The following is a 56,071-nucleotide window of genomic DNA, read 5'->3' on the forward strand; positions in this document are numbered from 1 at the left end:
CCACGCTGGTGGAGATGCCGCGTCACGGGGAGCGCTCGATGTGCTGTGGTGCTGGTGGCGCCCGCATGTGGATGGAAGAACAGCTCGGCAAGCGCATCAACGTCGATCGCGTCGATGAGGCCCTGTCCACCCTCAACGGTGGTAATGAGCCGTCGATGATCGCGACGGGTTGCCCGTTCTGCCGCGTGATGCTGACCGACGGTGTCACCGCCCGTAAGGACGGTGGCGAGGTCGGTCAGGGTGTCGAGGTCGTGGATGTGGCGCAGCTGATGCTGCAGTCCATCGACCGTATCGAGGCCAGGCAACTGACCGAAAACCTCAAGGTCAAGGCCCCGACCATGAATGGAGCCGCCGCCGAGCCCGCCGAAAAACCCGCCATCGCACCCGCTGACATCTAGGTTTCTGCGAATGCGCAACGGAATCTGCCCGAAATGCTCGGCCACCACAATCTACGCCGCCCAGAACGGCCTCCGACTGGGCGAGCACCCGCACGCGGTCCTCATGCCACACACCGGCCCCGGATTCCGGGGAATGGTGCAGGGCCACAACACGACCGGCCTATGGCAATTCGTCTGCAGCACGTGCGGATATCTCGAAACGTATGTGCTGGACGCCGCCGCGATCAGCTTCGTTCAGCAACGCTGGCTGCCCATCACACAGTCCTGAGCGCACCCATGATGTCGTAATGGGTGCGGATCAGCCCACCCTCGGAACCGTATTCGGCACGCAATTCGTAGAGGCCGAACATCGCGCCGGTGAAATACGGTTCGCCGACGTAAAGCATTGGCAGCCCGTGGTATTCGAGGAATCCGGATACCAGCGCGCGCATCGTCGGATAGCGATTGTGCACGCGGGTCAACGGATGCAGCATGTCGGCGGCGTTCTCGAGAATCGCGCAGGCGTGGTCGGGGTCGGTGCCGCGCGCCGATACGCGGGGATCGGTGAGGGCGAGGTTGACGTAGCCGGTCGCGGTGGGAGCGAACAGCCAGCCGACCGCTCCGCCGCGATGGACCGCGGCGGCAGCCAGCAGGTTCGCGATATTGGCGGGCTTCTCCTGGTCGTGCAGCGGAACCTGCTGGGCGGCCAGGTGATCGGCCTCGTGCTGGGTGGCGATGGCGCGAAGGGTGGCGACGCCCTGGAAAGCGGAATCGGACCATTCCCAGAGTTGGCGCTGGGTATCGAAGTGCCCGATTTCGGCGGCTTCGAAGGTCAAATCGGGCCGTCCGGCGTAGCAGAAGCGGCCGGAGGCGCGATCCCAGACCGGTCGGCGCTGGGGGAGTTCGGCGAGAGCGGGCTCGGCATCGAGCAGGACACCGCTCATCCCCATGGCGATGGCCGCCCCGGGCGCGAGCACGGGCAGCAGTGAATCGGGAATGAAGCCGGGAGCAGCCCCACGCGGTGCCGGGCCACCGGTATTGATCACCCGCTCGGTCGTGCCACGCAACAATTCGCCGGCGGCCCGCTCGAAAATGGCAGTGCGCTCCGGATCCGCCACTGCCACCGGCACCGACTCGTCATCGATCATCAAATAGGTGTACGCGCGCCCACCATGATTGAACTTCGTCATCCCCCGCACACCCAGCACCGCCTGCGCCAGCAACGCCAGCTGATCAGCTGCCAGCCACGGATCCTCGAACCGATTCAAATCAACCAGCGCGCTCGTCAGTTCCGGCACATCGTGCCGAACACCGATGTCCCGCAACCGATTCGCATGCTCCGTCCCCGCCCACCCCCGCAGCTGATCGTTCGCCCAAGCCCACAGAAACGTCCCATCCTCCGCAAACGACCCCAAATGCCCCGACCGCCCGAACTCCCGCCCCCCGATCCACACCTTGGCCACCTCCGCGTCCACGCGGGTATGTCCCACCGGAATCGCTCGTGAGAAAGCATCGTATTGTTCCATGGCTCCGCGCAGGCTCCCCCGAGCGAGAGACGTCAAAGCATCACTGAATGTCTCCACGCCCGGGACGCTACCAGCACGGGCGTGGTAGCTGGCCAGCGAATATGCAGCTAGTACAGGTGATCCGGGGTGCGGGTTTGCGGGGACCCGGGGTGGGAATGGCGGGGTTGTCGAAAAATCGAATCGGACCGTCGGGCTGGCGAATTGTCGGGGGTGCTGCGGAATGTATTGCGGCGCTCTAGGATTCGGGTTCTAAAAGAATGGACCGTGGGATTCGGTGGCGATCAGCGGCGATGTCTTCCGGACCGGTTCGAAAGCCGGAGAGGAGCATTGACGATGGGCCGATTGGAATTGAACGGCAAGGTGGCGCTGGTGACGGGGGGAACGCGGGGGATCGGGTTGGCGACCGCGCGGGCGCTGCGGGAACGGGGGGCGCGGGTCGCGATTATCGGGCGGGACGGTGAGAACGCGGCGAAGGTGGCTGCGAGTTTGGGGGACGGGGTGCTCGGGCTGGGGGCGGATGTGGGGGATCGGGCGGCGGTGGAGTTGGCGGTGGCGGCAACCGTCGAGCGATTCGGGCGGTTGGATGTGGCGGTGGCCAATGCGGGGGTGACGGCGCGGCTGGCCACGGTGCGCGCCATGCCGCCGGAGGAGTTCGAGAAGGTGGTGCGGGTCAATCTGCTGGGCGCCTACTACACCGCGCACGCGGCGCTGCCGCACATTCTCGAGACGCGCGGGCACATCTCGCTGGTGTCGTCCATCTACGCGTTCACCCAGGGCGCGTTCGTGGCCCCGTACGCGGCCAGCAAGGCCGCGGTGGAACAGTTCGGGCGGGCGCTGCGCGTGGAGCTCGCGCCGCACCGGGCGAGCGTCACGGTCGCCTACTTCGGGTTCGTGGACACCGACATGGTGCGTTTCGAGGTCGACACCGATCCGCTCGGGGTGCGCGGAACCGGTTTGGTGCCATGGCCGTTGAATCAGCACCTCACCCCGGAACAGGGCGCGGAGGCGCTGATTCGCGGCATCGAGCAGCGGTCCGCGCAGATCATCGCGCCGAGTCAGTGGTCGGTCCTGTCGGTGCTGCGCGGCATCGTCAATCCCGGGGTGGACTTCGTGATGTCGAAGCTGCCGCTCATTTCCGAACTGGTAACGCAGGGTGATAGCCAGGGAGTCGCTGATCCGGCGCCCGTGGATCCGCCGGAACGGCCCGCCGATCGGAAGGAAGCCGCCCTGCGCGGTGGCCGCGTCGAGTGATCTTTCTTGTCGGTGGGTCGCCGTAGAGTTGCGTACATGGGAAATTCGGTGCGCCGGCGGGCGGGCCCGGGCGAATTCAGTTGCGCAGCCGGCGGTTCGGATATCACTGTGTGTGTCGTAAGCGATTCACGTGCAGGGTCATGGGGAGTGGCCCTCCGGGGGAAGGAATGAATGCCATGAACGGCAACAAGATTCGCGGGGAGCATCGCGGCGGCCCGAGGTTTGCGAAGAGCAGCTTCAGTTACGGCGGCGGCGATTGCGTCGAGGTCGCGTACCACGACGGCCGGATCGCGTTGCGTGACTCCAAGGATCGGTACAGCCCGACCTTGTGGTTCACGCGATCGGAGTGGCGGGCATTCGTGTCGGGCGTACGCGCCGGCGAATTCGATTTCGGATTGTTGTGAGGCAGGTGGTGTCGCAGCGAATTCGCTGCGACACCACCACCCCTCGTGCGGCCGACCCCTCGTACAGCCGCGTGAATCAGGTCAAGTGGTGGACATGCGGAGGATTTCGGCCCGGAGTGCGGCGATGAATTCGCGGGCGTCGGTGTCGAACAAGGCCATTCGCGTCAATGCGTCCCAGCGGCGTCGATGGGCGTCGACCTGTTCGGGGCCTCGGGAAACCATGTTCCCCGGGATCGGCTCCGCCGACGCGAGCGCGTTGTCCTCGTTCTCGTAAATGACGAAACCGTGCGGAATCGTGGTGCACGCCTCGATATCCTGCGGAATCACGCCGATGGTGACCGTATCGAGGGTCTCGATGGAAATGATCCGATCGAGCTGGGCCAGCAGCACCCGATGGGGTCCGGGCCGGAAGCGCAGTGCCGCTTCGGTAATGAGGAATTCGAACCGTTTGGCGGTGTCGTACAGCACGAGCTGACGATGCAGGCGCGCGGCGAGCGCGGCCGCCAGGTCTTCTTTGGAATAGGGGGGATCGAAATTGGCGAATACCCGCCGTGCGTAGTCGGCGGTCTGTAGTAGCCCCGGGATCAGCGACGGCTGGAAGTTCCGCACCAGGTGCGCGTCTTCCTCGAATTCGCGGATGTCGTCCTGTAGGTGGGGGCGGCCGACGAGCGAGGCCGCCCAGTCGTGCACCTCGGGCGAATGCGCCGCTTCGGTGAGAGTGCGTAGCGCGTGCTGGCATTCCGGTTCGGCGCCGACCTCGCGCGCCCAGTCCAGCACCTGCGGTAGCGACGGCACCACGTGACCCGCTTCGATGCGCGAGAGCGTGGACTGGCTGATTCCGACCCGCTTGGCCAGTTCCCGGCCGGAGATCCCGGCCAGGTCGCGCAGGCGGCGTAGCTCACCACCGAGCCGCACCCGTGGGTGCGACTCGGGCGCAACCGGATTCGCGGCAACTGCCGCGGCGTCGGTCGCGCCCTCTTCGGGGTGATTCACTGGAACCATAGTGATTCAAATCGAATCACTTTGATTCCGATCAGTCAAGGCGGGCGGAATAACCGGCCGGGCAAGCGGACTCGTCCAGGAGCGCCCGAGCGCGAGTATGCGCAGGCCCGCGGCCACGACCACCGCCGCGATCGTGGCGGCGAGTGATCCGGACCACGGCCGGGCGAGCAGGAATATCGCGGCCGCGCCCAAAGCGGCTGTGACGTACCAGGATCCGACGCGAATCAGACCGATCGGGTCGCCGAGCAGCAGATCGCGCAGCAGTCCGCCGCCGCTGCACGCCACCAACCCGACCAGTACAGCGCTGCCCACCGGCAGCCCGGCGTGCTCGGCTTTGGTGATCCCGAGCGTCAGGTACAGCCCGATGGATACCGCGTCCAGCAGCAGCACCGCAATCTCCACGCGAACGACCAAGCGCGCGAAGACCATTCCCGCACCGGCCGCGAGAACCGTAACCAGCAGATAGCGGTCGCCGCGCAGGGCGGCGGGCGGCGCACCCAGCAGCACATCGCGCAGCAAGCTCCCGCCGAGCCCGGTCGCGAATCCGACGATGACCACCCCGAGCACGTCGATCCGCTCGGCGGCGGCCCGCACGGTCGCGGCGGCCGCCCCGCCGACCGCCCCGACCGCCACCGCCGCGAGATCCAAACCGACTGGGATGTGCAGTATTTCGCCGCTCACGACCGCGCCGCGGCGGTACTGGCGAAGATGTTCGACCGCACCGGTTCCGGCCCGCCCGCGATCGCCTCGATCCACTCCCGGGTCGTGCACACCGCGGCGAATCGCGACTGCAAGGTCACCAGCACCGCCTCGTGCAACTGCTCGGCACCGACATTCCCCGCCTCATTGGCCATCCCGAGCGTCCCGGTGGCATCGGCCAGGAACTCCACCGCGAACCCCCGGTGCACGGCATCGCGCGCGGTGGACTCATCGCAGTTCTGCGTCATATACCCCGCGATCACCACCGTGTCGATCCCACGCTCGGTCAGCCACTCCGCCAACCCCGTCCCGGTGAAACTGGACGGCAGCGTCTTCTCCAGCAAGACCGTGTACGGCCGCTCCGCCACCACCGGATGCAGGGCGAAACCCGCACTGCCGACCGCGAACAGCGGTGATTCCGGGGGAGCGGCATGCTGAATCATGACGATCGGGATCCCGGCCCGCGCCGCCGCGTCCATGGCAGCGCCGATATTGGCCAGACTGATGTCCAGCGGCGGATAGGCGATGGGCAGTCCGCCCCCGATGTATTCGTTCTGTACGTCGATCACGAGCAACGCGCGCTGCATGGATTCCGGATTCCTTCCGAGTTAGCCGGGCGATGGCCGAAAGCGGCCCCGGCATCCAGCCTCGGCGACCCGGAAGTCCCTCGGGAGCACCCTGTTTCGCCCCGGGTCCACGCAACCGGGGGTCTGTCAGGCCCCCTTTAAGATGGCCGACCGTGGAGGAGATCCCGAAGATCGGCGCGTTCCTGCGCACCCGGCGCGCCCGCCTGCGCCCGGATCAGGTCGGTCTGATCCCGTACGGCGACCGCCGCCGCGTGCCGGGTCTGCGCCGGGAGGAGCTGGCGCGGTTGGCCGGCATCAGCGTCGACTACTACATCCGCTTCGAACGCGGCCGCCTGGACAATGTCTCGGACGCGGTGATCGACGCGGTGGCGACGGCGCTGCGCCTGGACCCCGACGAACGCGACTACCTCTACAACCTCGCGCGCCCGCCCCGGACCGAAACGGCCGCACCGGGTCCGGTGCTGCGCCCGCGCCTGACCCAGATGCTCGCGGCCCTGGACCCTACGCCCGCCTATGTGGTCGGGCATCACACCGACATCCTGGGCTGGAACCGCGCCGCCGCCGCCGTCTTCGATATCGACTTCGCGAATATCCCCGGCCCCGAACGCACCTGGGCCCACCTGGTCTTCCGCCATGACGCCGTCCGCGCGCTGTGCGCACCGGTCTGGCCGCGCGTGGCCCGCCAGATCGTCACCTATCTGCGCCTGCGCGCCGCCGCCCGCCCCGCCGATCCGGCCCTGCGCGCCCTGCTCACCGAGATGACCGCGACCAGCGAACAATTCCGCCACATGTGGGACACCCAGGACGTCACCGATATCGCCCACGGCCGCTACCACCTACAGCATCCGCGCGCCGGTGACCTGCACCTGGATTACGAATTCCTCACCCTGCCCGCCGATCCGGGCGCGCGGGCGGTGGTCGTCTACAGCGCCGAACCGGACACGCCCTCGCACACCGCGTTACGCGCTCTCACCGGGCTCGCCTGAACTCAGTTCCTCGATCCGCGACCGCAGGACCTCGAGCAGTTTGTCCGGATCATCGAATTCGGCGGGATCGAGCGGTGCGCCGAAGTGAATCCGCACCCGCTGACTGCGGTCGAACGCCTTGCCGTCCCCGCGCACCCGCCGCATGGGCAGCACCCGGTCGGTGCCCCAGGTCCCCACCGGCACGATCGGAACCCCGGTCGCCAGCGCCAGTTTCGCCACCCCGGGCTTGTACGGTTCGTGCTCCCCGGGCCCGACCAGCCGCCCCTCCGGGTAGATGATCAGCACGCCGCCGTGCCGCAGAATCGTCTCCGCCTGCGTCATCGCCGCCTGCCCCGACGCACTGTCCTTGCGCACCACCGGAATCTGCCCGAGCCGCCGCACCAGCCAGCCCACCACCGGCCACGACCACAACTCGGCCATGGCGATGGCGATCGCGCGCCGCCGCAGCGCACCCCACAGAAACACCGCATCGAGCATCGAAATGTGATTGCTCGCCACGATCACCGGCCCGTGCGCCGGCACCGACTCGCGTCCGATCACCGTGACGTGCACGAACCGCGACCACGCCAGCCCGCGCAAGACCCGGCGCACCAGTTTCGTGGTCACCCACGCGCGTTTTCCCAGCCCTTTGGGGCGTCGTCCCGCGTCCTCGTCCATTCGTCCCCCAAACTGTTCGTTTGACAGTGAAACTACCCGGAGGAGTTGCTCGTGAAGGTCTTCCAGATCGGCGCCGCGGGCGGGATCGGCCGTCGTTTGGCCGCCCTGCTGACCGAAGTCGGCGACGAAGTCACCGGTATGCACCGCAATCCCGATCAGGCCGACACCATCACCGATTCCGGCGCGACCCCCGTCACGGGTGATCTCATCACCGACGGCATCGATGCACTGGCCGAAAAATTCCGCGGCCACGACGCCATCGTCTTCTCCGCGGGCGCGCACGGCACCGGCATGGACAAGACCACCCTCATCGACGGAAAAGGCCTGGAGAAAGCCGCCGACGCCGCCCGGCTCGCCGGAGTGTCGCGATTCCTGCTGGTCTCGGTCTTCCCCGATGCCGGGCGCGACCGCGACACCGGCGAGGGATTCGAGCACTACATGCGGGTGAAGAAGACCGCCGATGTGTATCTGACCCGCACCGCACTGGACTGGCTCATCGTGCGTCCCGGCACGCTGCGCAACGAACCCGGAAACGGCCTGGTCACCGCGGGTCCGGCCATCGAATACGGGGACGTGGCCCGCGATGACGTCGCCGCGTTCCTGGCCGCGGCTCTGCATCGCCCCGAATTGAACCGGGTGATCGTCGAGCTGACCGACGGCACCACGCCCGTCGCGGAGGCCATCGATCGTTTGCTGGAATGAGACTGGCAGACTGCGAACCAGGGCGGCTGATCCCAACCAGGTGCGGCAATTACGGCAGATACCTGGAATAGTTGTGGCAGCACGCACAGAGACCAAGGCGAAAGCGGGGATGTTGGGTGACTTCGACTGATGGTGTGAGTGGGGCGACGATGGCGAAATCGGATACGCCGGCTCCCGTTTCCAGCACCCTCGAGCGCGATGTCCAGACGCTGGAAAAGGCGATCTACGAAGTCAAGCGGGTGATCGTCGGCCAGGATCGCCTGGTGGAGCGGCTGCTCGTGGGTGTGCTCGCGCGGGGACATGTGCTCCTGGAGGGTGTGCCGGGTATCGCCAAGACCCTCGCCGTGGAGACCTTCGCGAAAGTGGTGGGCGGCAGCTTCTCTCGTGTGCAGTTCACGCCCGACCTGGTGCCTACCGACCTCGTCGGTACCCGTATCTACCGGCAGGGCCGCGAGGAGTTCGACACCGAACTCGGCCCGGTGGTGGCGAACTTCGTGCTCGCCGACGAGATCAACCGCGCGCCCGCCAAGGTGCAGTCGGCGCTGCTCGAGGTGATGGCCGAACGGCACGTGTCGATCGGCGGCAAGACCTACCCGATGCCGAATCCGTTCCTGGTCATGGCGACTCAGAACCCGATCGAATCCGAAGGCGTGTACCCGCTGCCCGAGGCGCAGCGCGACCGCTTCCTGTTCAAGGTGGTCGTGGACTACCCGTCGGTGGAGGAAGAGCGCGAGATCATCTACCGGATGGGCGTGACCCCGCCGGAGCCCAAGCGGGTGCTGGAGCCGACCGAGCTGGTGCGCCTGCAGCAGCTGGCCGCCAACACCTTCGTGCATCACGCGCTGGTGGACTACGTCGTGCGCGTCATCGCCGCCACCCGTAAGCCCGCCGATTTCGGCCTGCACGATGTGGCCGGCTGGATCTCCTACGGCGCCTCGCCGCGCGCCAGCCTCGGCATCATCGCCGCCGCGCGCGCGGTGGCGCTGATCCGCGGCCGCGACTACGTGGTCCCGCAGGACGTCGTGGAGGTCATCCCGGACGTGCTGCGGCACCGGCTGGTGCTGTCCTACGACGCGCTCGCCGACGAGATCACCCCCGACGAGGTGATCCGCCGCGTGCTGCAGACCGTCGGCCTGCCGCAGGTGGCCCCGCAGGCCGTGGCCCCGACCGGCGCCGCCCCGGCCGCTCCGATGCCCGCCGCGCCGCAGCCCGCCGCGCCCGCCATGGGTCCGCACGGCGTCCCGCAGGGCGCGCCCGGGATCCCGCAGCCGCCGCAGCAGAGCATCCCGCAGCCGCCGAACGGTCAGCTTCCGGGCGTGCCCGGCCAGCCGCAGGCCAAGTGAGACGAGATTCGGATCCGGTTGCGCCCGTGACGAATCCCGTGTCCGGCGGTTCACCGCACCGCCCGCCCTCCTTCCGGGCGGGTGAGCTGAGTGATCCGCGTTTGTCCGCCGCCTTGAAGACCCTCGAGCTCACCGTGCGCCGCCGCCTGGACGGGGTGCTGCACGGTGACCATCTGGGCCTGATTCCCGGCCCGGGCTCCGAGCCCGGTGACGCCCGCATGTATCAGCCGGGTGACGATGTGCGCCAGATGGATTGGTCGGTGACCGCGCGCACCACGCATCCGCACGTGCGCCAGATGATCGCCGACCGGGAGCTGGAGACCTGGCTGGTGGTGGATCTGTCCGCCAGCCTCGACTTCGGCACCGGCCTGTGCCAGAAGCGGGATCTGGTGGTGGCCGCGGCCGCCGCGGTCACGCATCTGACCAGCGGCGGCGGTAACCGGATCGGCGCGGTCGTCGCCAATGGCGAACAGCTGATCCGCATTCCGGCGCACAGCGGCCGCGTGCACGCCCAGTCCATGCTGCGCAAGATCGCCACCACCCCGCACGCCCGTGACGGGGTGCGCGGGGATCTGCGCGGAGCCATCGAGGCCCTGCGCCGTCCGCAGCGCAAACGCGGTCTGGCTGTGATCATTTCCGATTTCCTCGGCGATATCGACTGGCAGCGTTCGCTGCGCGCCATCTCCGGCCGCCACGATCTGCTCGGCGTCGAGATCCTGGATCCGCGTGATCTGGAATTGCCCGACCTCGGCGATGTGGTGCTGCACGATCCGGAGACCGGCCGCACCCGCGAGTTCAGCGTGACCCCGCAGCTGCGCGCCGATTACGCGCGCGCCGCCGGCCTGCATCGCCAGCAGGTCGAGGGTGCGCTGCGCAGTTGCGGTGCGCCCGTGATGACCCTGAGCACCGATCGGGACTGGATCACCGATGTGGTGCGATTCGTGTCCGCCCGGCGCCACACCTTCGGCGCCTCGACCACCCGGCAGGTACCGCGGCAGTGAGTATTACTGGCTTCACTTCGTATGTCTGGTTCCTGTTCCTGGCCGTGATCGCGGCCATCGCCCTGGTGTACGTGCTGGTCCAGCGCGGGCGGCACAAGCAGATGCTGCGCTTCAGCAATATGGAGCAGCTGGAGAAGGTCGCGCCCAGCGGGCCGAAGCCGTGGCGGCACATCCCGATCGCGCTGCTGCTCACCGCGCTGGTGTGCTTCACCATCGCCGCCGCGGGTCCGACCGAGGCCAAGAAGGTGCCGCGCAACCGGGCCACCGTGGTGCTGGTGCTGGACGTGTCGCTGTCCATGGAGGCCACCGACGTGCCGCCGAGCCGCCTGCAGGTGGCGCAGAAGGCGGCCAAGGAATTCGCCGACGGCCTGACCCCGGGCGTGAACCTGGGCCTGGTCACCTTCGCGGGCACGGCCTCGGTGCAGATGTCGCCGACCACCAATCGCGAAGCGGTGAAGGCGGCCATCGATAACATCAAACTGGCCGAGCGCACCGCCACCGGTGAAGGCATCCTGACCGCCCTGCAATCCATCGACACCCTGGCTTCGGTGCTGGGCGGCGCGGAGACCCCGCCTCCCGCCCGCATCGTCCTGATGTCCGACGGCAAGCAGACGGTCCCCGCCGACAACGACGTCGACAATCCCCGCCACGGTTTCACCGCGGCCCGCCTGGCGAAGAGCAAAGGCGTTCCGGTGTCCACGATTTCGTTCGGCACCACCTGGGGCACCGTCGAGATCCCCGATTCCGACGGCAAGGGCTCCCAGCGCGTCAAGGTCCCTGTCGACGACGACTCGCTGCGCGAGATCGCCAAACTGTCCGGCGGCGAGTTCTACACCGCCTCCAGCCTGGAGGAATTGAACGCCGTCTACGACACCCTGGAAGAGCAGATCGGCTACGAGAACACCCGTGGCGACGCCAGCCGCCCCTGGATGCTCCTGGCCGGCCTGCTGGTCGCCGCCGGTGTCGGTTCCGGACTGATACTGCGCCAGCGCATTCCGTAATCCGCGGCCGCGAAAATGCCCGACGCTACCCGACCTCGGCCGGGTGGTTTCGGGCATTCGTCGTTTTTGTTCCGATGTCGAATGTGATGTTGCCCCAATGTGGGCATCCCGGACCTCACCGGTTAAGTTCTACGGCATGTCGAACTCTTCCAGGTCGGTACTGGTTACGGGCGGCAACCGCGGCATCGGGCTCGCGGTCGCACAGCGTCTGCTCGCCGATGGACACAAGGTTGCCGTCACCCATCGTGGTTCGGGGGTGCCGGAGGGACTCTTCGGCGTGAAATGCGATGTGACCGATGCCGAATCGGTCGATCGCGCGTTCACCGAGGTCGAAGCGCACCAGGGTCCGATCGAGGTCGTGGTGGCCAACGCCGGCATCGTCGACAACGTGCTGTTCATGCGCATGAGCGAGGAATCGTTCAACAAGGTCATCGACGCCAACCTGACCGGTGCGTGGCGAGTGGCGCAGCGCGCCAACCGCAATATGCTCAAGCACCGCTTCGGCCGCATCGTCTTCCTCGGCTCGGTGGTCGGGCAGATCGGCGCCCCGGCGCAGGTCAGCTACGCGGCGGCCAAGGCCGGTCTGGTCGGTATGGCGCGCGCCATCACCCGTGAGGTCGGCAAGCGCAACATCACCGCCAATGTGGTCGCGCCCGGTCTCATCGACACCGATATGACCCGTGACGAGATGACCCCGGAAATGCGCAAGACGGCGCTCGATTTCATCCCTGCGGGCCGGATCGGCCAGGCCGAGGACGTGGCCGGCGTGGTCAGCTTCCTGGTCGGCGACGACGCCTCCTACATCTCCGGCGCGATCATCCCGGTCGACGGCGGCATGGGCATGGGCCACTAGGCTCTGCCCTACCCGCGCACTCCCTGTCCCTTCCAAAGAGGAGAACCGACCAACTCATGGGTGGATTGCTCGAAGGCAAGACCGTACTCATCACCGGCATCATCACCGATTCCTCCATCGCCTTCCACGCGGCCGCGGTCGCGCAGGAGCAGGGCGCGAAGGTGATCATCACCGGTATTCCGGAGCGGCTGCGGCTGATCGACCGGATCGCCAAGCGCCTGCCGCAGGAGGTGCCGCCGGCGATCGGGCTCGACATCACCAGCGAGGAGAACCTCTCGGAGCTGGCCGACAAGGTGCGGGAGCTGGCGCCCGAGGGCATCGACGGCGTGCTGCACTCCATCGCCTTCGCGCCCAAGACCCTGATGGGCCCGGACGCGGTCAACTTCCTCGACGCGCCCGGCCCGGACGCGGCCAAGGCGTTCGAGATCTCGGCCTGGAGCTACGCCTCGCTGGCGCGCGCCGTGCTGCCGGTCATGAACGAGGGCGGCTCCATCGTGGGCATGGACTTCGATCCGCGCACCGCCATGCCGTTCTACAACTGGATGGGTGTGGCCAAGGCCGCGCTCGAGTCCGTGAACCGCTATGTGGCGCGGGAAATGGGCGAGGCCAAGAAGATTCGCTCGAACCTGATCGCGGCCGGCCCGATCAAGACCCTCGCCGCCAAGGCCATCGCGGGCACCGCCACCGATGACGCCAAGCAGCTGAACATGCTCAACGAGTACTGGGACGGCGCCTCGCCCATCGGCTGGGACGTGGACGACCCGACGGTGGTGGCCAAGTCCATCGTCACGCTGCTCTCGGATTGGCTGCCGGGCACCACCGGTTCCATCATCTACGTGGACGGCGGCGCCAGCCACAACACCTGGTTCCCGGAAAACGGCTTCGCGGCCAACTGATTCGAGGAGGACACAGTGGCTGTCGAGTCCACTGCGCACGAAGTGGATGGGCTGCTACTGCTGTCTTTCGGCGGCCCCGAACGCCCCGAGGACGTGATGCCGTTCCTGGAGAACGTCACCCGGGGCCGGGGCATCCCGCCGGAGCGGCTCGCCGAAGTCGCGGAGCACTATCTGCACTTCGGCGGGGTGTCGCCGATCAATGCCTTGAATCTGGAGATCATCAAGGCGGTCGAGGCCGAATTCGCCGCGCGCGGTTGGGATCTGCCGGTGTACTTCGGCAATCGCAATTGGCATCCCATGGTGGAGGACACCGTGGAACGCATGCGCGCGGACGGGATTCGCTCGGCGCTGGTGTTCCCGACCTCCGCGTGGGGCGGGTATTCAGGGTGCCTGCAATACCACGAGGACATTTCGCGGGCGCGTGACGCGGTGGCGGACGCGCCCGATCTGACCAAGCTGCGGCAGTACTTCGATCATCCGCTGCTGATCGAGGCGTTCGCCGATGCCGTGCGGGCGGCGGTGGCGCGACTACCCGCGGACCGGCAGGCACGCGCCCGGCTGGTCTTCACCGCGCATTCCATCCCGGTGTCGGCCGACCATGCGTCCGGCCCGCCGCAGGAGCAGGATCTCTACAGCCGCCAGGTCGCCGAGGCGGCTCGATTGGTCGCCGCCGCAACCGGTTTCGCCGACCACGACCTGGTGTGGCAGTCGCGCTCCGGGCCGCCGCAGATCCCGTGGCTGGACCCCGACATCGTCGACCACCTGGACGCGCTGGCGGCCCAGGACGTGGACGCGGTCGTGGTGTGCCCGGTCGGGTTCGTCTCCGATCACCTGGAAGTGATCTGGGATCTTGACAACGAGGCCGCCCAGCGCGCCGCCGAACTCGGCATCGCCTTCGCCCGCGCCGCCACCCCCGGCCCGGATCCGCGGTTCGCGCGCCTGGTCGCGGACCTGGTGCAGGAGTACCTGTCCGATGCCGCTCCGGCCCGCCTGGGCGCGGTCACCGGCCTCGGCTGCACCCTCAACGGCGCGCCCTGCACGCCCGGTTGCTGCGCATTGCCCCCGCGCCCGGCCCGCCCGGCTTCGTAACCGCCGCTCCTTCGCGATCGTCGAATTCGCTCGCCCGATACCGGTCTATGCGACTGGGCACCCGTCCGGTAGCCCGCACGGGATACCATGCGAGCCATCACGATTCAGAAGGGTACATTCATGTCCAACCCCGGTGAGGGTGCGCAGGCCACGGCCGGTGAGCATCCGAAACCGTCGCAGCGCTCCAGCACGAAGTCGGTGACGGTTCCGTCGATTCCGGAGTACGCGCCCGCCGTGCCGCCGCCGTTCCTCAACGAGTCCAAACGATCCGCGGGATCGCGCACGCCGCTCATTGCCGCGGGCGTGCTGGCGGTGCTCGGCATCGCCGGAACCGCGTTCTACGGCATGCGGGCGAGCAGCGCGCAGGACACCGCCGACGAACGCGCGCACACCATCGCCGAACAGCGCAAGCAGGTCTCGGACGCCAAACAGGCCGACACCCGCCGCGCCGCCGCGCTGAAAGCGGCCTGCGACTACACCGTCACGCTGACCAGCTACGACTTCACCGATCCGGAACGGTATTTCACCGCCGTGCAGAACGCCTCCACCGGTGTCTGGCAGCAGGAATTCGCCAATTCCACCGCCGGGCTGCGGGATTGGATCGGCGGGCAGTTCGTGCGCAGCGCCGCCGTCGAAAGCCACTGCGGCGTCACCGCGCTGGACGGCAAGAAGGCCGAGGTGCTGGCCTCGGTGAAACAGCAGCAGTGGACCGTCGACATTCCGGACTCGCATCTGGTGCCGCTCACCCTGGTGCTCGAGCTGGAAGAACAGTCCGACGGGCGTTGGCTGGTCAGCGAATCGCGGCCGGCTGTCTGAGATCATCGTGAGAACGTCCGCCCGATCCGCCCCTGGGCGCGCGCGGGCGGGCGGTCAATTGTATTGTCGCGCGGGTGAGTACACAGGGAAGAACTACTACGGCGCGACGTCCGCAGTCCGGGCGCGCGGGTCAGGGCGGGGGAGCGGCGAGCAAGAAGCGGGCGCTCGGAGCGCCCGACGTCTTCGTCTGGTTGCCGGTGATGGGTTTGTTCATGGCGGCCGGCATTTGCGCGACCATCGGCCAATCCATCCTGCTAGCCGCGGGATTGGTGGCGGCGGCGGTGGTGCTCGTGGTGGCCGATATGTTCTTCAACCGCTGAATCAGGCGGCCGAGCGTGATCTGCTCGGGAGCCACGTCGCGGAGTTCGATGCCGAGGTAGGCCGGCGCAGGGATCGGCGCGCCGGCCGGACGGGATTCGGCGGGGTCCACTGATCGGTGGACCCGAGGTTCCACCGGTAGCCGCTGTCGGCAATATCGCGCGATGAACAAGATTCATCCCATGCGTAATCGCTCGATCGGTTTGGCTCGTTGGAGTATTCGGCACCCCGGGTGGGCGATCGTGAGCTGGCTGCTCTTCGTGGTGCTGTGTGTGGGGATCGGACTCGCGATCGGTGGGAAGGCCGCGGGGACCGAGGATTTCCGAGTCGGGGAAGCCGGGCGCGGCGAGGCGATGGCCGCGCGAGGGGGACTGCAACAGCGGGCCCTCGAGCGGGTGCTCATCACGGCGCGGCCCGGGACCGAGCCGGATACGGCCGCCGTCGCGGCGGCGGTGCGTGCGGTCAGCGACCGGATGCGAGCCTTGCCGGAAGTGGAAACGGTTGGCGCGCCCCAGTATTCGCGCGACGGTGGGGTGGTGCGTATCGACGTCGTCATGGCGGGCGTCGAACTCGACGGCAAGAAGCACGTCGGGCCGCTGCGCGCGCAGACCGCGCAGGTGCAGGCCGCAAACCCGGACCTGCTGGTGGAGGAGACCGGCGGACCGTCGATCAGCCGGGGCGTGGAGGAACTGCGCGGTCGCGACCTGTCACGGACCGAGCTGATCGCGCTGCCGCTCACCCTGCTGACGCTGCTGGTCGTCTTCCGCTCGGTGACCTTGGCCTTGGTGCCGCCGTTGCTGGCGATCTCGGCGATCGCCGCGGCCATCGGATTGTCCATGCCCGCATCGCATCTGGTGCCCGACAACGGGGTGGGCACCAACATCATTCTGCTGATCGGGATGGCGGTGGGCGTCGACTACACCCTGTTCTATCTGAAGCGGGAACGCGAAGAGCGCGCTCGCGCCCGCGGCAGACTGCCCGCGGCGGCCGTCGTCGCACTGGCCGCGGCCACCTCGGGCCGGGCGGTCATGATCTCCGGGTTCGCGGTCGCGATCTCCAGCGCGGCAATGTTTCTGGCCGACGACGTGATCTTCTCCTCGATCGCCACCGCCACGATTCTCGTCACCCTGGTCGCCGTGCTCGGCTCATCGACGGTCCTGCCGGGGCTGCTGGTGCTGCTGGGCGCGCGATCCGATCGCCCCGGACAGCACAGTGCTACCGACTCCCGCTGGCATCGGCCCGGGCGGATCACGGGCGCGATGCTCGGATTCGTCGCTCGTGAACCCGCCGCGGCCCTGGCTGTCTCGGTGCTCGCGCTGCTGGGCGCGACGGCGCCGCTGCTCGGACTCGAGCTGTCCGATATGGGGCGGGAGACCCATCCGCGGAGTATCGCCGCCATGCGGACGTTCGATCGGTTGAATCAAGCGTTCCCGGAACTGAAATCGATGCATCAGGTCGTGGTCACCGCCCGGCCCGAGATGTTCGACCAGGTGACCGGGGCACTGTCGGAGCTGGCCCGGCGTGCGCAGTCGGATCCGGCGCTGGCCGGAACATCGGAGTTGCGCTTCTCGCCCGATCATCGGGTCGCTTTGCTGGAACTTCCGGTGCCGCACTACGTGAGCGAACCGGCGGCGCTGGCTTCGCTGGAGCGGCTGCGCGATATGTACGTACCCGCCACCGTGGGTGCGCTTCCCGATGCCGAATCGGCCGTGACCGGTGATGTCGCCCGCTATGCCGATTATCCGGAGCATCAGAAACGCCAATTGCCCTGGGTCGTCGGCGCGCTGCTGCTGGCCACGTGCGCGCTGACGATCTGGGCGTTCCGGTCGGTCGTCCTCGGACTCGTCGGCGTCGTGCTCAACCTGCTGTCGGCCGGGGCCGCGCTCGGGCTGCTCACCGTGACCTTCCAGCACACGTGGGCCGAACGCCTGCTCGATTTCCACTCGACGGGAACGATCGGCTCCCGGGTGCCGCTGCTGCTGCTGGTCATCCTGTTCGGGCTGTCGATGGACTACCAGGTGTTCGTGCTCAGCCGCATCGAAGAAGCCCGGCGGAGCGGATTACCGATGCGGCAGGCCGTGCTCGACGGCATCGGGGGTTCGGCGAGCGTGGTCACCAGCGCTGCCTTCGTCATGACAACCGTATTCGCGGCGTTCGTCCCGTTGCACATCATGGAGATGAAGCAGATGGGCTTCGCCCTCGCGATCGCGGTCCTGCTGGACGCCTTCGTCATTCGGATCCTGCTGCTGCCCGCGCTCCTGCTGCTGCTCGGCGACCGCACCTGGTGGCCCGCGCGCCTGCCCGGGCGCACGCGTGACGTCGGTGATCGCGCATGGCGGAAAGTAGGCTGATCGGAATGGATCAACCGCAGTCCGAGGACCGGTTCCGGACACGGATACTGCATCGCTGGTACCTGGTCGTGTGGACATCGTTCGGCCTGATCCCGCCGTTGATCGCGGTATGGGATCGCGAGGCTGCGGTCAAGTACACGACATCGGCGCTCGTGTGCCTGCTCGCCCTCGCCTGGATACCCACCCTCCGGCGTACCCCGCTGCTGCGCCCCGAGATCTTCCTCGGCTTGCTGGTGCTGGTGCTGGGTGCGATGTCGTATCTGCTGCATGGCGGGGCCGCCCTGTTCATCGTCTCGCTGCCGCAGTTCTGGATCCATGCCACGAGCGCCCGGCGCGCGGTCGGCTTCACCGTCGCCGGCGGAGCGGCCAGCCTCACCGGGGCCTTGGTCCGGCAGGAATTCTGGACCGGCAATGTGGTTTTCACCGTGTTCGGCTGTGCCGGCGGCATCCTGGTCGGGCTGTTGCTGCATCGGATCGTCCGGCACAGCGACGAGCGCGCGCGGACACTGGCTGTCGAATTGGAAAGCGCCCAAGCCGAATTGGCCAGGGTGCATCAACTCCAGGGCGCGATGGACGAACGCGAACGGATCGCCCGGGAAATCCACGACACCCTGGCGCAGGGTTTCGCCTCCATCATCGTGCTCGCGCAGGCGGCGCGCGACAACCTCGGCGCCGATCGGGACCGGGCCGCCGAACAATTGCGTTCCATCGAGCGCACCGCGCGCGAAAACCTCACGGAGGCACGGGTACTCGTCGGCTCCGATGCGCATCGCAGCGTCGCCGCGGTCGCGGACATGCTGCGCCGCACCGTGGACAGGTTCGGCGAGGACACCGGGCTGACCGTCGATTCCGAACTGCCCGACCTGGAATGCGATCAGCCGACCAGGATCGCGCTGCTGCGCTGCACACAGGAGTCGCTGGCGAATGTGCGCAAGCACGCCGGCGCCCGCACGGTCGGCGTCGTGCTCGCCCGGCGTCCGGACGGAGTCGAGCTCGAGATCACCGACGACGGGCGAGGTTTCGATCCGGCGGCCGCGCGCGGCTTCGGCCTCGACGGCATGCGCAAACGGCTCGCCGAACTCGGCGGCGAACTCACCATCACCAGCACGGCGGGCGAGGGGACCCGGGTGCTGGCGACGATTCCCCTGAATGCGCGGGTGTGACATGACCGAAAGACCGATTCGCCTGGTGATCGCCGACGATCACACGGTGCTGCGCGCCGGTGTCGTCGCGCTGCTGGAATCCGAGCCGACCGTGCGGATCGTCGGCGAGGCCGATGACGGCCGCGCCGCGATCGAGCTCGTCGAACGTGTGCAACCCGATGTGGCGCTGCTGGATCTGCGCATGCCCGAACTCGACGGGGTGGCCGCGACCGCCGCGATCGCCGCCCGCACCGGCACCCGCGTGCTGATCCTCACCACCTACGACACCGACGCCGACATCGAGCGTGCCGTCGAAGCCGGAGCCATCGGCTATCTGCTCAAGGACACCTCACGCGATCAGCTGGTCGAAGCCATCCACGCCGCATCCCGCGGTGAGACGGTACTCGCGCCGCGTGTCGCCCAGCGCCTGGTCTCGCGGATGCGCCGACCCGCGCCCGTCACTTTGACCTCGCGTGAGAAGGAGGTGCTCGAGGCGGTGGCCGACGGGCTGTCCAATGCCGAGATCGGCAAGCGGCTCGTGATCGGAGAGGCGACCGTCAAAACCCACCTGCTGCGGGTGTTCGCCAAACTCGATGCCCGCGATCGCACGCACGCGGTCGTCGTCGCGCTCGATCGGGGCCTGATCGCCCGCCCGCGACTCGGCTGACCGAAGCGCTCACTTCAGCACATTGACCGCACGTGCGATGACGAGGCTCATGGTGACCAGGGCGATTCCCGATTGCACCATCATGGTCAGCTTGGCCCACCACGACATCGGCATCACATCGGTGGGGCTGAACGCGGTCGCGTTGGTGAAGGACAGGTACAGGTAATCGGGAAACTGGGGTTCCCAATCCGGCGGCGCGACTTCGGGATTCTGCATCTGGACGAACAGAAAATCCGGATACGGTTTGCGGGCGTGCGCGCGAGCGGCCGGGCCACCGCGATCGAAATCCCAATACCAGAGCGCGAATACCAGCACATTCGACAGCCACACCGCAGCGCCGGAGCCGAGCAGCCCCGCCGGATCGCCCGAGATGGTGCCGCTGATCAAACCGTGTACCAGCTGAATCACCGCCCAGATCATGGCGAATCCGAGCAGCGCCATCAGGGTGAGCCCGGCATTGCGCAGCCAGCGCTCCTCCCGATCCAGCCGCAGCGGCGCGCCGACGACCAGCACCACGATCACGCAGAGCCCGAGTGCGGGCACCAGCCAGCGCGGTCCCGGCGTCAGCTGCGCGGGCATGTAGTACTGCAGCACCAGAAACCCGACCATGGCGACGGTGGCCGCCCAACGTGATTCGCCCTCCGTGCGTCGCGCCCACGCCGGAACCTGATCGTCGCTGTCGGTGCTGCTCACGCCCAGCAGTATCACCCGGGCGGGGCTTGCGGTCCGGGAGCGACGCAATCCGCCCTCCGTCGAGCAACCGCTTGGTGTGTCAGCTAGATTCTGGCGCATGAGCTTTTGGGGTGGGAGGTTCGGCTCCGCGAAGCGTGAGCAGGCGCGGCGGGCCGATTTCGGTGCACAAGCCTTGTCGATGGTGCGGGCGCAACCCGCTATCGCCGCAGCCGATTTCGATGTCGAGAAGTTCGAGATCGCCTATGTGACGCATGACGGTGAACGCGGATGGATGAACCTGACCACCGTCTTCCGCCGGTGCGCCGATGTCTCGCCGCGTGAGGCCGCGCATCTGCTGTTCGACTTCGTCACTTCCGGTCATGCCGGCGGGGCTGTCGAGCCGCCCGACAGTTGGGCCGCCGCGGCCGGGAAACTCCGGCCGCTCCTCCGTCAGGCCGGTGAGCTGTCCATTCGTATCGAAGGGATGCGCGCGGGCGATCACATCCTGTGGCGCCCGGTGCTGCCCTGCCTCATGGAGACCATCGTTCTCGACGAGCCCTCGGCCATGCGCAAGGTGCATCCCGGTCAGCTGGCCGAGTGGGGAGTGGATGCCGAAACCGTCTTCGCCGCCGCGCAATCCAATTTGAATGCTTTCGCTCATGACACGGTCGCCCGCTACGACCCGAATGCTCGCGGCGGCATTCTCTACCTGCCCGATTCCGATGGCGAGGAGTACGCGGGCTCGCTGCCGCTGGTTCCCGGTTGGCTGGCCGGTATCGGTGCTCGCGCGGGCGCCCGCCCCATCGTGTTCATCGCGGGTAACACCGGCGTTCTGGTGGGCGCCGAATTCTCGGCGCAGCACGTCGTTCACCTGGTGACCACCGCCCGAGAACTTTTCGACCAGTCGGTTCGTCAAGTTTCGCCTGTCCCGTACACGCTCGACGCCGCGGGTCGCCTCACCCCCTACCAGGTGCCGCGAGACCATCCGGCCTGGAAGGACATCCGAGCCGCCGAATCGCTCCTGGCCGCCAACGTCTACGGCCAGCAGTACGAAACTCTCCGTGCCGAACTCGACGAAGGCGCCCTCGAGGACTACGCGGCCAAACTGCTGCACGCCCGCAAACCCGACGGCACCGAAACCACCATCACCCCCTGGACCGACACCGTCCCTACTCTCCTTCCGCAGGCCCACAACGTCACTCTGACGAATCCGTCGACCGGCGAAACCTTCGGCGTCCCTTGGCAAACCCTTGCCGCCGCCGTGGACCTGCACCCCGTTCCCGGTTTGTACCCGCCGCGCTACCGGGTCGAGAACCACCCCGACGAACCGGTCATGGCTCAGCTCCGCGCCATGTCCCAAATGATCTGATCCACCGGATACGAGCTCGTCGTGCTCCCGCACCGGCCCGCCCGAGCAGCGCATCCGCATCCAGAGGCGATGCGCTGTCCGCCCGGCCGGTGACGGGCCGGTAACCTGCCAGGCATGAGTGCAGGTCTGTTCGGACTCCTCGATGACGTGGCCGTGCTGGCCCGGCTCGCGGCTGCTTCCCTCGACGACATCGGCGCGGCCACCGGCCGGGCGACCGCCAAGGCCGCCGGTGTGGTCATCGACGACACCGCCGTGACCCCGCAGTACGTACACGGCATCACCGCCGACCGCGAACTGCCGATGATCAAGCGCATCGCCCTCGGATCGCTGCGCAACAAGCTGGTCTTCATCCTTCCGGCCGCCCTGATCCTGAGCCAGTTCGCGCCGTGGCTGCTCACCCCGATCCTGATGGTCGGCGCCACCTACCTGTGCTTCGAAGGCGCCGAGAAGGTGCTCGGCCGGTTCCTGCACCACGACAGCCACGCCGCCGAATCCGGCCCCACCGACGAGAAGTCGATGACCGCCGGCGCTATCCGCACCGACTTCATCCTCTCCGCCGAGATCATGGTGATCGCCCTCGACGAGGTCGCCGACCAGTCCTTCTTCCCCCGCCTGATCATCCTCGCCATCGTCGCCGTCGTCATCACCGCCGCCGTCTACGGCGTAGTCGGCCTGATCGTCAAGATGGACGACGCCGGACTCGCACTGGCACAACGCTCTTCACGCTTCGCCCAAACCCTGGGCCGCGGCCTGGTGACCGGCATGCCCAAACTGCTCTCGGCCCTGTCCATCATCGGCACCGTCGCAATGCTCTGGGTCGGCGGCCACATCCTCCTCACCGGCACCGACACCCTCGGCTGGCACACCCCCTACGACCTGGTCCACCACGCCGAAGAAGCAATCCGCGACGCCGTCCCCGCCATCGGCGGAATCCTGGCCTGGCTGACCAACACAGCCATCTCAGCAGTCATCGGCTTCGCCGTCGGCACCCTCGTAGTCCTGATCGTGCAGATCTGGCCCTTCAAGAAGAAGCACTGACCCGAACTGCGGAGGTCACGCCGACACCGGGCAGGCGCCGCGCAGGACGATCCGGCAGACCGCGTCGAGCACAGCGGCGCGGGACGGGACACACAGCCGTCCCGGGTGCGGCGCGCTGGCCCAATGCCAGCCCCGCACATGGTCGTCACCGGGCACCGGGATGTGTGTGCCCGGGCCGGGAAACACGGCGCGATGCGCGGTCAGCAGATGCCGTAAGCGCAACGGAACCGGCTCGAACGGGGCCGGCGCCGAAACGAGGAAAATCCAGTGCCGGTCGTGCGGGTCGGCGACCGCGGGAGTGGCGGGCAGTTCCGCCAGCTGCGTGCACAGCAGCCGGCCCAGGTCGGCGGGCAGTCCGATCGCTTCCACCGATAATCCATTGACCAGGTATAGGTCCGCACCCGCCTGCTCGACCGGCAGCCCGTAGCGACTGCGGAGCAGATGCGCGGATTCGTGTGGCGAACAGCAGGATTCGAACATCGGAGCCTCCCAACGACAGGTGGGCACCCGGCGGCGGGGACGTGCGGGATCCCATGCCTGATGACGAACGGGCAGCATCCCGATTCGCACCGGACCCGCGCCGTCTGGCCCCCGCATAGAGAGGGAGAAGGGGATGTCGGCCCGGCGCCGGGTGCGGGAACCAGTGTGCGCCTGGATATTTGCCGCCGCGATGACAGTCCGATGGCTATCGCATGACCCGCTGTAACGACACGTCAGCCACCCGGCTACGCCCACAAGTGGGCTAGGTCACAATCGCGCGGCGAATCCACGAATTCGGTTCAGTTCGGTCGGTGCCGATTCAGGGGTGAGCGCAGAACCAGGTCGCGCCGATGTTTTCGATGGCTGGGCGCAGCGGATTAGCGTCGAGGAGGCGGTATTCCAAGGCCAGATCCAGTGCCATGGTGAGAATGGATCGTTCCGCGCCGCCGCCCAGATCGGCATAGTCATCGGCGGGGTCAGGTCGGTAGGCCGACAGCACCCGAGCCGGCGTGAGCTCGTCGGCTGCGATTGCACCGAACCTGCGGTGCAGCGACACCAGATAGGGATCGATCCGTTGTAGCCCCGCCGGTCCCAGCAGTGTGGCGGTGTGGTGGCGGCTTATCCAGATCTCCAGAACGGTCGCCACGGTGAGCGGCCCGGAAGCGGGCCGCTCACCGTTAGCCACATCTTGTCTCGCTGCCGCGTCGACTGTCGAAAACGCTCCGATGCGGGTGATCATCGCACGTCAGGATGTGCGCGAAAATGACCTGATGTGCCACCCGGGGTTGGACTGAAAGATTGCTGATATGCCGCCCGAGAATCAGCTGCCGGCGAGGCTGCGGGCGATGACGAGGCGCTGGATTTGGTTGGTGCCTTCGAAGATCTGGGTGATTTTGGCTTCTCGCATGTAGCGCTCTACGGGGAAGTCTTGGGTGTAGCCGTAGCCGCCGAGGACTTGGACGGCGTCGGTGGTGACCTTCATGGCGGCGTCGGTGGCGATGAGTTTGGCGATGCTGGCTTGGCGGGAGTAGGGGAGGCCGGCGTCGCGGCGGCGGGCGGCGTCGAGGTAGGTGGCGCGGGCGGAGTCTACGGCGGCGGCCATGTCGGCCAGGACGAAGCCGAGGCCCTGGTGGTCGATGATGGCTCGGCCGAAGGCTTCTCGTTGTTTGGCGTAGGCGACGGCGTCGTCGAGGGCGCGCTGGGCGATGCCGGTGGCTACCGCGGCGATGCCGAGGCGACCGGAGTCGAGGGCGCTGAAGGCGATGGGGAGACCTTGACCGGGGGCGCCGAGGAGACGGTCGGCGGGGATGAGGGCGTTGTCGTAGGCGGCGCTGGTGGTGGGGACGGCGCGCAGGCCCATTTTCTCTTCCGGCTTGCCGAAGGTCAGGCCCGCGGTGTCGGCGGGGACCAGGAAGCAGGAGATGCCGCGCGAGCCTTCGCCGGTGCGGGCGAAGAGGGTGTAGTAGTCGGCTTTGCCGCCGTTGGTGATCCAGGCTTTGGTGCCGGTGACGCGATAGCCGTCCTCGGATTCGACGGCGCGGCAACGCAGGGCGGCGGCGTCGGAGCCGGCATGGGCTTCGGAGAGGCTGTAGGCGCCGATCAGGTTGCCCGACAGCATGTCCGGGAGCCAGCGCTGCTTCTGTTCCTCGGTGCCGTAGACGAAGAGCGGATGGCAGGACAGGCTGTGGACGCTGACCGCGACGGCGACGGCGGCCCAGCGCGCGCCCAGTTCCTCCAGCACCTGCAGGTACACCTCGTAGGGCTGCCCGCCGCCGCCGAACTCCTCCGGGTAGGGCAGGCTCAGCAGCCCGGCCGCCCCGAGCGCCCGGAACGCCTCCTCCGGATACCGCTCCTGCTTCTCGAACTCGGCGGCATCGGGTTCGAGCACCTTGTCGGCGATATCGCGGGTGAGTTCGATGAGGTCGCGGGCCTCGGTGGTGGGCAGCAGGCGATCGACTGGCATGCCATTACGTTACGGGTGACACCCAATTCCGTGCAAGGGTGCACGCAATTTTCAGAATTGGCTAGACTGAGCTGGTGGTTTCCGGTCTGCCCTTGAACAAGCATCAGGAGAAGAGCCTGCGCACGCGGGCGCTGCTGCTGGATGCCGCCATCGACAGCTTGGCCGAGGTGGGGTATGCGAGCGCGTCCATCGCCGATATCACCGCCCGCGCCGGGGTGACCCGCGGTGCGCAGCTGCACCATTTCCATACCCGGCAGGAATTGTTCGCGCAGACCATCGACCATCTGACGCAGCGGCAGCGGGAAGCGCTGGGCAAGCGGACGCGCACGCTGCCCACGACGGCGTCCGCGGGGGAGGTGCTGGTCGAGTTCGTGACCGCGCCGTTCGCGGGGAAGCTCGGCAAGGCGGCGGTGGAGTTGTATGTGGGGATCGCCAACGACAAGGAACTACGCCGCGAAATGCTGCGCGTACAGCACGATCTGACGGTCGAACTGCTGGACGCCTGCGCCGCCCGCATCGAGGTGCCGCGCGATCGCCTCGAGGCCGCGTTCTGGCTCACCATCAACCTGGTGCGCGGCGCCACCCTCGATGAGATGGTGGGCCGGGATCGCCTGCGGCGCAAGCAGGTTCTGGCCGATTGGACCCGTCTCGCGGAGCAGATGCTCAGCTGAAACACCCATCCCGGCGACCGCGATTATCGAGCCGGATGGTGTTTTCGTACCGGTTTGCGCTGTGCGCGACCGGGAATGGCCTCGGGGGAGGCAGCGCGATGGCGATCGATCGTCGGACCGTACTGCGGGTGGCCGGGCTGGCGGCGGCGAGCACCGCCTTGGGGGCGTGGACGGCCAGCGGCTGGCAGCAGGCGGAATCGGCACCGGGACAGGTGGATTGGCCCGCGCTGAGCCAGCGCCTGCAAGGGTCGCTGCTACTACCCGAGGACACCGGGTATGAGCGGGCGAAACAGGCATTCAATCCGCGATTCGACGACCGGCGGCCCGCAGCGGTGGCCGCCTGCGGCTCCGTCTCGGATGTGCAGGCGTGCGTGACCGCGGTCGCGGGCACCGGGGTGCGGGCCGCCGCCCGCAGCGGAAGCCACAGCTACGCGGGCTATTCCACCCCCGACGACGGCCTGATCATCGACGTGGGCGCGCTGAACACCGTCGAGGTGCGCGCCGACGGCACCGCCGTGATCGGCGCGGGCGCCCGCCTGATGGACGTCTACTCGGGCCTCGCGAGCGCGGGCCGCTGTCTGCCGGGCGGTTCCTGCCCGACCGTGGGCATCGCCGGACTCACCCTCGGCGGCGGGATCGGCGTCCTGGCCGGAAAGTACGGATTGACGTGCGACAGTCTGGTTTCGGCGGAGATCGTCACCGCCGACGGCACCCTGCGCACCGCGTCCGCGGACTCCGAGCCGGATCTGTTCTGGGCATTGCGTGGCGGTGGCGGCGGCAATTTCGGGGTGGTCACCTCGTTCACCTTCCGCACCCAGCCTGCCCCGCGCCCGATCGTCGCCAAGCTGTTGTTCGCGGCCGGTTCCGCCACCGCCGTACTCGGCGGGTGGCAGTCCTTCACTACCACCGCCCCGGACGAATTCTGGTCCACCCTGGCGATTTCCGCCGGTGCCGCACCGTCCTGCCGCATCAGCGTCTGTTATCTCGGCACCGAACAGGACCTGAACTCGCTGCTGGACAAGCTGATCGCGGCCACCGGTACCCAGCCAGCCGACCGGTCGGTCACCGATATGGGGTATTTGCAGGCGATGCAGTATTTCGGCGGCTGCACGAACTATGCGGTCGCACAATGCCGTCCGTCCTGGAACGGCGGCGGCCTGCTGGATCGCGAATCCTTCACCGCGTCCTCCCGGGTACTGATCAAGCCTCTCACCGAGCCGGACCGCCTGACCGCGCTGCTCACCGGCCGCACCGGCATGGACATCCTGCTCGACAGCCTCGCCGGAGCCGTGAGCCGAATCGGTCCCGCCGACACCGCCTTTCCGCATCGAGGTGCATTGGCCACGGCGCAGATCTACGTCGGCGGCATCACCGCGGCCGATCGCACCGTGGTCGCCGAAGTGCGCGACGGCCTGGGACAACTCGTCGGCGATACCGGCTTCGTCAACTACATCGACCCCGACCTGAAGGATTGGGGCCGGGCGTACTACGGTGCGAACGCCACCCGACTACGCAAGGTCGCCGACCGGTACGACCCCGTCGGCGTATTCGATTTCGCCCAATCGGTATCGAAGCTCTGATGCCCCGCTCAGAACGCGGACGGCAGCCGCGCGTAAACGCCGGGATATCCCGGTTGCGCCGCTCCCCTCGCCCACGACGTGATCCCCACCAGCTTCCCGTCCGCCAATAGCGGCCCGCCGCTGTCGAATTCCCCGGTGTCGGCCTCGGTGGATCCGGCGCAGACCATATCCGCGCTGTCGAACCCGCCGGGATAGGCGGTCGCACAATCGGCATCGGCCGTGAACGGCACGACGGCCGCTCGCAGCCGCGTATTCGAGGTGTCGCCGTCGGCGGTCCCACCCCAGCCGAGGACCGTGCCCGAACTCGCGTGGGGCGCGGCGATTTCGACGACGGCCCGCTGCTGCGGCGCGCTCAAGGTGAGGATGGCGAGATCGTGCCGGTAGACCTCCACCCCGTCGATCGTCTCCTGCCGGAACCCCGGATGGATGCGCACGGCCTGCACCCCCACCGTGACTCCGTCACCCGATCGCAGCTCGCTCCGATCGAAGGTGACGGTCAGCGCCTGCGGCAGCAACCCGGCCAATTGCACGCAATGCGCCGCCGTCAGTACCTGATCGGGCGCGATGAGCGCCCCTCCGCAGAACTGTCCCGACGCCCGGTCCAGGAACAACGGACTTCCCACCGCCGCGAGCCACGGATACTCCCGCGCCGAAACTTCCGAACCCCCGATCACCGCCGCGGCGGGAGAAACGGCCAGGGTGGCGCCGGCGAGCACCGTCGCTGCCGGTGTCGCGAGACGGCGAAAGACGGTCACCCCGCCCATTCAAACAGACCGGCATCTTCCTTGACGGCCCGAAATCTGTCGGCCCCCACGCGTACCGTCGGGTTATGACGTCCTGGTCCGAGTTCGCTGTCGCCGCACCGCACATCTCGTCGATCTTCACCCGCCGTCACGCCGCCACCGGCAACCTGTGCATGCTGGCCACCGTGCGCGCCGACGGCTCGCCGCGCATCAGCCCCATGGAGCCGCGAATCTTCGAAGGCCAGCTGTGGGTGGGCGGCATGCCCAACACCACCAAGTTCGCCGACCTGGCCCGCGACCCGCGCTTCTGCCTGCACACCGCCACCGTCGACACCCATGTCGGCGATGGCGACGCGAAGCTGTTCGGCACCGTGCGGAATGTGCAGGACGAGGCGCTGCACCAGCGTTTCGCCGATGCGTTGTACGCGGAAACCGGCTTCGATCTACGTGGTCAGAAGTTCGATCCGTTCTATGCCGCGGAACTCACCGGGGCCTCCGCTGTCGAACTGGTGGACGGCGAGCACCTGGAGATCACGGTGTGGAAGCCCGGCAAAGGCGAATACACGGTGCGGAAGCACTGATGACGGTCGCCCCAAACGGGCACTTCGCGCAAAGTGGCAGCGATGGCATTGTTGCACGCGATGCAATAATGCGTGAGGTGCCGAAAACGGTGCATCCCAACGCTTTTCCGGCCGTCGACAGCTATCGCGAACGCCCCTCGACCCTACCCGGTGCGGTTGTGTGGACACGCGAACCCGTCGGTGTATCGAGCACGCCGGTGTTCCCGGACGGCTCCATGGATCTGCTCTGGATCGACGGCAGGCTCGCGGTCGCGGGCCCAGACACTCAGCCGTATCAACCGGCTTTCGGACCGGCTACCCGGATCGCGGGCATCCGGTTCTTTCCCGGCTCCGCGCCCGCCCTGCTCGGCGTCCCGGCCCACGAACTACGGGACAGCCGAATCGACCTCGCCGACCTCTGGACTCCGGCCGAAACGCGTCGCGCCCACGATCTCCTCGCCCGCGCGCACAACCCGGCCGCAGGATTGGAGGCCGTCGCCGCCTGGCGGGCCGCCGAAACGGCTACGCCCGACCCGATCCTGCACGCCATCGTCACCGAATTGCGCTCCGGCGAATCGATCTCCGCCATCGCCGACCACCTGGACCTGGGCCCACGCCGCCTGCACCGCCTATCCCTGGCGGCATTCGGCTACGGACCCAAAACCCTGGCCCGCATCCTGCGCATGCAACGCGCCCTCGCCCTGGCCCGCGCGGGCACGCCATTCGCGGAAGTAGCCGTCCGCTCCGGCTACGCCGATCAAGCCCACCTCTCCCGCGAGGTCCGCGCCCTCACCGGCCTGCCGCTCGGCCACTTGACGGGTGCCCGCCCCGGTCACCCCTGAGCGGATTCACCCAGCGCCGCATACAGATCCACACCGTTCCCGTCCGGATCGGCCACGATCGCATACCGCTGCCCCCAGAACGCATCGAACGGCTTCACTTCCCCGTGATAGCCCGCCGCCACCAACTCGTCGAACTTCGCATCCACCGCACCGGGACTCCCACACCGCACCGCCACCCCGATCCGCCCGCCGGACCTCGCCCGCCATTCGGGATGGAACGACCGAATGACTTCCTCGGTATCGAACGTCAAGCGCATCCCACCGGGCAACCCCACTTCCACATGCGCTTCGTTCTCCGCCCCATCCCCGATCTCCAGCCCGAGCCGCCGGTAAAACCCCAGCGCCGCCGCCATATCCGAGACAACGATCCCGATCACATCCAATTGCACAGTCATACGCGGAACCCTACGAGCGCCCGCGCTGCCCCGTCTTGAACAAAACGGACACCCCGCGACGCTCGAGCCCGATCGGAGAGGGCGACGGAATGGACCGCACCCACCACTTACACGCCTCCTCGTTCGGCACCGCCGCAGCCGCGTACGCCGCGCACCGCCCGGACTACGCCCCCACAGCGGTCGAATGGGCGCTCGAGCCCGCACCCGGTCCACGCGTGCTCGACCTCGGCGCCGGCACCGGGAAACTGACCGGCACAGTGGCGGCGCTGGGCGTGGACGTCATCGCGGTCGAACCCGACTCCGCGATGCTCGCCGAATTGCGCCGCACGCTGCCGTCGGTCCGCGCGCTGTCCGGCAGCGCCGAGCGAATCCCGCTGCCCGACGCCTCCGTGCACGCCGTACTGGCCGGAAACGCCATGCACTGGTTCGACATGGCCGTCGCCGGACCCGAGATAGCGAGAGTCCTTGCACCCGAAGGCATCCTGGCCGGACTGTGGAACCTCCTGGACGACCGCATCGACTGGATCGCCGGACTCGCCTGGGCCGGGGGACCCGCCGCCATCGGTCCCCGGGACACCCTCGGCAGCTGGCGCACCGCGACCGCGCACCTGCACCGCTCCGGCACCGGCGAAACGGTCGCCTTCGGCACCCCCGAACAGGCTGAATTCCCGCACACCCAACGCCGTGACGCCGACTCGCTCGTCGCCACCCTCGGGACCCGCGCGGGAGTTCTGGTCATGTCGGACCCGGATCGAGCCGCCACCCTCGGCCGCATACGGGAGTTCCTCGCACGAACGTCGGAAGCGAACACGGGCGAATTCGAGCTCCCGATGCTGACCGGTGTACTGCGGGTGCGGCGGTCGTCCAGCCGACATCACGATTCCCGGCTTGCGTGACTACGACGTGGAATCGTCGGAAGGCCCTGCCAGTAGCCGTTTGAGTACCTTGCCGGTTTCGCCGCGTGGGAGGGACGGGAGGAAGACGATGTCTCGGGGCACGCTGAAGCGGCTCAGGCGGTTTCGCACGTAGCGGCGGACCATTTCCGGGTCCAGGCCCGAGCCGTCTCGTTTGACGATGTAGGCGGCCAGGCGCTCGCCGAAGTCGTGGTCGGGTACGCCGATCACCGCTACTTCGCTGACCTGGGGGAGGTGGGCGAGGGCTTCCTCGACCGGGCGGGGGAAGACGTTCTCGCCGCCGGAGATGATCATCTCGTCGTCGCGGCCGGCGATGAACAAGCGGCCCGCGGCATCGAGGTAGCCGAGATCGCCGGTGTCGAGCAGGCCGCCTACCTCGTCGGGTGGCGGGCAGTTGACGTAGCCGTCGAAGAGCATGTGGTTGCCGACGAAGATGCGGCCGGTCGCGCCCACCGGCACCGGTCGCCGGTTCTCGCCCAGCACGGCGATTTTGGTGCCCAGTGGCGGTCGTCCGGCGGTGGTGGGGGAGATGCGCAGGTCCGCGGGCGTCGCGACGGTCGCCCACGAGACCTCGGTGGAGCCGTACACGTTGTAGAGGATGTCGCCGAACACGTCCATGAACCGCAGCACCGTCGCCGCCGCCAGCGGTGCGCCGCAACTGGCCACCACGCGCAGGCTCGACAGGTCGTGGCGGGCGCGCACGGCGAGGGGCAGATCGAGGATGCGCTGCACCATGGTCGGCACCACCACGAGCACCTGGACGCCGTGCTCGGCGATCTGCCGCAGGCAGTCTTCGGCGTCGAAGTCCTCCGAGAGCACCACGGTATCGCGCAGTGCCACGCTCAATTGCAGGGTGGCCAGCCCCCAGGTGTGGAACAGCGGTGCGGCGATGAGCATGGTCTCGTTCATGCGCAAGGGAATTCGGGACAGCAGCGCCGCGATGGTGGCGAAGCCCTTGGCATGCGGGCGGCGCGCGCCCTTCGGGGTGCCGCTGGTACCGCTGGTGAGCACCACCAGTTTCCCGGGCCGTGCCGGTCGGTCGAAGCCGGATCCACCGGCCTCCGCCAACGCCGCGATGGTGTGCTCGCCGGGCACGTCGTCGGTGCGATAGCGCCGGATATCGGCGTGCAGATAGTGCACGAGGTGTTCGAGATCGCTGTCCACGAACAAGGTCCCGAGCTGATGTCGCTGCACGAGGTCCTCGATGCGCCGCGCCGACAGTCCGGCGTTCAGCAGCACCACATCGACCCCGAGTTTGCCTGCCGCGACCATGGTTTCGACCATGCCCACGCGATTGCGCGCCAGCAGCCCCACCGCGTCCCCGGGCACCAGGCCGAGTCCGGCGACGGCGCTCGCCAGGGCGTGACTGCGCTCGTGGATCTCGCGAAAGGTCCGGCTGCCCCGATCGTCGACGACGGCGGTCCGCTTGGGCGACGCGGCGGCCGCCGCCGCGTACCCGCCCGCCAGATTGAATCCCCATTTGACCAGTCCGCCCAGTTGTTTCACCCCGCGATCGATCCGCCCGGTGACGACGCCGGTCGTCACCACCTGCCGGGCGATCCGCAATCGCCGCCGCATCGGCGCGTCCTCGCCATTGTCGATGATCGAGGTCGGGGCTCCGGCCGCCAGCTCGGCGAGCCGGCGCAGGGCATCCCGGGTCCAGTCGGTGACGACCGAATTCGCCTGTCCGGCAATGGCGGGATGAATCCGCCCCGGCGCGAAGTAGGTGACCGTGACCCGGGTGCCGTTCTCGCGTGCCCGGAACCGGATCAGCGCGAAGCTGCCCGTGTCCGGGCATTGGAGCTCGAGGCCGTCGCTGCGCCCGGCGCGCACATCGATGCACACCGTGCGGACACCGGCCTCGGACGTCCCGACCCGCAGCTCCCACCGCGATCCGCCGTCCGGCGTGGTGACGCGCTCACAGCCGCCGATCCCGGTGCAGATCCGCGGGTAGACCAACGGGTCGGTCAGCAACTCCCGCAGCGATTGCGCCGCGACCGGCAATTCCACGGTCGTATCAAATATCTCGGTTACCACAGTCTCGCGGTTCTGGCCGGGCCGATTCCACCATCCCGAATCGGCGGGAGCCCCTTTATATCCGCGCGCGCGTGGTCGGCTGACCAAGATCGCCGGGTTCTGTGACGGCCCCCTGCCGACGCCGGAATCGATTGTGGGAGTGGACCAAAGCGGTCACCGCGCTGGCGGGATCAGGCGAGTGACACCACCTTGGCTTGACCGGTGACGACGGTGTCGTTGCGATCGACCAGCGCGACCCGCACCTGCACCGTCTGTCCCGCGGCGAGCGGCGCGGACGCCCCGGAAGCGCCGGTGAGGACGACGACCGCGGTGTGCGCGCTGCCGTCACAGGTGACGTCGCGCTGGCTGCCGGTGGCGGCGGGGCTCTCGGCATTGGGATCGCCCGCCATGGCCTGAATGCTCGCGACCCCGGCCGAGGCATCACAGCTGTAGTCGACCTGCACATTGGCCGGGCCGACACCGCTGACGTCGATGCTGTTGGCGGCGGATGCCGGACCGGCGGTCGCGACCAGTAGGCCGAGCGCGCCGAGCGTGGTGAGAAGGAGTGCGGGCCGTCGGTAGTGCTGCTTGGACACCATGGATTTTCGACCTCCTGCGTAGCGGAAACGATTGCCGGACACATCGGAGTTGCCGAACACCTGTGAAGTTGCCGAACCGAGCGGAGCAGAAATCGCGGGCTTCGCGCACCGCGCTTCCATGGTCCCAGACCGTGCTCAGCCGGTCCGCCCCGGCACCGCTACACCGGTGGTTCGCTCGCCCAGGACCCGCTCCCGCCGCGTCGTTCCGCCGTTTTCGTTGTAGCGGCGACCCCGCTGGTTCCGCTGTCGTGACTACTCCGCCGGTTTCACCGGCGCGACCTCCCGCTGCACCGCCAGTTGCACCGGCGCGGCCTCCCGTCGTTCGGCCCGCCGCACCGCCCAGCCTGGCGGCGTCGCCTCGGACTTCTCCCGCAAGGCCGCCTGCCGGATATCGAGCTCCCGGATACCGGTCCGCAATTCCGCCGGATCCTCCAGCGTTTGCAGTGAGCGATACCGGTCGGCCTGCGCCTCGTACACCGACCGCAGCATCCGGCATTCGGCCTGGTGCACATCGCAATTCAACGCCGTGTGGACGATGGTGCAGATGGCGGCGCCCAGGGCCAGGTAGGCCGGCAGATTCCCGGCCTCCTTGGTGCCCAGCACCACCGACCCGGCCACGGTGGACAGCACCGCGGCCCCGACGACGAGAATGACATTGGCGGGCCGCAGCGTGGACAACCAGGTGGAGTAGGCCCGGGCGCGAACCCGGCATTCCCGCTCGCGAGCCGCGGCGACAGCGTGAAAGTCGAGCACCACCTTGATATTTCCGCACCGCGCCCACCGCCGCCACGATTCCGCCGAACCTCTTGACGCCCATCGGTATCCGCCGGTCGCCGCGGTCCCGGAGTGGGTCGGGCCCGCCACCTGGGATCGGGCGAACCGCTCAGCTCGCGGTGAGGTCCGCCGCCCGGCCCGGGCGGGTGGGCGTCCAGCCGAGTTCGGTGCGCGCCTTGGCGGCGGAGGCGAGCTGATCGAGCATGAAGGCTTCCACCATGACGCCCCAATACTGTTGTGCGTCTTCGGGATTCCAGTCCGCGACCTGCGCGCCGTGCCGTTCGGCGACCGCGCGCGCCGCGTCGGCGACCCGGACGGATTCGTCGAGGGCCGCGAGGTAGACCGACCCGGCGGGCGCGGATTCCACCGCCAGGGCGTACAGCTCGCCGAGATCGTCGACGTGCACGACCGGCCAGCGGTTCGAGCCGTCGCCGAAGTGCCGCACCACAGGACCGTCGGGGGTCTGCTGCGGGGCCAGCAGGATTGCGGGATAGCCCTTTCCGGCGCCGTAGACCAGGCCCGGGCGGATGCGCACGGTGCGCACGCCGCGGGCGTGGCCGGTCTCCTCGATGAGCTTCTCGACCGCGGGCCGCCAGGACACCACCAGCGGCGGCGCCAGCGGGGACTCCTCGGTCAGGGCGGTCTCGCCGGAATGGCCGTGCACCCAGATTCCGCTGGTGTACACGAACGCCTTTCCGGTGCCGGCGAACGCGTCGAGCACGGTCTCGGCGACGATCCGGTCGAGTTCGCCCGCCCGCTCGTCATTGCTGGAGGCCGCGTGCACCACCGCATCCACATCGGCGAGTGCGGAGGTGAGCGCCGCCGGATCGAACAGGTCGGCCACCAGCGTCTCCACCTGCTCGGGAACCTCGCGGCCGGCGCTCGTCACCGTGCCGATCACGCGATGTCCGCGGTTGAGCAGCGCCCGCGCCGCCGCGCCACCGATCGCGCCCGACACGCCCGTCACCAGAACCTTCATCAGAGACTCCTTGCCCAGTCGGCGACTACTTCTATCGCCGGTAACCGATCTAGCCGCGTACACGGTGTGTAACGACGATAGAGAATCTATCACTGCTAGATCATGAAGTCGAATCGCGTCTGTCACACCGCGGTTCGGGGCGGTGTCTGTATGTCGAGGCCATCGACACACAGGAGGAGATATGGGCGCGGACCCGTTCACCGTGCATCGCAGTCTGCTGTTCACCGTCGCCTACGAGATGCTCGGATCCGCCGCCGATGCCGACGATGTGGTGCAGGAGACCTGGCTGCGCTGGCGCGAGGTCGATCGGGCGGGGGTGCGCGATCCGCGGGCCTATCTGGTGCGGATGGTGACTCGCCAGTCGCTCAACCGGATTCGCACGATGGCCCGGCGGCGCGAGGATTATCTGGGGGAGTGGCTGCCCGAACCCGTGCTGACCGGTCCGGATGTGGCCGAGGACGTCGAGCTGGCGGAGAGCGTGTCGATCGCCATGCTGACGGTGCTGGAAACGCTCGCGCCGACCGAGCGCGCGGTGTTCGTGCTGCGCGAGGTGTTCGATGTGCCGCACGACGAGATCGCCGGGGCGGTGGGGAAATCGGCGGCGGCGGTGCGGCAGATCGCGCGCCGGGCCCGGGAGCATGTGGCAGCGCGCCGCCCGCGGGTGCGGGTGAGCCGGGACGAGCAGCGGATGGTGGTGGAACGGTTCCGGTCGGCCGTCGAAACCGGTGATCTCCAGGGGCTTTTCGATGTGCTGGCCCCGGATGTGGTGTTCGTGGCGGACGGCGGCGGTCTGGTGCCCGCCGTGCCGCACCCGATCGCAGGCGCCTCGCAGGTGGCCGCTTTCATCGCCCGCTTCCCCCGGCTGGCGCCCGGGGCGGTGGTCACGGTGGTCTGGATCAATGGCGCTCCGGTCCTGCGCATCGATGCCGGCGGCAACCTCGAGGCGGCGATCAGCCCGGTCGTGGAATCCGGGCTGATCACCCGGGTCTACGCGATCCGCAACCCGCACAAGCTCGTTCGCCTCGGTGAGGCCATGCGATTGAGCCGCAGCTGACGCGCGGCGCGGTCAGCGCAGCTGCCGTCCCAGCACCTCGTCATCGAAGGTGCGGTCACCGAGCCGGAAGTTGCGCCGCGCCACCGGTTCGAAGCCGAACTTGCGATAGAACCGCTTGGCCCGTTCGTTCTCCTCGTTGACGCCCAGCCAGACCGCGGCGCACCCGTCGGCGCGGGCCGCGCGCACGACTTCGTCCATCAGCGCGGCGGCGGTGCCGGTGCCGTGCCGGGCGGGATCGACGTAGAGCTTGGACAGGTAGGCGGTGCGCTCGGACTTCCAGCCGGGCGGGCAGTCGGAATGTCCGATGCCGTGCAGCGCGAGGGCGTAGCCGACGGGTGCGTCCGCGGGTCCGGCGATGAAGACCCGGCATTCGGGATCGTTCAGGTACGCGCGGAAGGATTCGATATCGAGCTGATGGGCGATGAATGCATCGATGTCCTTGCGTGCCAGCCATTTCGGGCAGGCCAGCGGAAAGGTGCGGGCTGCCAGTTCCGCCAGCGCCGCCGCCCGGCCGGGAGCATCACCGACCAGTCGGATGGGCGCCACGCCGTCCGGTGTGGACATCGGTTCTTCCAGCAGGTGCGACGACACGGCGGGCATCTCGGCTCCAAACGCAAACGGTTAGTTGTGTTTCTCGGAGGCTAGCAATCGCCCCGCCGAGAACGCAACTAACCGGTTGCGTTCTGTAGGCTGGCCGATATGGGATGGGATACCGCCGGCCGCCGCAAGCTGCTGTTGGAGGCCGCCACCGGCCATTTCGCCGAGCACGGCCTCGCGGGTGCGCGCGTGGACGCCATCGCCGCCGCGGCCGGGGTGAACAAGCAGCGCATCTACCAGTACTTCGGCGACAAGGACGCCCTCTTCGCCGAGGTCATGCGTCAGGCCATGGAGAACACCATCGGCGCCGCCGAACTCAGCGGTTCGGGCCCGGAAGCCTTGGTGCACTACGCCGCCCGCCTCTTCGACACCTACGCCGCCCACCCCGACCTGGCCCGCCTGCTCGCCTGGGAAGCCCTGGAACGCCGCGCCCCCATCGCCTTCGACGACCGCGTCACGGCCTGGACCCACAAGACCGCGGCCCTGCGCACCGCCCTACCCCACCTCGACGACGAATCCGCCCGCCACCTACTACTGTCCACCTTCACCCTGGTCACCGGCTGGTGGTCACTACGCCAGCTCCAAGCCGTCCTGCTCCCCGCTGCCTCCGGCGACCACCCCCGCCGCGAAGAACTCCTCGACCAGATCCGCCGCCTCGCCCAGTCCGCGCGCGGGGAAGTCTGAACTATCGCGCGTGCACCGCGGCCAGCCGGGCCGCGCGGATGGCGTTCCACAGTGGGCGCAACAGCGTCTCCTGGGCAGCGGCCGCGCTCGCCGACGTGGGCGCCGAGGCCGGTTCGCGCTCGGCGACGGTCAAGATGGCGGCCACCTGATCGGCGGAATCGAGAATGCGGCGGGCGCGCAACGGCATCGACTCGGGGTAGGCGTGGCGGGTGTGGCCCTCCAACTCGGCCTCGATCAGGTCGCGGGGCGGAATGCCGCCGGTGTCCATACCGGTGGTGTGCAGTTGCATGAGCGCGTCGGCGGCATCGCGCACCGCTTGGCGCATCGAATACTCGGCCTCGCCGAGCGGCATATCGGGTTCGGAGGTCATCGGAATGGGCGTGGCGTACACGGTCCAGCGCAGCGCCTCGTCCTCGGTCCACACCGGTACCAGTCCGGTGCCCAGGGTGCCGGGCGCTCCGAGTAGCAGGCCCTCGCCGGCTTCGGTTGCGGCGGCGGCGAATTCGGACCCGGTCGGCAAGCCGCGCACATCCCCGGGCACCGGCAGCACCAGCCGCAGCTCGGCCCCGGGCGCGGCGGTGGCCTCGCGAATCAGCTTGAGCAGCACCATGATCCCCGCGCCCGGGCCCGCGTCGGTCTCGTCGTGCGCGGCCCAGGGTAGCCCGGTGTGCCCGCCGGTCACCGGGTCGCCGGCCGCGACGCTCTGCCGCGGCGCCCAGGTGCGCAGGGCGTCGAGCAGGTCGTCGGGGGCGCTGCAGCCGGCCAGCCAGGACCCGGCCCACACCGTCAGCGTCGTACTCGGTGAGCTCATCCCAACAGAATAACTGGGGGACAACTGGGGCACGGGGCGGAAATCGATCAACCGTTCGACCACTGCGGGTCGTGCTCGGGGACAAGGGATCTGAGGGTCGGGTGTGTCAAGTCTGAGGATCTGGACTGAATGTGTTCCGGAATTGGGCTCTCGGTCGAAACGGTGTCGGACTCGTCAGTAATGTCGGGTGCGGGCGGTGGCCGTCGGCGGTTGGACGGGTCGCGGTTCGGTGTTGTCGGTTCGGACGAAGAGGCTTTGGATGTTCGCGTGGTGGGGTGGTGTGGTCTACCGGCTGCGGTTCGGGGTGCTCGGGGTGGTGGTGGCCGGGCTGCTGGCCTTGGGGGCCTACAGCGTCGGGGTGGCCGATCGGCTGACCGCGGGCGGGCTCGAGGATCCGCGGGCGGAGTCCTCGCAGGCGGCGCGGCTCGCCGATCAGGCGTTCGGGCGCAATCACGATGTGGACGTGGCGGTGCTCTACACCGCGCCGGAAGGCAAGACGGTCGACGATCCCGAGTTCAGCCGGAAGGTCATCGACAATCTGAACCGGCTGCCGCGGGAGTATCCGGAGCAGATCGCGGGGATCAACGCGGCCTACTGGCGAACCGATACCGGGAAGATCAGCGGGGCCAAGGCGGCGACCAAGGATCGCAAACAGGCCATCGCGCTGATCGCGATTCGCGGCGATACCGACACCGACATGGTGCGGAACTATCGGAAAGTCAAGGACGTCTTCTTCATTCCGGGCGTGGACGTGCAGGTCAGCGGTCTGCAGCCGATCGCGGGGACGCTCAATGACACCATGGCCGACGACCTGCACCGGATGGAGCTGATCGCGCTGCCGGCGGTGGCGGTGCTGTTGTTCTTCATCTTCGGCGGGGTGGTCGCGGCGGCGCTGCCGTTGGCGATCGGCGGGCTGACCATGCTCGGCGCGCTCGGAATCGTGCGCGTGCTCACCGATTTCATCGAGGTCAACAGTTTCGTGTCCTCGGTGGTGACCATGATCGGGCTGGGGCTGGCCATCGATTACGGGCTGTTCATCGTGAGCCGGTTCCGGGAGGAGCTGGCCGCGGGCTACGACACCCGCGCGGCCGTGCGGCGCACCGTCATGACCGCGGGCCGGACCGTGGTGTTCTCCGCGACCATGATCATCGCGAGTCTCGGCGGCATGCTGCTGTTCCCGCAGGGCTTCCTGAAATCCATGGCGTACGGGGCGATTACGACCGTCTCGCTGGCCGCGCTGACCGCCGTCACCATCCTGCCGGCCGCACTGGGCATTCTCGGCAAGCGGGTGGACGCGCTGGGGCTGGAGCGATTCCGCCGGACCAAGACCGCCGAGGAGATCGAGAACGGATTCTGGGGCCGCTCCACCGCCTGGGTGATGCGGCATCCGCTGAAGATCGGCGTCTCGCTGTCGATCATCCTGCTGCTGCTCATCCTGCCGGTGAAGAACCTGGTCTTCGGCGGGTTCAGCGAAAAGTACCTGCCCCCGGACAATTCCGTGCGCCTGGCCAAGGAACAGATCGACACCCTGTTCCCCGGCAATCGATCCGACCCCATCGAACTGATCTTCGTCTCCGCCGACAGCACGGCGGTGGGTGCGGCCTGGAAACAAGCCGATGCAGCGCCCGGCCTGGACACCCCGTTCGAGGTGCCGTCGCGCTCGATCAAGAACCCCGACGTCTATCGCACCAAAGCCACGGTCGCCGACGTCAACGAAGCCGGCGACACCATCGACTTCCTGCGGGCGATGGAACTCCCCGAGGGCACCACCATGCTCGTCGGCGGCCTGCCCGCCGTGCAGAAGGACAGCATCGACGCCCTGCTGGTCCGTATCCCGCTCATGGTGGTCCTGGTGCTGGCGCTCACCACCCTGCTCATGTTCCTGACCTTCGGCTCCCTGGTCCTGCCGATCAAGGCCGCCCTCATGAGCGCCCTCGGCCTCGGCTCCACCCTTGGCATCCTGACCTGGATCTTCCTCGACGGCCACGGCGCCACCCTGCTCAACTTCACGCCCCAACCCATCCAGGCCAACGTCCTGGTGCTGATCATCGCCATCATCTACGGCCTGTCCACCGACTACGAGGTCTTCCTCATCTCCCGCATGGTCGAAGCCCGCGCCGCCGGCGCCACCACCACCGAGGCCATCCGTACCGGCACCGCCCACACCGGCCGCATCATCACCGCCGCCGCTCTCATCCTGCTCGTGGTCACCGGCGCCTTCGCCTTCTCCGACCTGGTGATGATGCAGTACATCGCCTACGGCATGATCGCCGCCCTCTTCATCGACGCCACCGTCCTGCGCATGCTCCTCGTCCCCGCCACCATGAAACTCCTCGGCGACGACTGCTGGTGGGCCCCCAAGTGGCTCAAACGAATCCAGCAGAAAATCGGCCTCGCCGAACCCGCCCTCACCCCAGACCACCCCACCCCGGACAAACCCGACCTCGTAAAGGTTTGACCGGCAACGGAATCGACGGCCGGGTTATTCGGGTTCGGTGACGAAGTCGATGAGGCGTTCCACCGCGCCGATGAGGGGGGTTTCGAGGTCGCGGTAGGAGGTGACGGCGTTGTAGACGCGGCGCCAGCCGTCTTGTGGTGTGCCCCAGCCCAATCGGCGGCAGATGCCGGTTTTCCATTCTTCGCCGCGGGGGACTTCGGGCCAGGCCTTGATGCCTACCGCGGCGGGGCGGACGGCTTGCCAGACGTCGATGTAGGGGTGGCCGGTGACCAGGACGTGGGGGCCGAGGCCGGTGGTCAGGCCGGTTTCCTTGGAGCCGGTGACGAGGTGGTCCACCAGGACGCCGACGCGGCGGCCGGGGGCGGGGTGGAAGTCGGTGAGGCGGGTGGCGAGGTGGTCGAGGCCTTCGAGTTGTTCGACGACGACGCCCTCGACGCGCAGGTCGTGGCCCCAGACGCGTTCGACGAGGGCGGCGTCGTGGATGCCTTCCACCCAGATGCGGCTGGCCTTGGCCACCTGGGCTTTGAGGCCCGCGACGCGCGTGGAGCCGGAGGCCGAGCGGGTGGGCTGCTGCTGGGGAGCGGCTTTGGGGCGCACCAGGGTGACCGGCTGGCCGTCGATGAGGAAGGCGGCTTCGCGGAGGGCGAAGAGGCGGACGCGGCCGGCGCGGTCCTCGAGTTTCACGAAATCGCCGTCGTAGGTGCGGTCGAAACCGACTACGGCGCCGCAGAATCCGGTAGCGGCGTCCTCGGCGACCAGGTCGCGGTCCGCGACCACGGTGGGGACCTCGCGTTTGCGCGTCCTGGAATGCCCCGAGAAGATGTCGCCGTAACCGTGCTGCCCGTTCACGGGGGCGAGGGTACCGGGGCGGGCCGCGAAATGCGGTCGCGCCGCGCCCAATCGGGGCCCGAGTGTGGGGCACGCCGCAGCGGCCCGGGCGGATTGATCTGAAATGGGCGGTTCCGGCGGCAGGATGATCACGAAAAGCGGCCGCGAACGGGCCCGCCGACTAGTGTTGGGTGGGTGGCCGCAATCGTTTGGCTGGTCGCGGGGATCCTCCTCGCGGCCGCGGAGATGCTCATCGGCGATCTCACGTTGCTCATGCTCGGGGGCGCCGCGCTGATCACGGCGGGGGTCAGCGGGCTGGCGGGGACTTCCGTGGTGGTGGACGCCGTGGTGTTCGGCGTCGCCGCGCTCGTGCTCATACTGCTGGTGCGCCCGTTCCTGTTGCGGCGCTTCGCGACTCCGCCCCCGCATCAGACCGGCGTCGCCGCGCTGCCGGGCAAGACCGCGAAGGTGCTGGAGGCGGTCGACGAGCACGGCGGCCGGGTGAAGGTGGACGGTGAGGTCTGGAGCGCACGGCCGTTCGACCCGTCGGAGACTTTCGAGGTGGGCGCGACCGTGTGCATCATGAAGATCGACGGCGCGACCGCCGTCGTCTGGAAAGGGCCGTAAATCATGGCTGTACTCATAGTCGCCGCGGTATTGATCCTGCTGGTCGTGGTCGTGGTGTTCAAATCGGTGGCGCTGGTGCCGCAGGCCGAGGCCGCCGTCATCGAACGACTAGGGCGGTATTCGCGAACCGTGTCCGGGCAGTTGACGTTCCTGGTGCCGTTCGCGGACCGGGTGCGCGCCAAGGTGGACCTGCGCGAGCGGGTCGTCTCGTTCCCGCCGCAGCCGGTCATCACGCAGGACAACCTGACCGTGCAGATCGACTCGGTCGTCTACTTCCAGGTCACCAGCCCGCAGGCCGCGGTCTACGAGATCTCCAATTACATTGCGGCCGTGGAACAGCTGACCATCACCACGCTGCGCAATGTGGTCGGCGGCATGACCCTGGAGGAAACCCTCACCTCCCGCGATCAGATCAACAGCCAGCTGCGCGGCGTGCTGGACGAGGCCACCGGGCGCTGGGGCCTGCGCGTGTCGCGCGTGGAACTGAAGGCCATCGATCCGCCCCCGTCGATCCAGGAATCGATGGAGAAGCAGATGAAGGCCGATCGCGAGAAGCGCGCCATGATCCTCACCGCGGAAGGCCAGCGCGAAGCCTCGATCAAGACCGCCGAAGGCCAGAAGCAGGCGCAGATCCTGGCCGCCGAAGGCTCCAAGCAGTCGGCCATTCTGTCGGCCGAAGGCGAACGCCAGTCCCGCATCCTGCGCGCCCAGGGTGAGCGGGCCGCCGCCTATCTGCAGGCGCAAGGTCAAGCCAAGGCCATCGAAAAGGTGTTCGCCGCAATCAAATCCGGCAAGCCGACCCCGGAACTGCTGGCCTACCAGTACATGCAGACGCTGCCGCTGGTCGCCAAGGGCGACGCCAACAAGGTGTGGCTGGTGCCGAGCGATTTCGGCAAGGCCCTGGAGGGTTTCGCCCAGAACTTCGCCACCAAGGGCGCCGACGGCGTCTTCCGCTACGAACCGGCCCCGGACACCGAGCCCGCCGAACGTCCCGAGGACGATTCCGACGAGGTCGCCGACTGGTTCGACACCGCCACCGATCCGGCCGCCGAACGCGCGGTGCGCGCCGCCGAAGCCGATGCCCGCACCCCGGTGGAACCGACCGGCATCCCGCCCCGGCCGCGCCTGGAACAGCAACCGCCGCAACGGTATCGCCCGGATCCGGGTGATCCGCCCGCGCAGCCGCCGCGCCCGCTGGGCCGCTGACGCCGACGCGCCCCTCGACCGCATCGATCGAGGGGCTCGCCGCTGTTCGGGGTCAGTTCGACGAACCCACGAACCGTTCCCCGGCGATGGAGCGCGACTCCTGCCCGTCCACTCCGACCGGCACCTCACCCTCGAGCGTGGTGCGGTACAACACCCGGGTCACGTCCAGATGGTCCAGATCGCTGGGCGCGAGATGCGCGGTGGCGCGATTGTCCCAGAACGCGAGACTGCCCTGCTCCCAACGGAATCGCACCGTGTAGGCGGGATCGGACAGCTCCGCGTACAGCAGCTCCAGCAGCGCGTCGCTCTGCCGCGGGCTCAATCCGATGATGCGGGTGGTGAACCCCGGATTCACGAACAGGACCCGTTCCCCGGTCACCGGATGCACCCGCACCACCGGATGCTCGGTCACCAGCGGCGCGGCCGCCACCCGCTTGGCGTAATCGCTCTCGGCGTCCCAGGCCGGCAGCTTCCCGCCGAACCGGTGCTCGGCCCGCAGCCCGTCCAGGAACGAGCGCAGCGATTCCGGCAGCCCGGCATAGGCCGCCGCCAGGTTGGTCCACTGGGTGTCGCCGCCGCGTTCGGGCGCGATCTCGGCCCGCAGCAGCGATGCCGCCGGGGGATTGATCAGCGGCGAGACATCGGTGTGCCAATGGTTGGTGTAGCTGAACTTCCGCTTGCCGAACCGCTTCTCGTACAGGCGGCTGTCCACGGCCAGGATCTCCGGGTACTCGGTGGGCGCGTCGTCGTCATAGGGATGCGACGGCGTGACCGCGCCGAACCGCCGCGAGAACGCGATCTGCTCGGCGTGCCCGATCTGCTGATCGCGGAAGAACAGCACCTTGTATTCGTGCAGCGCCGCGGTGAGCTCGGCGATCTGCGCGTCGGTGAAGTCGGCGCGCAGATCGATACCGCGGATCTCCGCCCCGATATGCCCGGCCACGGGTGCGATGGTGAAAGTGCCGGTACGGTTTTCGGCCACAGTGGTCATGATGAATTCCTCAGGGTTATCGGATGAATCGATTCACGCGGTGGCCCGCGCGTCCTCCCGGGCGGCGAACTGGCTCTCGACCGGTTCGAGCCCGTAATGCCCGCGCAGGGTGGTGGCGGTGTACTCGGTGCGGAACAGTCCGCGCTCCTGCAGGATCGGCACCACCCGGTCGACGAAGTCCTCGAGTCCGCCCGGCAGATACGGCGGCATGATGTTGAAGCCGTCGGCCGCGCCCTGCTCGTACCAGCTCTGCAGCTCGTCGGCGATCTGCTCGGGCGTGCCCGCGAAGGTGCGATGCCCGCGCCCGCCGCCGAGCTTGCCGATCAACTGCCGCACGGTGAGCTCCTCGCGCTCGGCCAGCTCCTTGACCAAGGTGAACCGGCTCTTGCCGCCTTCGATCTCGCTCTCGGCGGGCAGCGGCGGCAACGGCGCGTCGAGCGCGTGCTCGGTGAGATCCACACCCAGCAGCGAGGACAGCTGTTTGAGCGCGTAATCGGGGGAGATGAGGTCGGTGAACTCCTGCTCGAGCGCTCGCGCCTGTTCCTCGGTGTCGGCGATGAACGGCACCAGACCCGGCAGCACCTTCAGCTCGTCGGCCGAGCGACCGTACTTGGCCAGCCGCGACTTCAGATCGCGGTAGAACGCCCGCCCCTCGTCGATACCGCGCTGCGCGGTGAACACGGCCTCGGCGTAGCGGGCCGCGAATTCCTTGCCGCTCTCGGAGGATCCGGCCTGCACCAGCAGCGGCCGTCCCTGCGGGCCGCGCGGCGAGTTCAACGGCCCGCGCACCCGGAAGCGCTCACCTTGGTAATCGAGGGTGTGCACCTTGTCCGGGTCGGCGAAGATTCCAGCCTCTTCGTCGAGCACGATGGCCTCGGATTCCCAGCTGTCCCACAGCTGCACGGCCACGTCCACGAATTCCTGCGCCCGCTCGTAGCGGCGCGCGTGCTCGGGGATGACGTCGTAACCGAAATTGAACGCCTCGTCCTCGTTGCCGGAGGTGACGATGTTCCAGCCGGCCCGCCCGCCGCTGATGTGATCGAGCGAGGCGAACTTGCGGGCCAGATTGAACGGCTCGTTGTAGGTGGTGGACGCGGTGGCGATGAGCCCCACCCGTTCGGTGGCGGTGGCGATCGCCGACAGCAGCGTGACCGGCTCGAACACGGCGAGGGTATTGCGCTTGATGCGCGGCCCCACGGCCAGCCCGTCGGCGAAGAACACCGAATCCAGTTTGCCGCGCTCGGCGATGCGGCCCAGCTCCTGGAAGTGCTTCACATCCAGCACCCGGTGCGCCTCGGTGCGCGGATGCCGCCAGGCCGCCTCGTGGTGGCCGACGCCCATCAGGAAGGCATTGAGATGAAAAGGCTTGCGTGACTGCGACATACGAATTGTCCTTCGGGAAGTTCGGGGATCAGGACTGGACGCGCCAGCGGGAGAGTCGCCGCTCGATTGCGACCAGCAGCCCGTTGAAGCTCAGCCCGACCAGGGAGATGGCCACGATGCCCGCGTACATGTCGGGAATCTGGAAGTTCTGCTGCGCGGCGGTGATCAGATAGCCCAGACCCGCACGCGCACCGACCATTTCGGCCGCGATGAGCACCAGGATGGACGCCGAGGCCGCCATGCGGATACCGGTGAAGATGCTCGGCACCGCGGCCGGCAGCACCACCTTGCGGAACAGCGGCAGCGGCGAGAACCCCAGCGACACCGCCGATTTCACCAGCAGCGGGTCCACGGTCCGCACCCCGGTGATGGTGTTGAGCAGGATCGGGAAGAAGCTGGCGTACACCACCAGGGCGATCTTGGAGGTCTCGCCGATGCCCAGGATGAGCACGAACACCGGCAGCAGCGCCAGCGCCGCGGTATTGCGGAACAGTTCGAGAATCGGGCTCAGGAACTCCGCGACCGGCCGATACCAGGCGATGGCCACACCCACCGGAACCGCCGTGCTCAATGCGATGGCGAACCCGGCCAGCGACCGGCCGAGGCTGGCGGACACGTGCTCCTGCAGCTGGCCGGTGCGGATCAGCTCGAGCCCGGCGTCGAGCACCGCGCTGAACGGCGGCAGGAATACCTCGTCCACCAGTCCGAGCCGGGGCGCGGCCTCCCACAGCGCCAGGAACAGGGCGATGACCAGCGTCGGTTTGACGATTCGCCAGCCCAGCCGGGCGGTCGTGCGGGCGATTCGCGCGGCCGGTGAGCCGGCGGCCGCACTGGTCCGGGTCGCCGGTTCGACCGCGGGCGCAGCGGTGTCGGTGACCGGCGGGGCGGTGGTGACCGGTCCGAGAGCGATGGCACTAGACATGGCTGTTCCCGTCCGCGGCCAGGGCCGCTTTCTCGAGTCCCTGCGCCCGGGTGACCTCGTCGTGCAGCAGGGTCCAGATGTGATGGCGGATATCGCGGAAGCGTTCGCTGGAGCGGACATCGGGATCCCCGTCGCGATCCAGGTCGATGTCCACCACGGCCTTGACCCGGCCGGGCCGCGAGGTCAGCACCGCCACCCGCTGCCCCAGATACACCGCTTCGTCGATGCCGTGGGTGATGAACAGAATCGTCTTGCCGGTGGTGCGCCAGATCCGCAACAGCTCGTCCTGCAACGACTCCCGGGTCTGGGCGTCCAGCGCCGCGAACGGCTCGTCCATGAGCAGCACCTCGGGATCGAAGGCCAGGCTGCGCGCGATGGCCACCCGCTGCTTCATGCCGCCGGACAATTCGTGCGGATACCGGTTCCCGAAGCCGGCCAGCCCGACCAGCTCCAGGTATTCGTCCGCGATCCGCCGGCGCTCAGGACGGCGAACGCCCTTGGCCTCCAAGCCGAATTCGATATTGGCGCGGGCGGTGCGCCAGGGCAGCAGCGCGTACTGCTGGAACACGATGCCGCGATCCAGGCCCGGACCGGCGATGGGCGCGCCGTCGAGGAGGATCTGCCCGGCCGTCGGCTTGCTCAGCCCGCCCAGCAGATCCAGCAGGGTCGATTTGCCCGAACCGCTGGGGCCGACGAGCACCAGGAACTCCCCGGCGCGCACGTCCACGCTGATGTCCTCGATGGCGGTGAGGGTGTCGCGCTCACCGCGGACCGGGAACTCCTTGCGCACTCCGGACAGCGCGAGTTTCACAGTCGCCGTGGTCATTTCGCGACCTGCTCACCGCTCGGCCCGCTGCTGGCCGGGTATGTGCCATTGGCGTACGGGTTGTCCTTGTTGGTGTAGATGTCCTTGGCCGCGACCTTGCCCGCGGGCAGTTCGCCATTGCGGACCAGCCAATCGACCCAGATCTGCAATTCGCGTTCGGCGATCACGCCGCCCGGCACCGGAATGCCCGAACTCTTCCAGTACTGGAGCAGATTCACGTTCTCGTTGCGGCCGCGCTTCTCGATAATGGTCTTGAATTTGGCCAGCACCTCGTCGCGCGGCGTGATCTGCAACCAGCGCGTCGCCCGCGCGGTGCCCTGCACGAAATCACGCACCGCTTCCGGATGTTCCTTGATGTAGTCGTTCCGGAAAACGTAGGTGCCGTAATCGAATTGCCCGAACAGGTCCTTGTCGGTGTAGAGCGGGTGCACTCCGCCACGGCCCACCGCGGTATCCCGGAACACCGAACCCAGGGCCGCCACATCGATCTGCTTGTTGCGCAGCGCGTCCTCGGTATTGGCCGGCGGCAGCACCACCAGCTGCACCTGCTTGATCTCCTGATCGCTCAGGCCTTGATCGTGCAGCCACTGCCGGGTGATGAATTCGTGGTGCGCGCCGAGGGTATTGACGCCGACCTTCTTGCCGATCAGATCGCGCGCGGAGGTGATGCCGGAATCGTCGCGGACGAAATAGCCGGTGAACGATTGCTCGTCCGCGCCGTAGGAACTCAGCACCGAAGTGACGGGCGCGCCGCCCGCGATGAGCTTCACGACCGCGCCGTTGAAGGCGCTGCCGAATTCGATCTGCTTGGTCGCGGCGGCCTGGATATTGGCCGGACCGCTGGTGGTGTCGCCCTCCCAATGCAGATCGATCTTGGAGAAGTAGCCGAGATCGGCGGCCAGTTCGAACGGCGTGACCTGGCTGGTGCTGCCCTGATACCGCAGCACGGTCTTGCCGTCGGCGGTGGTGCCGGCATCGGTTTTCGCGCACCCGGACAGCGTGGCAAGTGCGGAGGTGACGGCGAGCGCGGCCACCAGGGCGCGCCGCAGCCGTGAGCTACGGGAAATGGAATGCATTGCTGATTCTTTCGGTGAATTCGCCGGTGGCGACGTGGAATACGAACGAATCAGGCGTGACAGATGCCGTGCGCGACGCGCATGAGATCGAGTGCGCGGCGCCGGGTGAGATCGGAAGGGATCACTCCGAGTCCTTTGCGGGAGTAGTCCTTGCGGAAGAGACGATGGTGCTCGAGGTTGCCCGCAATGGTGCGGTGCGCGCGGCGGGACGGCAACCTCGGTTTCACGATGTGGAAATCAGCGTGATTCTAATTCGGCGACGGAAAGCATTGGCCCACCGGCGGTTTGGAAAAGCGGGGCGATCCGGCCCGCGGCCACCCGCATGGCGGGCACGATACTGCGCACCAGGGAGTCGTCCAGCCGGGCCGAGCGCGCCTGCACGCCCAGCGCGCCGCGCACCCGCCGGTCCGGTCCGACGATGGGCACGGCGATGGCCCGGATCGGATCCTCGGTGTCGATGAGCTCACTGGCGAATCCCGTGCGGCGCACCCGATCCAGCTCCACGTGCGGCAGGGCGGGCTTCGAATCCCACTGCGCGGCATGACCTTCGGCGATGGCCCGGCCGGGGGAGAAGGCCAGCAGCGCATGCCCGACCGCGCTGGCGCGCAGCGGCTGGCGGGCGCGCGGGACCTGGTTCGGGCAGAAGAACACCGGCGGCCGGGCCTGGAACACGGTGACCGCGTCGCGATCCTCGGCCACGCTCACGCTCACAGTGATCTTGATGCCCGCGGCCAGCGCGTACAGGTGCGGGGCGGCCGAATCCAGGCCGAGGCGGGTGAGCGCCGGGCGCGCCAGCGAGGCCAGACCGTGACCGATGCGGTAACGATCGGTGGCCGGGTCCTGTTCGAGCAGGCCGCCGCGCACCAGCGCCTGCGCCAGCCGATGCGTGGTGCTGACCGGCAATCCGGCCCGGGCCGCCAGCTCGACCAGCGACAACTCCGGATCGTCGCCCTCGAAGCAGTTCAGGACCTGGATGGCGCGATCGACCGCGCGGGTGCCGGAACGGGGCTCATCGGTGGGTTTCATGGCTGCTCCTGCCGGGTAGAACGACGTTCCCGGCACTATCCCCAGCGCCGCGACCGGCGGCAATGATTGCGCGCAGCGCGATCCCAGCCGGTCAGCGCACGAATTTCGAATGCTGCCGCGCGGGCGCGCCGGATAAACGGCATCGTTTTGTGCTCGCTTTGTATTACGCGAGCCGGATCACTAAATTCACGTGACCTCCGTCACATTATCGGCCGTAAATTCGGTATTTGTAATTCGTTATCCATCCGATGCCATCTGCGAAAACTGCGCGGATCTCGTGTATTCCCATTTGTCAACCCACCGTGATCGCAACGTGATTCGCCGTGATTGTTCCGTTACCGTCGCTTTCGGCTCGGATAACCGGGCTCGAACTCGAATCGCCGAACACCAGCAAGCCCGTCCCGCGATTCGAACGCAACCGACATCCCTGGGGACGGGGACCCGCCGCTTCGAGCGCGGGCCGGAAGGGCGCAGGTAGGGAACCCAACTTATGCATCGCAACCGGAAGCTCACCTCCCGCATGCTCGCCGCCACCGCGGCCGTCGGCGCGCTCGTGTCCATCCCGTTCGCGCTGTCCACCGCGACCGCGTCGGCCGCGAGCGGCAACTGGGACGCCGTCGCGCAGTGCGAGAGCAGCGGCAACTGGGCCGCCAACACCGGCAACGGCTTCTACGGCGGCCTGCAGTTCACCCAGAGCACCTGGAACGCCTACGGCGGCTCGGGCAACGCCGCCAACGCCAGCCGCGAGGAGCAGATCCGCGTGGCCGAGAACGTGCTCGCCGGCCAGGGCCGCGGCGCGTGGCCGGTCTGCGGCGCTTACCTGTAAGCGCTCCGGCTTTCAAGAGCAAGATCGAGCCCCCACCGTCTGACGACGGTGGGGGCTCGCTTCGTTGGCGGGGAGAGGCAACGACGGTCGGGCTCGCTTCGGTGGGGAGGGTGACGAGGGGCGGTGCGGGAGGGTGCCGACGACGGGGTCTCTTCGGTGGGTGAGGACTGGGTACGTGACATGCAAGTGGTTACTTGCCTATAGTGGGCGGGGTGAGCGACGGTACCGATCCCGCCGAGGTGTTCAAGGCGCTGGCCGATCCCACGCGCCGGGTCATTCTCGACGAGCTCGCCGAACGGGACGGTCAGACGCTGTTCGAACTGTGCGGGCGGCTGACCATGCGGCACGGGATGTCGTCCACGCGGCAGGCCATCTCCCAGCATCTGGATGTGCTGGCGGCCGCCGGACTGGTGACCGCGAGCCGCGAAGGCCGGTACAAGTTCCACTACCTGAATCGGGAACCGCTGCGAAACCTCACTGACCGCTGGCTGAAGGAGTAGACGATGTTGCGTATCAATGTGACGAGCGTGTGGGTGGATGATCAGGCCAAGGCGCTGAGCTTCTACACCGACGTGCTCGGGTTCGTGAAGAAGACCGAGGTACCGCTCGGCGGACACAGCTGGCTGACCGTGGTGTCACCGGCCGCGCCCGATGGCGTCGAGCTCCTGCTGGAACCCGACGAGCACCCGGCGTCCAAGTCGTTGAAGGAAGCCCTTGTCGCCGATGGCATTCCGTTCACCTCGTTCGCGGTGGACGATATCCAGGCCGAATACGAGCGCCTGACCGGGCTCGGCGTGCGCTTCACCCAGCCGCCGGTGGACCACGGCACCGTCACCACCGCCGTGCTGGACGACACCTGCGGCAATCTCATCCAGATCGCCGAGATGAAGTCCTGAGCAGGTGACCGGCTAGCTGTGCGCGGCGTAGATCGCTTGTGCCAGCTCGGATTTGAGGGCCTGGAAGTCGGGTGTGGCGGTGACCGTCAGGGAGCGGACGCCGCCGGGTTCGTCGCCGGGCAATTCCACCCGGCGGTCCACGATCACCCGGCCGGGACGGGCGCTCATCACGAGCACGCGGGTGGACAGGAAGACCGCCTCTTCCACCGAATGCGTCACGAACACAATGGTTTTCCCGGCCTGCCGCCACAGGCGCAGCAACTCGACCTGGAGCCGTTCGCGGGTGAGCTGATCGAGCGCGCCGAACGGCTCGTCCATGAGGATGATGCGCGGATCGTTGATCAGCACGCGGGCGATCTGGGCGCGCTGCTGCATGCCGCCCGAGAGCTCGTAGGGGCGTTTGTCAGCGGCATCGGCCAGACCGACCAGCTTCAGCAGGCGGTCGGCTTCGGCGCGGCGGGTCTTCTTGTCCACGCCACGGCATTTCGGGCCGAATTCGACATTGCCGCGCACCGACAGCCACGGGTAGAGGGTGGGAGCCTGGAAGACCACGCCCCGTTCGGGCGCCGGACCGGCGACGCGATCCGCACCCACCACCAGCGTGCCGGTGGTGGGTTCCAGGAAACCGGCGAGCAATTGCAGCAGCGTGGTTTTGCCGCAGCCGGACGGGCCGACGATGCTCACGAATTCGCCGGGTTCGATGACCAGGTCGGTGGGGGAGAGGGCGATGGTCGAACCGGTCGCGGTCTCATAGGTTTTCGAGACCCCGGTCAGCGCCACCCGATCCCGGGCGCCGACGGCGGCCGTCATTTCGAGCTCGCCGCGGCCGTGGCGTAGACGGCTCCGGTGTAGGTCTCCGCGCTCGCCAGCCCCTGGATCTCGCCCTGGCTCAACAGGAATTCCGCCGATGAGCGCAGATCCGCCCCGAGCTGCTTGCCCAGATAGGAGGCCCCGGCCTGGGTCGACGCGTCCACATAGCCGTACTCGGTCAGCTGCTTGCGGATATCGGCGACCGGAATGCCCAGCTGCGCCGAAATGCGGGTGGCGGCGTCCTCCGGCGAGCTGTTGATCAGCTTGACCGCCCAGTTCTGCGCGGCCGTCCAGACCTCGAGGAAACGCGGGTTGGCGGTGACGAATTCGGCGCGGGCGCCCTCGAGATCGTAGGTCGGCTTGCCGGCCTTGGCGGTTTCGGCGGCGGTGGTCACCACGTGCCCGTTCTTGGTCAGCTCCGACAACGTCGGCTCCCAGATGAACGCCGCGTCGATCCCGCTGTCGCGCCAGGCCGCGGCGATGGCGTCCGGCTGCATATTGACCAGCGTCACCTCGCGTTCGATCCCGGCGGCGGTGAGCGCGGCCAGCAGACTGTAGTGCGAGGTGCTGGCGAACGGCACCGCGATCTTCTTGCCGCGCAGGCCCGCCACGGTGGTGATCGCCGGATCCTTCACCACCAGCGATTCCGCCGCGCCGATCACATCGTGCACCCACACCACCTTCATGGCGATGTTCAACGGCGCCGAAATCGCCCGGGCCGCAGCGGAACTGCCGAGCAGGCCCATATCCAGGGAGTTGGCTCCGAAGGCCTGGATCACGGTCGCGCCGGAGGCGAACTTGCTCCAGGTGATCTTGGCCTTGGGCAGGCAGGTCTCCAGCACCCCGGCATCCTTGACCACCAGCGCCCCATTGGGAATGTCCTGGTAGCCGAGTCGCACCGTGCCGGTGAAGGATTCGTCCACCGCGACCGGGCAGGCGGGCCGATCGGCGCTGCCGCCGGATTCGGTGCGCCCGGATTCCACGCAGCCGGTGAGCGAGACGGTCAGCGCGCCGGCCAGAGCCAGCGCCGCGAAAGTGGCTTTCACGCTTTGCCTTTCCACGGCACGAGCAGCGCGCCGATCCATTTGATGCCCGCGTCCAGACTCAGCGCGGTCAAGCCGATGACGATGATGCAGGCCATGGTCAGCGCCGTGTTCAACTGCTGACCGGCCAGGAAGGCGAGGCCGCCGATACCGGGAATGCCATTGTTCAACTCGGCCGCCACCACGGTGGTCCAGGCGAATCCGATGGCGACGCGGATACCGCCGATCACCTCGGGCAGCGTGGCGGGCAGCAGGACCCGGGTGGTGACCTGGAAACGGTTCGCGCCCAGGGACCGGGCGGCATTGATCCGATCGGCCGAGACGCCGTGCACGCCCGAGATGGTGGCGATGACCACCGGCGGGAACGCGGCCAGGAACAACAGCCAGATCTTGGAGGTGTCGCCGATCCCGAACCACACGATGAGCAACCCGATATAGCCCAGCGGCGGCAGCGTGCGCAGGAAGTTCAGATACGGCTCCACCACCGCGCCGACGGTCTTCGAGGTGCCGAGCACGAATCCCACGATCGGCCCGAGCAGCACGGCCGCACCCGCCCCGGCGGCGATGCGCTGCAGGCTGGCCACCAGGTGCTCCCACAGGAAATAGTTCTGTTCCCCGCGCACCTCACGCGGCACTCCCGGCGCGAGCTCGTGCCAGCTGTTGGCGCGCACGAACGCCGACCACACCGCCTGCGGGCCCGGCAGGAAACGCGGATCGACCAGTTCGACGGCGGCGACCACCCACCACAGGGCCAGGAAGACCGCCAGCGAGAACGCCCGCACCGCGATCGCCCGCACCCGGGGCGCGCCGAGAACGGTTCGCCGCCTGTCGGTTTCCCGCGCAACGGGCGGGGCCGCGCCGTTCGCGCCGGGCGCACCGCGATCGGCGGCGATCGGGGGAGAGGACACGCGGGGACTGCCTTCCGGTCGGACGATGGGCGTGGACCGACGGCGCCGACCCCGGGCCGAAACCGTCCGGTGCGATCCTTGCGCGGTCCGGGCGGCGCGAACAGGGCCACGATCACCGTGATTCGAAGTCCCCGCGCCCGGTCACGGGATCGCCATCAGAAGTTCCCGCCTCGTTATCGAACCGCCACACGAACTAGCCCCGGCGTTCCTACGCTCCCACCCATGACAGTCACCTGGCCCGACGAAGTGGACGACATTCTCGGCGGCGACCTGACCTGCGCGCTGGCCTATCTCACCCCCGCCGGCGGCGTGGTCGTCACCGCGGTCGCACCGATCGGGCTGCGCGACCGGGCGCTCGGCACCGTCGGCTTCACCACCTCCCTCGGCTTCGGCAAGAAACTCGAACGCATCGCCCGGAATCCCAAGGTGGCCTTGGCTTTCCACGCTCGTGAACACGGGCTGGGCGATCCGGGCAATCAGCGGTACGTGCTGGTGCAGGGCACCGCGAGCTTCGACGAACACCCCGATCAAGCCACCCTGGACGGTATCGGCGCACAGGCCACGCCGTATCTGGGCGCACCGCGGCGCGGCCGGTTCTGGGATCGCTGGCTCAGCGCGTACTACGCCGATCGGGTGCTGGTGACGGTCGCCGTCGAACGGATCGCGGTCTGGCCCGATCTCACCGCCACCAAGACGCCCGAGGTGTACGGCGCACCACTGCCCGCTGAGGCGGCGGCGCCGCAATCGCCGCCCGCCAAGGGCACCGGCCCGCGCGTGGAGGTGACGAAGGCGGCCGCGCGGGTGACCAAGCTCCCGCATCGGCTGCTGGGCTATCGCCAGGCCGACGGCTATCCCGCCGTGGTCCCGGTCCAGATCACTTCCGCCGGACCCGAAGGCATGCACCTCACCGTCCCGGACTCGGTGCCCGAATCCGGCCGCCGCGCCGGGCTTTTCGCGCATTCCTATCGTCCGGCATTGGTCGGACTACAAACCCGGCAGCACACCGGCTGGCTCGAGGTCACCGCCCAGGACGCCGTCTACGCACCGCACACCAGCTCGGGTTTCCTCGCGCCCCCGAACAAGACGCTGCTCCTACTGGCGAACGGTTTCATGGCTCGGCGCGGGCTGAAAAAGGCCGTTCGCGCACGGCGGAAGCCGGAGTGACCCGCTAGAGACCATTCGGTCTGAAAGCTTCGTTACACTCCGCCGGTGATCGAAGGCACCATTCCGCTGCGCACCGCAGTCGTTCTGCGGGATACGGCGCTGCGCGTCGGCGCGACACCGTGGAATATCGGGACCTTCACGGACATCGATCCGGCGGGGCTGGGCGATGACCGGCTGCGGGTGCCCATCGAATCGGCGTGGCGATTATGGGAACTCATCGGCGCCACCGGCGGTCCCGGCGCCGGACTGTGCGCCTCGGCGGCGGCCGAGCGCGGCGTGCTCGGGGTGTGGGATCACCTGTTCAGCAGTCGCGCCACGCTGGCCGAAAGTCTGCGCGCGGTCATGGAATTCCGTTCCGCGGTCACCGATCCGGCGGTGGAATGGCAGGTCATCGAGGACGGCGGGCTGCTGACGGTGCGGGTGGGCGTGGCCGTGGAATCCGATCCCGTGTTCGTGCCGGTCGAGGAATTCGTGCTCACCCTGATCCTGCGGCGGGTCCGCGAAGCCACCGGGCAGTACCTGGTGCCGGCCCGGGTCGCGTTCACCCATCGTGTCACGCACCGCCGCCGCGAGCTGGCCGACGAATTCGGCACCGGGCGTATCGATTTCGGCGCACCGTACTCCGAGATCACCTTCCTGAACGCGGCACGGCTGCCCACCGGCGGTGATCCC

62 protein-coding genes (1 of these 62 cut by a window edge) are annotated in these 56,071 nt (G+C 68.2%); 34 read left to right on the forward strand and 28 right to left on the reverse strand.

Going from position 1 to position 56,071, the window contains the following annotated elements:
- The coding region (locus NY1_RS03055) for a heterodisulfide reductase-related iron-sulfur binding cluster (protein WP_233434179.1) at positions 1–398 on the forward strand (398 nt) is incomplete at its 5' end.
- A 10-nt stretch (positions 399–408) separates the two neighbouring features.
- A complete protein-coding gene (locus NY1_RS03060) occupies positions 409–666 on the forward strand; it encodes a hypothetical protein (RefSeq protein ID WP_067707965.1) in 258 nt (85 codons plus the stop codon).
- On the opposite strand, the gene NY1_RS03065 is transcribed toward NY1_RS03060, so the two are convergent.
- Positions 653–1,903, reverse strand: coding sequence for a DUF6882 domain-containing protein (locus NY1_RS03065; protein WP_067707968.1), 1,251 nt, complete (start codon positions 1,901–1,903; stop codon positions 653–655). The genes NY1_RS03060 and NY1_RS03065 overlap by 14 nt on opposite strands.
- A 333-nt stretch (positions 1,904–2,236) precedes the next feature.
- Between NY1_RS03065 and NY1_RS03070 the strand changes: the two genes are divergently transcribed.
- Positions 2,237–3,154, forward strand: coding sequence for a short-chain dehydrogenase/reductase (locus NY1_RS03070; protein ID WP_067707971.1), 918 nt, complete (start codon positions 2,237–2,239; stop codon positions 3,152–3,154).
- A gap of 176 nt (positions 3,155–3,330) precedes the next feature.
- Positions 3,331–3,558 carry a DUF397 domain-containing protein gene (locus NY1_RS03075; RefSeq protein WP_067707974.1) on the forward strand — a complete coding sequence of 76 codons (228 nt, stop codon included), beginning with the start codon at positions 3,331–3,333 and terminating at the stop codon, positions 3,556–3,558.
- An 81-nt stretch (positions 3,559–3,639) separates the two neighbouring features.
- Here the strand turns inward: NY1_RS03075 and NY1_RS03080 are convergent, their stop codons facing one another.
- From NY1_RS03080 to NY1_RS03090, 3 genes are read right to left on the reverse strand one after another with little or no spacing between them, the layout of a single operon-like run.
- The gene (locus tag NY1_RS03080; protein ID WP_218028297.1) at positions 3,640–4,551 is read right to left on the reverse strand and encodes a helix-turn-helix domain-containing protein; all 912 of its coding nucleotides are present in this window, start codon (positions 4,549–4,551) and stop codon (positions 3,640–3,642) included.
- A 15-nt stretch (positions 4,552–4,566) separates the two neighbouring features.
- Positions 4,567–5,241, reverse strand: coding sequence for a trimeric intracellular cation channel family protein (locus tag NY1_RS03085; RefSeq protein ID WP_157575275.1), 675 nt, complete (start codon positions 5,239–5,241; stop codon positions 4,567–4,569).
- Positions 5,238–5,846: a cysteine hydrolase family protein gene (locus NY1_RS03090; RefSeq protein WP_067707979.1), complete on the reverse strand. Its 609-nt coding sequence runs from the start codon at positions 5,844–5,846 to the stop codon at positions 5,238–5,240. The genes NY1_RS03085 and NY1_RS03090 overlap by 4 nt, the downstream gene beginning before the upstream one ends.
- Before the next feature lie 152 nt (positions 5,847–5,998).
- On the opposite strand from NY1_RS03090, the gene NY1_RS03095 reads away from it, so the two are divergent.
- Positions 5,999–6,832 carry a helix-turn-helix domain-containing protein gene (locus NY1_RS03095; protein ID WP_067707982.1) on the forward strand — a complete coding sequence of 278 codons (834 nt, stop codon included), beginning with the start codon at positions 5,999–6,001 and terminating at the stop codon, positions 6,830–6,832.
- Here the strand turns inward: NY1_RS03095 and NY1_RS03100 are convergent.
- The gene (locus NY1_RS03100) at positions 6,806–7,438 is read right to left on the reverse strand and encodes a lysophospholipid acyltransferase family protein (RefSeq protein WP_233434180.1); all 633 of its coding nucleotides are present in this window, start codon (positions 7,436–7,438) and stop codon (positions 6,806–6,808) included. The genes NY1_RS03095 and NY1_RS03100 overlap by 27 nt on opposite strands.
- 102 nt (positions 7,439–7,540) lie before the next feature.
- Here NY1_RS03100 and NY1_RS03105 point away from each other — a divergent pair, with 102 nt between their 5' ends.
- The 12 genes from NY1_RS03105 to NY1_RS03160 all read left to right on the forward strand — a co-directional run bounded on the left by NY1_RS03105 (position 7,541) and on the right by NY1_RS03160 (position 19,668).
- Entirely contained in the window at positions 7,541–8,191 is a 651-nt protein-coding gene (locus NY1_RS03105; protein ID WP_067708207.1) for an NAD(P)H-binding protein, read from the forward strand.
- A 149-nt stretch (positions 8,192–8,340) separates the two neighbouring features.
- Complete coding sequence (locus NY1_RS03110) at positions 8,341–9,534, forward strand: AAA family ATPase (RefSeq protein WP_067707987.1); 1,194 nt, start codon at positions 8,341–8,343, stop codon at positions 9,532–9,534.
- Positions 9,535–9,560: 26 nt separating this feature from the next.
- Positions 9,561–10,535 carry a DUF58 domain-containing protein gene (locus NY1_RS03115; RefSeq protein ID WP_067707990.1) on the forward strand — a complete coding sequence of 325 codons (975 nt, stop codon included), beginning with the start codon at positions 9,561–9,563 and terminating at the stop codon, positions 10,533–10,535.
- On the forward strand, positions 10,532–11,536 hold the full coding sequence (locus tag NY1_RS03120) for a VWA domain-containing protein (protein WP_067707993.1): 1,005 nt from the start codon (positions 10,532–10,534) through the stop codon (positions 11,534–11,536). Before NY1_RS03115 ends, NY1_RS03120 begins: the two co-directional genes overlap by 4 nt.
- 136 nt (positions 11,537–11,672) lie before the next feature.
- Positions 11,673–12,389, forward strand: coding sequence for a 3-oxoacyl-ACP reductase FabG1 (fabG1, locus tag NY1_RS03125; RefSeq protein ID WP_067707995.1), 717 nt, complete (start codon positions 11,673–11,675; stop codon positions 12,387–12,389).
- 56 nt (positions 12,390–12,445) lie between these two features.
- Entirely contained in the window at positions 12,446–13,285 is an 840-nt protein-coding gene (inhA, locus tag NY1_RS03130) for an NADH-dependent enoyl-ACP reductase InhA (RefSeq protein ID WP_067707998.1), read from the forward strand.
- A 15-nt stretch (positions 13,286–13,300) separates the two neighbouring features.
- Entirely contained in the window at positions 13,301–14,374 is a 1,074-nt protein-coding gene (locus NY1_RS03135; protein WP_067708001.1) for a ferrochelatase, read from the forward strand.
- A 120-nt stretch (positions 14,375–14,494) separates the two neighbouring features.
- Positions 14,495–15,190, forward strand: a complete 696-nt coding sequence (locus NY1_RS03140) for a hypothetical protein (RefSeq protein WP_157575277.1) — start codon at positions 14,495–14,497, stop codon at positions 15,188–15,190.
- Positions 15,191–15,264: 74 nt separating this feature from the next.
- Positions 15,265–15,510, forward strand: a complete 246-nt coding sequence (locus NY1_RS42600; protein WP_157762011.1) for a hypothetical protein — start codon at positions 15,265–15,267, stop codon at positions 15,508–15,510.
- A gap of 240 nt (positions 15,511–15,750) precedes the next feature.
- On the forward strand, positions 15,751–17,859 hold the full coding sequence (locus NY1_RS03150) for an MMPL family transporter (RefSeq protein WP_218028298.1): 2,109 nt from the start codon (positions 15,751–15,753) through the stop codon (positions 17,857–17,859).
- 5 nt (positions 17,860–17,864) lie between these two features.
- Positions 17,865–19,022 (forward strand): sensor histidine kinase, encoded by a 1,158-nt coding sequence (locus tag NY1_RS03155; protein ID WP_067708009.1) that lies wholly within the window; start codon positions 17,865–17,867, stop codon positions 19,020–19,022.
- Position 19,023: 1 nt separating this feature from the next.
- A complete protein-coding gene (locus NY1_RS03160) occupies positions 19,024–19,668 on the forward strand; it encodes a response regulator (RefSeq protein WP_067708011.1) in 645 nt (214 codons plus the stop codon).
- A gap of 9 nt (positions 19,669–19,677) precedes the next feature.
- Here NY1_RS03160 and NY1_RS03165 read toward each other — a convergent pair whose 3' ends face one another.
- Positions 19,678–20,361, reverse strand: coding sequence for a hypothetical protein (locus NY1_RS03165; RefSeq protein WP_067708212.1), 684 nt, complete (start codon positions 20,359–20,361; stop codon positions 19,678–19,680).
- 97 nt (positions 20,362–20,458) lie between these two features.
- On the opposite strand from NY1_RS03165, the gene NY1_RS03170 reads away from it, so the two are divergent.
- Entirely contained in the window at positions 20,459–21,709 is a 1,251-nt protein-coding gene (locus tag NY1_RS03170; protein WP_157762012.1) for a DUF1444 domain-containing protein, read from the forward strand.
- A 114-nt stretch (positions 21,710–21,823) separates the two neighbouring features.
- On the forward strand, positions 21,824–22,747 hold the full coding sequence (locus NY1_RS03175) for a DUF808 domain-containing protein (RefSeq protein WP_067708017.1): 924 nt from the start codon (positions 21,824–21,826) through the stop codon (positions 22,745–22,747).
- 15 nt (positions 22,748–22,762) lie between these two features.
- Here NY1_RS03175 and NY1_RS03180 read toward each other — a convergent pair whose 3' ends face one another.
- The 3 genes from NY1_RS03180 to NY1_RS03190 form a co-directional block, all read right to left on the reverse strand.
- Positions 22,763–23,227, reverse strand: coding sequence for a hypothetical protein (locus NY1_RS03180; protein WP_067708020.1), 465 nt, complete (start codon positions 23,225–23,227; stop codon positions 22,763–22,765).
- A 319-nt stretch (positions 23,228–23,546) separates the two neighbouring features.
- The gene (locus NY1_RS03185) at positions 23,547–23,966 is read right to left on the reverse strand and encodes a hypothetical protein (RefSeq protein ID WP_157762013.1); all 420 of its coding nucleotides are present in this window, start codon (positions 23,964–23,966) and stop codon (positions 23,547–23,549) included.
- A gap of 81 nt (positions 23,967–24,047) precedes the next feature.
- Positions 24,048–25,190, reverse strand: a complete 1,143-nt coding sequence (locus NY1_RS03190) for an acyl-CoA dehydrogenase family protein (protein ID WP_067708023.1) — start codon at positions 25,188–25,190, stop codon at positions 24,048–24,050.
- 74 nt (positions 25,191–25,264) lie between these two features.
- On the opposite strand from NY1_RS03190, the gene NY1_RS03195 reads away from it, so the two are divergent.
- Positions 25,265–25,861 (forward strand): TetR/AcrR family transcriptional regulator, encoded by a 597-nt coding sequence (locus tag NY1_RS03195; protein WP_067708026.1) that lies wholly within the window; start codon positions 25,265–25,267, stop codon positions 25,859–25,861.
- A 98-nt stretch (positions 25,862–25,959) separates the two neighbouring features.
- Positions 25,960–27,441 (forward strand): FAD-binding oxidoreductase, encoded by a 1,482-nt coding sequence (locus NY1_RS03200; protein ID WP_067708215.1) that lies wholly within the window; start codon positions 25,960–25,962, stop codon positions 27,439–27,441.
- Between the two features lie 8 nt (positions 27,442–27,449).
- Here NY1_RS03200 and NY1_RS03205 read toward each other — a convergent pair whose 3' ends face one another.
- The gene (locus NY1_RS03205; protein WP_233434181.1) at positions 27,450–28,196 is read right to left on the reverse strand and encodes a S1 family peptidase; all 747 of its coding nucleotides are present in this window, start codon (positions 28,194–28,196) and stop codon (positions 27,450–27,452) included.
- Positions 28,197–28,270: 74 nt separating this feature from the next.
- Here NY1_RS03205 and NY1_RS03210 point away from each other — a divergent pair, with 74 nt between their 5' ends.
- Positions 28,271–28,765, forward strand: coding sequence for a pyridoxamine 5'-phosphate oxidase family protein (locus NY1_RS03210; protein ID WP_067708031.1), 495 nt, complete (start codon positions 28,271–28,273; stop codon positions 28,763–28,765).
- 77 nt (positions 28,766–28,842) lie between these two features.
- On the forward strand, positions 28,843–29,586 hold the full coding sequence (locus NY1_RS03215) for a helix-turn-helix transcriptional regulator (protein WP_233434182.1): 744 nt from the start codon (positions 28,843–28,845) through the stop codon (positions 29,584–29,586).
- Here NY1_RS03215 and NY1_RS03220 read toward each other — a convergent pair.
- Positions 29,577–29,981: a VOC family protein gene (locus tag NY1_RS03220; protein ID WP_067708035.1), complete on the reverse strand. Its 405-nt coding sequence runs from the start codon at positions 29,979–29,981 to the stop codon at positions 29,577–29,579. The genes NY1_RS03215 and NY1_RS03220 overlap by 10 nt on opposite strands.
- 89 nt (positions 29,982–30,070) lie before the next feature.
- Here NY1_RS03220 and NY1_RS03225 point away from each other — a divergent pair, with 89 nt between their 5' ends.
- Complete coding sequence (locus NY1_RS03225; RefSeq protein WP_067708038.1) at positions 30,071–30,877, forward strand: class I SAM-dependent methyltransferase; 807 nt, start codon at positions 30,071–30,073, stop codon at positions 30,875–30,877.
- Here the strand turns inward: NY1_RS03225 and NY1_RS03230 are convergent, their stop codons facing one another.
- From NY1_RS03230 to NY1_RS03245, 4 genes are all read right to left on the reverse strand, one after another.
- Positions 30,878–32,899, reverse strand: a complete 2,022-nt coding sequence (locus NY1_RS03230; RefSeq protein WP_439955992.1) for an AMP-binding protein — start codon at positions 32,897–32,899, stop codon at positions 30,878–30,880.
- 203 nt (positions 32,900–33,102) lie between these two features.
- Complete coding sequence (locus NY1_RS03235; RefSeq protein WP_157762014.1) at positions 33,103–33,510, reverse strand: hypothetical protein; 408 nt, start codon at positions 33,508–33,510, stop codon at positions 33,103–33,105.
- Between the two features lie 252 nt (positions 33,511–33,762).
- A complete protein-coding gene (locus NY1_RS03240; RefSeq protein ID WP_157762015.1) occupies positions 33,763–34,263 on the reverse strand; it encodes a hypothetical protein in 501 nt (166 codons plus the stop codon).
- Between the two features lie 130 nt (positions 34,264–34,393).
- Positions 34,394–35,263, reverse strand: a complete 870-nt coding sequence (locus NY1_RS03245; RefSeq protein WP_067708048.1) for an NAD-dependent epimerase/dehydratase family protein — start codon at positions 35,261–35,263, stop codon at positions 34,394–34,396.
- Between the two features lie 181 nt (positions 35,264–35,444).
- On the opposite strand from NY1_RS03245, the gene NY1_RS03250 reads away from it, so the two are divergent.
- The gene (locus tag NY1_RS03250) at positions 35,445–36,317 is read left to right on the forward strand and encodes an RNA polymerase sigma-70 factor (RefSeq protein WP_067708050.1); all 873 of its coding nucleotides are present in this window, start codon (positions 35,445–35,447) and stop codon (positions 36,315–36,317) included.
- Between the two features lie 12 nt (positions 36,318–36,329).
- Here the strand turns inward: NY1_RS03250 and NY1_RS03255 are convergent, their stop codons facing one another.
- The gene (locus NY1_RS03255) at positions 36,330–36,917 is read right to left on the reverse strand and encodes a GNAT family N-acetyltransferase (protein WP_084534610.1); all 588 of its coding nucleotides are present in this window, start codon (positions 36,915–36,917) and stop codon (positions 36,330–36,332) included.
- 99 nt (positions 36,918–37,016) lie between these two features.
- Between NY1_RS03255 and NY1_RS03260 the strand changes: the two genes are divergently transcribed.
- Positions 37,017–37,598, forward strand: coding sequence for a TetR/AcrR family transcriptional regulator (locus tag NY1_RS03260; RefSeq protein WP_067708053.1), 582 nt, complete (start codon positions 37,017–37,019; stop codon positions 37,596–37,598).
- Position 37,599: 1 nt separating this feature from the next.
- On the opposite strand, the gene NY1_RS03265 is transcribed toward NY1_RS03260, so the two are convergent.
- The gene (locus NY1_RS03265) at positions 37,600–38,409 is read right to left on the reverse strand and encodes an Rv1486c family protein (protein WP_067708061.1); all 810 of its coding nucleotides are present in this window, start codon (positions 38,407–38,409) and stop codon (positions 37,600–37,602) included.
- Positions 38,410–38,668: 259 nt separating this feature from the next.
- Here NY1_RS03265 and NY1_RS03270 point away from each other — a divergent pair, with 259 nt between their 5' ends.
- Positions 38,669–40,867 (forward strand): MMPL family transporter, encoded by a 2,199-nt coding sequence (locus NY1_RS03270; protein WP_067708064.1) that lies wholly within the window; start codon positions 38,669–38,671, stop codon positions 40,865–40,867.
- A gap of 24 nt (positions 40,868–40,891) precedes the next feature.
- On the opposite strand, the gene NY1_RS03275 is transcribed toward NY1_RS03270, so the two are convergent.
- Positions 40,892–41,716, reverse strand: coding sequence for a DUF3097 domain-containing protein (locus NY1_RS03275; protein WP_067708066.1), 825 nt, complete (start codon positions 41,714–41,716; stop codon positions 40,892–40,894).
- Between the two features lie 174 nt (positions 41,717–41,890).
- Here NY1_RS03275 and NY1_RS03280 point away from each other — a divergent pair, with 174 nt between their 5' ends.
- On the forward strand, positions 41,891–42,322 hold the full coding sequence (locus NY1_RS03280; protein WP_067708069.1) for an NfeD family protein: 432 nt from the start codon (positions 41,891–41,893) through the stop codon (positions 42,320–42,322).
- A gap of 3 nt (positions 42,323–42,325) precedes the next feature.
- Positions 42,326–43,528, forward strand: coding sequence for an SPFH domain-containing protein (locus NY1_RS03285; protein WP_067708072.1), 1,203 nt, complete (start codon positions 42,326–42,328; stop codon positions 43,526–43,528).
- A 52-nt stretch (positions 43,529–43,580) separates the two neighbouring features.
- Here NY1_RS03285 and NY1_RS03290 read toward each other — a convergent pair whose 3' ends face one another.
- Genes NY1_RS03290 through NY1_RS03315 form a run of 7 tightly spaced genes read right to left on the reverse strand, consistent with a single transcriptional unit; the run spans position 43,581 to position 49,752 of the window.
- Entirely contained in the window at positions 43,581–44,519 is a 939-nt protein-coding gene (locus NY1_RS03290; protein ID WP_067708075.1) for a TauD/TfdA dioxygenase family protein, read from the reverse strand.
- A 33-nt stretch (positions 44,520–44,552) separates the two neighbouring features.
- Positions 44,553–45,902, reverse strand: coding sequence for an LLM class flavin-dependent oxidoreductase (locus NY1_RS03295; RefSeq protein ID WP_067708078.1), 1,350 nt, complete (start codon positions 45,900–45,902; stop codon positions 44,553–44,555).
- A gap of 28 nt (positions 45,903–45,930) precedes the next feature.
- Positions 45,931–46,824 (reverse strand): ABC transporter permease, encoded by an 894-nt coding sequence (locus NY1_RS03300; protein WP_067708081.1) that lies wholly within the window; start codon positions 46,822–46,824, stop codon positions 45,931–45,933.
- A complete protein-coding gene (locus NY1_RS03305; protein WP_067708082.1) occupies positions 46,817–47,650 on the reverse strand; it encodes an ABC transporter ATP-binding protein in 834 nt (277 codons plus the stop codon). The genes NY1_RS03300 and NY1_RS03305 overlap by 8 nt, the downstream gene beginning before the upstream one ends.
- A complete protein-coding gene (locus NY1_RS03310; RefSeq protein WP_067708084.1) occupies positions 47,647–48,726 on the reverse strand; it encodes an ABC transporter substrate-binding protein in 1,080 nt (359 codons plus the stop codon). The genes NY1_RS03305 and NY1_RS03310 overlap by 4 nt, the downstream gene beginning before the upstream one ends.
- A 50-nt stretch (positions 48,727–48,776) precedes the next feature.
- The gene (locus tag NY1_RS42605) at positions 48,777–48,953 is read right to left on the reverse strand and encodes a hypothetical protein (protein WP_157762016.1); all 177 of its coding nucleotides are present in this window, start codon (positions 48,951–48,953) and stop codon (positions 48,777–48,779) included.
- Positions 48,954–48,963: 10 nt separating this feature from the next.
- Complete coding sequence (locus tag NY1_RS03315) at positions 48,964–49,752, reverse strand: IclR family transcriptional regulator (RefSeq protein ID WP_067708087.1); 789 nt, start codon at positions 49,750–49,752, stop codon at positions 48,964–48,966.
- 490 nt (positions 49,753–50,242) lie between these two features.
- Between NY1_RS03315 and NY1_RS03320 the strand changes: the two genes are divergently transcribed.
- The 3 genes from NY1_RS03320 (at position 50,243) to NY1_RS03330 (ending at position 51,474) form a co-directional block, all read left to right on the forward strand.
- Complete coding sequence (locus NY1_RS03320; RefSeq protein WP_067708088.1) at positions 50,243–50,578, forward strand: transglycosylase family protein; 336 nt, start codon at positions 50,243–50,245, stop codon at positions 50,576–50,578.
- Positions 50,579–50,790: 212 nt separating this feature from the next.
- Entirely contained in the window at positions 50,791–51,078 is a 288-nt protein-coding gene (locus tag NY1_RS03325) for an ArsR/SmtB family transcription factor (protein WP_067708220.1), read from the forward strand.
- A gap of 6 nt (positions 51,079–51,084) precedes the next feature.
- Complete coding sequence (locus NY1_RS03330) at positions 51,085–51,474, forward strand: VOC family protein (protein WP_174567153.1); 390 nt, start codon at positions 51,085–51,087, stop codon at positions 51,472–51,474.
- Between the two features lie 12 nt (positions 51,475–51,486).
- Here the strand turns inward: NY1_RS03330 and NY1_RS03335 are convergent, their stop codons facing one another.
- The 3 genes from NY1_RS03335 to NY1_RS03345 are packed head-to-tail and all read right to left on the reverse strand — an operon-like array spanning position 51,487 to position 54,124.
- Positions 51,487–52,284 carry an ABC transporter ATP-binding protein gene (locus NY1_RS03335; protein WP_067708093.1) on the reverse strand — a complete coding sequence of 266 codons (798 nt, stop codon included), beginning with the start codon at positions 52,282–52,284 and terminating at the stop codon, positions 51,487–51,489.
- Positions 52,281–53,330 carry a taurine ABC transporter substrate-binding protein gene (locus tag NY1_RS03340; protein ID WP_233039564.1) on the reverse strand — a complete coding sequence of 350 codons (1,050 nt, stop codon included), beginning with the start codon at positions 53,328–53,330 and terminating at the stop codon, positions 52,281–52,283. Before NY1_RS03340 ends, NY1_RS03335 begins: the two co-directional genes overlap by 4 nt.
- Entirely contained in the window at positions 53,327–54,124 is a 798-nt protein-coding gene (locus tag NY1_RS03345) for an ABC transporter permease (protein WP_084534616.1), read from the reverse strand. The genes NY1_RS03340 and NY1_RS03345 overlap by 4 nt, the downstream gene beginning before the upstream one ends.
- Positions 54,125–54,457: 333 nt before the next feature.
- Between NY1_RS03345 and NY1_RS03350 the strand changes: the two genes are divergently transcribed.
- Positions 54,458–55,399 (forward strand): pyridoxamine 5'-phosphate oxidase family protein, encoded by a 942-nt coding sequence (locus tag NY1_RS03350; RefSeq protein ID WP_067708098.1) that lies wholly within the window; start codon positions 54,458–54,460, stop codon positions 55,397–55,399.
- 45 nt (positions 55,400–55,444) lie between these two features.
- A protein-coding gene (locus NY1_RS03355) for an AraC family transcriptional regulator (protein ID WP_067708100.1) crosses the window boundary here: on the forward strand, positions 55,445–56,071 show its 5' portion. 393 nt of this gene lie beyond the right edge of the window; only the first 627 of its 1,020 coding nucleotides appear in the window; the start codon lies at positions 55,445–55,447; its stop codon lies beyond the right edge, outside the window.

This window comes from Nocardia yamanashiensis NBRC 100130 (genome assembly GCF_001613325.1).
Classification (GTDB): Bacteria; Actinomycetota; Actinomycetes; order Mycobacteriales; family Mycobacteriaceae; genus Nocardia; species Nocardia yamanashiensis.

Bases quoted from the DNA above. Each gene is read 5' to 3' on its own strand.
- NY1_RS03335 (WP_067708093.1), bottom strand. From the start codon at position 52,284: ATGACGGCCGCCGTCGGCGCCCGGGATCGGGTGGCGCTGACCGGGGTC.
- NY1_RS03175 (WP_067708017.1), top strand. From the start codon at position 21,824: ATGAGTGCAGGTCTGTTCGGACTCCTCGATGACGTGGCCGTGCTGGCC.
- NY1_RS03265 (WP_067708061.1), bottom strand. From the start codon at position 38,409: ATGAGCTCACCGAGTACGACGCTGACGGTGTGGGCCGGGTCCTGGCTG.
- NY1_RS03310 (WP_067708084.1), bottom strand. From the start codon at position 48,726: ATGCATTCCATTTCCCGTAGCTCACGGCTGCGGCGCGCCCTGGTGGCC.
- NY1_RS03110 (WP_067707987.1), top strand. From the start codon at position 8,341: ATGGCGAAATCGGATACGCCGGCTCCCGTTTCCAGCACCCTCGAGCGC.
- NY1_RS03220 (WP_067708035.1), bottom strand. From the start codon at position 29,981: ATGACTGTGCAATTGGATGTGATCGGGATCGTTGTCTCGGATATGGCG.
- NY1_RS03140 (WP_157575277.1), top strand. From the start codon at position 14,495: ATGTCCAACCCCGGTGAGGGTGCGCAGGCCACGGCCGGTGAGCATCCG.
- NY1_RS03260 (WP_067708053.1), top strand. From the start codon at position 37,017: ATGGGATGGGATACCGCCGGCCGCCGCAAGCTGCTGTTGGAGGCCGCC.
- NY1_RS03255 (WP_084534610.1), bottom strand. From the start codon at position 36,917: ATGCCCGCCGTGTCGTCGCACCTGCTGGAAGAACCGATGTCCACACCG.
- NY1_RS03155 (WP_067708009.1), top strand. From the start codon at position 17,865: ATGGATCAACCGCAGTCCGAGGACCGGTTCCGGACACGGATACTGCAT.
- NY1_RS03315 (WP_067708087.1), bottom strand. From the start codon at position 49,752: ATGAAACCCACCGATGAGCCCCGTTCCGGCACCCGCGCGGTCGATCGC.
- NY1_RS03170 (WP_157762012.1), top strand. From the start codon at position 20,459: ATGAGCTTTTGGGGTGGGAGGTTCGGCTCCGCGAAGCGTGAGCAGGCG.
- NY1_RS03300 (WP_067708081.1), bottom strand. From the start codon at position 46,824: ATGTCTAGTGCCATCGCTCTCGGACCGGTCACCACCGCCCCGCCGGTC.
- NY1_RS03250 (WP_067708050.1), top strand. From the start codon at position 35,445: ATGGGCGCGGACCCGTTCACCGTGCATCGCAGTCTGCTGTTCACCGTC.
- NY1_RS03160 (WP_067708011.1), top strand. From the start codon at position 19,024: ATGACCGAAAGACCGATTCGCCTGGTGATCGCCGACGATCACACGGTG.
- NY1_RS03295 (WP_067708078.1), bottom strand. From the start codon at position 45,902: ATGTCGCAGTCACGCAAGCCTTTTCATCTCAATGCCTTCCTGATGGGC.
- NY1_RS03270 (WP_067708064.1), top strand. From the start codon at position 38,669: ATGTTCGCGTGGTGGGGTGGTGTGGTCTACCGGCTGCGGTTCGGGGTG.
- NY1_RS03290 (WP_067708075.1), bottom strand. From the start codon at position 44,519: ATGACCACTGTGGCCGAAAACCGTACCGGCACTTTCACCATCGCACCC.
- NY1_RS03200 (WP_067708215.1), top strand. From the start codon at position 25,960: ATGGCGATCGATCGTCGGACCGTACTGCGGGTGGCCGGGCTGGCGGCG.
- NY1_RS03090 (WP_067707979.1), bottom strand. From the start codon at position 5,846: ATGCAGCGCGCGTTGCTCGTGATCGACGTACAGAACGAATACATCGGG.
- NY1_RS03245 (WP_067708048.1), bottom strand. From the start codon at position 35,263: ATGAAGGTTCTGGTGACGGGCGTGTCGGGCGCGATCGGTGGCGCGGCG.
- NY1_RS03075 (WP_067707974.1), top strand. From the start codon at position 3,331: ATGAACGGCAACAAGATTCGCGGGGAGCATCGCGGCGGCCCGAGGTTT.
- NY1_RS03060 (WP_067707965.1), top strand. From the start codon at position 409: ATGCGCAACGGAATCTGCCCGAAATGCTCGGCCACCACAATCTACGCC.
- NY1_RS03305 (WP_067708082.1), bottom strand. From the start codon at position 47,650: ATGACCACGGCGACTGTGAAACTCGCGCTGTCCGGAGTGCGCAAGGAG.
- NY1_RS03065 (WP_067707968.1), bottom strand. From the start codon at position 1,903: ATGGAACAATACGATGCTTTCTCACGAGCGATTCCGGTGGGACATACC.
- inhA (WP_067707998.1), top strand. From the start codon at position 12,446: ATGGGTGGATTGCTCGAAGGCAAGACCGTACTCATCACCGGCATCATC.
- NY1_RS03350 (WP_067708098.1), top strand. From the start codon at position 54,458: ATGACAGTCACCTGGCCCGACGAAGTGGACGACATTCTCGGCGGCGAC.
- fabG1 (WP_067707995.1), top strand. From the start codon at position 11,673: ATGTCGAACTCTTCCAGGTCGGTACTGGTTACGGGCGGCAACCGCGGC.
- NY1_RS03320 (WP_067708088.1), top strand. From the start codon at position 50,243: ATGCATCGCAACCGGAAGCTCACCTCCCGCATGCTCGCCGCCACCGCG.
- NY1_RS03185 (WP_157762013.1), bottom strand. From the start codon at position 23,966: ATGATCACCCGCATCGGAGCGTTTTCGACAGTCGACGCGGCAGCGAGA.
- NY1_RS03180 (WP_067708020.1), bottom strand. From the start codon at position 23,227: ATGTTCGAATCCTGCTGTTCGCCACACGAATCCGCGCATCTGCTCCGC.
- NY1_RS03190 (WP_067708023.1), bottom strand. From the start codon at position 25,190: ATGCCAGTCGATCGCCTGCTGCCCACCACCGAGGCCCGCGACCTCATC.
- NY1_RS03235 (WP_157762014.1), bottom strand. From the start codon at position 33,510: ATGGTGTCCAAGCAGCACTACCGACGGCCCGCACTCCTTCTCACCACG.
- NY1_RS03070 (WP_067707971.1), top strand. From the start codon at position 2,237: ATGGGCCGATTGGAATTGAACGGCAAGGTGGCGCTGGTGACGGGGGGA.
- NY1_RS03285 (WP_067708072.1), top strand. From the start codon at position 42,326: ATGGCTGTACTCATAGTCGCCGCGGTATTGATCCTGCTGGTCGTGGTC.
- NY1_RS03225 (WP_067708038.1), top strand. From the start codon at position 30,071: ATGGACCGCACCCACCACTTACACGCCTCCTCGTTCGGCACCGCCGCA.
- NY1_RS03210 (WP_067708031.1), top strand. From the start codon at position 28,271: ATGACGTCCTGGTCCGAGTTCGCTGTCGCCGCACCGCACATCTCGTCG.